58 protein-coding genes and 1 pseudogene (1 of these 59 only partly in view) are annotated in these 57,671 nt (G+C 33.9%); 14 read left to right on the forward strand and 45 right to left on the reverse strand.

Annotation, left to right across the window (positions count from 1 at the left end; translation table 11 throughout):
• Positions 1-98 precede the first annotated feature (98 nt).
• The 4 genes from MMJJ_RS08125 to glnA form a co-directional block, all read right to left on the reverse strand.
• Positions 99-1,163, reverse strand: a complete 1,065-nt coding sequence (locus MMJJ_RS08125) for a DNA double-strand break repair nuclease NurA (protein WP_104838385.1) — start codon at positions 1,161-1,163, stop codon at positions 99-101.
• A 36-nt stretch (positions 1,164-1,199) separates the two neighbouring features.
• Positions 1,200-2,432 (reverse strand): translation initiation factor IF-2 subunit gamma, encoded by a 1,233-nt coding sequence (gene eif2g, locus MMJJ_RS08130; protein ID WP_104838386.1) that lies wholly within the window; start codon positions 2,430-2,432, stop codon positions 1,200-1,202.
• A 161-nt stretch (positions 2,433-2,593) separates the two neighbouring features.
• Complete coding sequence (locus MMJJ_RS08135) at positions 2,594-2,968, reverse strand: 30S ribosomal protein S6e (RefSeq protein ID WP_011171151.1); 375 nt, start codon at positions 2,966-2,968, stop codon at positions 2,594-2,596.
• A 210-nt stretch (positions 2,969-3,178) separates the two neighbouring features.
• Positions 3,179-4,519: a type I glutamate--ammonia ligase gene (gene glnA / locus MMJJ_RS08140; protein WP_104838387.1), complete on the reverse strand. Its 1,341-nt coding sequence runs from the start codon at positions 4,517-4,519 to the stop codon at positions 3,179-3,181.
• Positions 4,520-4,698: 179 nt separating this feature from the next.
• On the opposite strand from glnA, the gene aroA reads away from it, so the two are divergent.
• The 5 genes from aroA (at position 4,699) to ecnA (ending at position 9,165) form a co-directional block, all read left to right on the forward strand.
• On the forward strand, positions 4,699-5,988 hold the full coding sequence (gene aroA, locus MMJJ_RS08145; protein WP_104838388.1) for a 3-phosphoshikimate 1-carboxyvinyltransferase: 1,290 nt from the start codon (positions 4,699-4,701) through the stop codon (positions 5,986-5,988).
• 62 nt (positions 5,989-6,050) lie between these two features.
• Complete coding sequence (locus MMJJ_RS08150; RefSeq protein ID WP_104838389.1) at positions 6,051-7,070, forward strand: M24 family metallopeptidase; 1,020 nt, start codon at positions 6,051-6,053, stop codon at positions 7,068-7,070.
• Between the two features lie 39 nt (positions 7,071-7,109).
• Positions 7,110-8,207 carry a cobalt-precorrin-5B (C(1))-methyltransferase CbiD gene (gene cbiD / locus MMJJ_RS08155; protein ID WP_104838390.1) on the forward strand — a complete coding sequence of 366 codons (1,098 nt, stop codon included), beginning with the start codon at positions 7,110-7,112 and terminating at the stop codon, positions 8,205-8,207.
• A gap of 7 nt (positions 8,208-8,214) precedes the next feature.
• The gene (tsaA, locus tag MMJJ_RS08160) at positions 8,215-8,598 is read left to right on the forward strand and encodes a tRNA (N6-threonylcarbamoyladenosine(37)-N6)-methyltransferase TrmO (RefSeq protein ID WP_244901573.1); all 384 of its coding nucleotides are present in this window, start codon (positions 8,215-8,217) and stop codon (positions 8,596-8,598) included.
• Positions 8,599-8,607: 9 nt separating this feature from the next.
• Positions 8,608-9,165 (forward strand): calcium-activated nuclease EcnA, encoded by a 558-nt coding sequence (gene ecnA, locus MMJJ_RS08165; RefSeq protein ID WP_104838392.1) that lies wholly within the window; start codon positions 8,608-8,610, stop codon positions 9,163-9,165.
• Positions 9,166-9,417: 252 nt separating this feature from the next.
• Here the strand turns inward: ecnA and lysA are convergent, their stop codons facing one another.
• From lysA to mch, 10 genes are all read right to left on the reverse strand, one after another.
• The gene (lysA, locus tag MMJJ_RS08170; RefSeq protein ID WP_104838393.1) at positions 9,418-10,728 is read right to left on the reverse strand and encodes a diaminopimelate decarboxylase; all 1,311 of its coding nucleotides are present in this window, start codon (positions 10,726-10,728) and stop codon (positions 9,418-9,420) included.
• Between the two features lie 136 nt (positions 10,729-10,864).
• Positions 10,865-11,719 carry a phosphate signaling complex PhoU family protein gene (locus MMJJ_RS08175; protein ID WP_104838394.1) on the reverse strand — a complete coding sequence of 285 codons (855 nt, stop codon included), beginning with the start codon at positions 11,717-11,719 and terminating at the stop codon, positions 10,865-10,867.
• A 103-nt stretch (positions 11,720-11,822) separates the two neighbouring features.
• Positions 11,823-12,587 (reverse strand): ABC transporter ATP-binding protein, encoded by a 765-nt coding sequence (locus MMJJ_RS08180; protein ID WP_011171142.1) that lies wholly within the window; start codon positions 12,585-12,587, stop codon positions 11,823-11,825.
• Between the two features lie 42 nt (positions 12,588-12,629).
• Positions 12,630-13,391 carry an ABC transporter permease gene (locus tag MMJJ_RS08185; protein WP_104838395.1) on the reverse strand — a complete coding sequence of 254 codons (762 nt, stop codon included), beginning with the start codon at positions 13,389-13,391 and terminating at the stop codon, positions 12,630-12,632.
• Positions 13,392-13,573: 182 nt separating this feature from the next.
• Positions 13,574-14,122 (reverse strand): hypothetical protein, encoded by a 549-nt coding sequence (locus MMJJ_RS08190; RefSeq protein WP_104838396.1) that lies wholly within the window; start codon positions 14,120-14,122, stop codon positions 13,574-13,576.
• A gap of 77 nt (positions 14,123-14,199) precedes the next feature.
• The gene (locus MMJJ_RS08195; protein ID WP_104838397.1) at positions 14,200-14,571 is read right to left on the reverse strand and encodes a DUF4186 domain-containing protein; all 372 of its coding nucleotides are present in this window, start codon (positions 14,569-14,571) and stop codon (positions 14,200-14,202) included.
• Positions 14,572-14,674: 103 nt separating this feature from the next.
• Positions 14,675-16,678: a surface protein, anchor region gene (locus MMJJ_RS08200; RefSeq protein ID WP_158658973.1), complete on the reverse strand. Its 2,004-nt coding sequence runs from the start codon at positions 16,676-16,678 to the stop codon at positions 14,675-14,677.
• A 56-nt stretch (positions 16,679-16,734) separates the two neighbouring features.
• Entirely contained in the window at positions 16,735-21,225 is a 4,491-nt protein-coding gene (locus tag MMJJ_RS08210; RefSeq protein ID WP_104838400.1) for a hypothetical protein, read from the reverse strand.
• A 626-nt stretch (positions 21,226-21,851) separates the two neighbouring features.
• On the reverse strand, positions 21,852-22,967 hold the full coding sequence (locus MMJJ_RS08215) for a radical SAM protein (protein ID WP_104838401.1): 1,116 nt from the start codon (positions 22,965-22,967) through the stop codon (positions 21,852-21,854).
• Between the two features lie 120 nt (positions 22,968-23,087).
• The gene (gene mch / locus MMJJ_RS08220; RefSeq protein WP_104838402.1) at positions 23,088-24,059 is read right to left on the reverse strand and encodes a methenyltetrahydromethanopterin cyclohydrolase; all 972 of its coding nucleotides are present in this window, start codon (positions 24,057-24,059) and stop codon (positions 23,088-23,090) included.
• A 190-nt stretch (positions 24,060-24,249) separates the two neighbouring features.
• Between mch and MMJJ_RS08225 the strand changes: the two genes are divergently transcribed.
• The 3 genes from MMJJ_RS08225 (at position 24,250) to MMJJ_RS08235 (ending at position 25,908) form a co-directional block, all read left to right on the forward strand.
• A complete protein-coding gene (locus MMJJ_RS08225) occupies positions 24,250-24,702 on the forward strand; it encodes an FKBP-type peptidyl-prolyl cis-trans isomerase (protein ID WP_013999596.1) in 453 nt (150 codons plus the stop codon).
• Between the two features lie 68 nt (positions 24,703-24,770).
• Positions 24,771-25,490 (forward strand): ribose-5-phosphate isomerase RpiA, encoded by a 720-nt coding sequence (gene rpiA / locus MMJJ_RS08230; RefSeq protein ID WP_104838403.1) that lies wholly within the window; start codon positions 24,771-24,773, stop codon positions 25,488-25,490.
• A gap of 142 nt (positions 25,491-25,632) precedes the next feature.
• The gene (locus MMJJ_RS08235) at positions 25,633-25,908 is read left to right on the forward strand and encodes a UPF0147 family protein (protein ID WP_011171132.1); all 276 of its coding nucleotides are present in this window, start codon (positions 25,633-25,635) and stop codon (positions 25,906-25,908) included.
• An 80-nt stretch (positions 25,909-25,988) separates the two neighbouring features.
• On the opposite strand, the gene fucA is transcribed toward MMJJ_RS08235, so the two are convergent.
• From fucA to hycI, 3 genes are read right to left on the reverse strand one after another with little or no spacing between them, the layout of a single operon-like run.
• Positions 25,989-26,531 carry an L-fuculose phosphate aldolase gene (gene fucA, locus MMJJ_RS08240; RefSeq protein ID WP_104838404.1) on the reverse strand — a complete coding sequence of 181 codons (543 nt, stop codon included), beginning with the start codon at positions 26,529-26,531 and terminating at the stop codon, positions 25,989-25,991.
• Between the two features lie 28 nt (positions 26,532-26,559).
• Entirely contained in the window at positions 26,560-28,638 is a 2,079-nt protein-coding gene (gene lonB / locus MMJJ_RS08245) for an ATP-dependent protease LonB (protein WP_104838405.1), read from the reverse strand.
• Between the two features lie 12 nt (positions 28,639-28,650).
• On the reverse strand, positions 28,651-29,190 hold the full coding sequence (hycI, locus tag MMJJ_RS08250; protein ID WP_104838406.1) for a hydrogenase maturation peptidase HycI: 540 nt from the start codon (positions 29,188-29,190) through the stop codon (positions 28,651-28,653).
• Positions 29,191-29,308: 118 nt separating this feature from the next.
• Between hycI and MMJJ_RS08255 the strand changes: the two genes are divergently transcribed.
• The gene (locus MMJJ_RS08255; RefSeq protein WP_104838407.1) at positions 29,309-29,836 is read left to right on the forward strand and encodes a GNAT family N-acetyltransferase; all 528 of its coding nucleotides are present in this window, start codon (positions 29,309-29,311) and stop codon (positions 29,834-29,836) included.
• Here MMJJ_RS08255 and MMJJ_RS08260 read toward each other — a convergent pair whose 3' ends face one another.
• The 10 genes from MMJJ_RS08260 to MMJJ_RS08305 all read right to left on the reverse strand — a co-directional run bounded on the left by MMJJ_RS08260 (position 29,837) and on the right by MMJJ_RS08305 (position 41,509).
• Positions 29,837-30,598, reverse strand: a complete 762-nt coding sequence (locus MMJJ_RS08260) for an ABC transporter ATP-binding protein (protein ID WP_011171127.1) — start codon at positions 30,596-30,598, stop codon at positions 29,837-29,839.
• A 17-nt stretch (positions 30,599-30,615) separates the two neighbouring features.
• Complete coding sequence (locus MMJJ_RS08265; protein ID WP_104838408.1) at positions 30,616-31,662, reverse strand: FecCD family ABC transporter permease; 1,047 nt, start codon at positions 31,660-31,662, stop codon at positions 30,616-30,618.
• Between the two features lie 108 nt (positions 31,663-31,770).
• Positions 31,771-32,898: an iron ABC transporter substrate-binding protein gene (locus tag MMJJ_RS08270; RefSeq protein ID WP_104838409.1), complete on the reverse strand. Its 1,128-nt coding sequence runs from the start codon at positions 32,896-32,898 to the stop codon at positions 31,771-31,773.
• Positions 32,899-33,034: 136 nt separating this feature from the next.
• Entirely contained in the window at positions 33,035-34,177 is a 1,143-nt protein-coding gene (locus tag MMJJ_RS08275; RefSeq protein ID WP_104838410.1) for an iron ABC transporter substrate-binding protein, read from the reverse strand.
• A gap of 190 nt (positions 34,178-34,367) precedes the next feature.
• Positions 34,368-36,125 carry a radical SAM protein gene (locus MMJJ_RS08280; RefSeq protein WP_104838411.1) on the reverse strand — a complete coding sequence of 586 codons (1,758 nt, stop codon included), beginning with the start codon at positions 36,123-36,125 and terminating at the stop codon, positions 34,368-34,370.
• Complete coding sequence (locus MMJJ_RS08285; RefSeq protein WP_104838412.1) at positions 36,125-36,781, reverse strand: class I SAM-dependent methyltransferase; 657 nt, start codon at positions 36,779-36,781, stop codon at positions 36,125-36,127. Before MMJJ_RS08285 ends, MMJJ_RS08280 begins: the two co-directional genes overlap by 1 nt.
• A 355-nt stretch (positions 36,782-37,136) precedes the next feature.
• Positions 37,137-38,258 (reverse strand): iron ABC transporter substrate-binding protein, encoded by a 1,122-nt coding sequence (locus tag MMJJ_RS08290; RefSeq protein WP_104838413.1) that lies wholly within the window; start codon positions 38,256-38,258, stop codon positions 37,137-37,139.
• A 119-nt stretch (positions 38,259-38,377) separates the two neighbouring features.
• A complete protein-coding gene (locus tag MMJJ_RS08295; RefSeq protein WP_104838414.1) occupies positions 38,378-39,502 on the reverse strand; it encodes an iron ABC transporter substrate-binding protein in 1,125 nt (374 codons plus the stop codon).
• Between the two features lie 130 nt (positions 39,503-39,632).
• Positions 39,633-40,715, reverse strand: coding sequence for a methyltransferase family protein (locus tag MMJJ_RS08300; RefSeq protein ID WP_104838415.1), 1,083 nt, complete (start codon positions 40,713-40,715; stop codon positions 39,633-39,635).
• 140 nt (positions 40,716-40,855) lie between these two features.
• On the reverse strand, positions 40,856-41,509 hold the full coding sequence (locus MMJJ_RS08305; RefSeq protein WP_104838416.1) for a peroxiredoxin: 654 nt from the start codon (positions 41,507-41,509) through the stop codon (positions 40,856-40,858).
• A gap of 220 nt (positions 41,510-41,729) precedes the next feature.
• Between MMJJ_RS08305 and MMJJ_RS08310 the strand changes: the two genes are divergently transcribed.
• Together MMJJ_RS08310 and dps are read left to right on the forward strand one after the other, a co-directional pair.
• Positions 41,730-42,539: a ZIP family metal transporter gene (locus tag MMJJ_RS08310; RefSeq protein WP_104838417.1), complete on the forward strand. Its 810-nt coding sequence runs from the start codon at positions 41,730-41,732 to the stop codon at positions 42,537-42,539.
• Positions 42,540-42,661: 122 nt separating this feature from the next.
• Positions 42,662-43,213 carry a DNA protection during starvation protein gene (gene dps / locus MMJJ_RS08315; RefSeq protein WP_104838418.1) on the forward strand — a complete coding sequence of 184 codons (552 nt, stop codon included), beginning with the start codon at positions 42,662-42,664 and terminating at the stop codon, positions 43,211-43,213.
• A 28-nt stretch (positions 43,214-43,241) separates the two neighbouring features.
• Here dps and pssA read toward each other — a convergent pair whose 3' ends face one another.
• The 18 genes from pssA to hdrC all read right to left on the reverse strand — a co-directional run bounded on the left by pssA (position 43,242) and on the right by hdrC (position 55,669).
• Positions 43,242-43,856 (reverse strand): CDP-diacylglycerol--serine O-phosphatidyltransferase, encoded by a 615-nt coding sequence (pssA, locus tag MMJJ_RS08320; RefSeq protein ID WP_104838419.1) that lies wholly within the window; start codon positions 43,854-43,856, stop codon positions 43,242-43,244.
• An 11-nt stretch (positions 43,857-43,867) separates the two neighbouring features.
• Complete coding sequence (locus MMJJ_RS08325) at positions 43,868-44,560, reverse strand: glycosyltransferase family 2 protein (protein WP_104838420.1); 693 nt, start codon at positions 44,558-44,560, stop codon at positions 43,868-43,870.
• Between the two features lie 149 nt (positions 44,561-44,709).
• Entirely contained in the window at positions 44,710-45,936 is a 1,227-nt protein-coding gene (locus MMJJ_RS08330; protein ID WP_013999582.1) for a SufB/SufD family protein, read from the reverse strand.
• Positions 45,906-46,652: an ABC transporter ATP-binding protein gene (locus MMJJ_RS08335; RefSeq protein WP_011171112.1), complete on the reverse strand. Its 747-nt coding sequence runs from the start codon at positions 46,650-46,652 to the stop codon at positions 45,906-45,908. Before MMJJ_RS08335 ends, MMJJ_RS08330 begins: the two co-directional genes overlap by 31 nt.
• Positions 46,653-47,207: an archaeoflavoprotein AfpA gene (gene afpA / locus MMJJ_RS08340; protein ID WP_104838421.1), complete on the reverse strand. Its 555-nt coding sequence runs from the start codon at positions 47,205-47,207 to the stop codon at positions 46,653-46,655.
• Positions 47,208-47,209: 2 nt separating this feature from the next.
• The gene (locus MMJJ_RS08345) at positions 47,210-47,803 is read right to left on the reverse strand and encodes a flavodoxin family protein (protein ID WP_104838422.1); all 594 of its coding nucleotides are present in this window, start codon (positions 47,801-47,803) and stop codon (positions 47,210-47,212) included.
• Positions 47,804-47,964: 161 nt separating this feature from the next.
• A complete protein-coding gene (locus MMJJ_RS08350; RefSeq protein ID WP_169929109.1) occupies positions 47,965-50,136 on the reverse strand; it encodes a heavy metal translocating P-type ATPase in 2,172 nt (723 codons plus the stop codon).
• A gap of 15 nt (positions 50,137-50,151) precedes the next feature.
• Positions 50,152-50,370 (reverse strand): heavy-metal-associated domain-containing protein, encoded by a 219-nt coding sequence (locus MMJJ_RS09370; RefSeq protein ID WP_169929110.1) that lies wholly within the window; start codon positions 50,368-50,370, stop codon positions 50,152-50,154.
• A gap of 126 nt (positions 50,371-50,496) precedes the next feature.
• Positions 50,497-50,811, reverse strand: coding sequence for a divalent cation tolerance protein CutA (gene cutA, locus MMJJ_RS08355; RefSeq protein WP_104838423.1), 315 nt, complete (start codon positions 50,809-50,811; stop codon positions 50,497-50,499).
• Between the two features lie 24 nt (positions 50,812-50,835).
• Positions 50,836-51,999, reverse strand: coding sequence for an FprA family A-type flavoprotein (locus MMJJ_RS08360; protein WP_104838424.1), 1,164 nt, complete (start codon positions 51,997-51,999; stop codon positions 50,836-50,838).
• Between the two features lie 37 nt (positions 52,000-52,036).
• The gene (locus MMJJ_RS08365; protein ID WP_013999576.1) at positions 52,037-52,387 is read right to left on the reverse strand and encodes a DsrE family protein; all 351 of its coding nucleotides are present in this window, start codon (positions 52,385-52,387) and stop codon (positions 52,037-52,039) included.
• A 35-nt stretch (positions 52,388-52,422) separates the two neighbouring features.
• Complete coding sequence (locus MMJJ_RS08370) at positions 52,423-52,611, reverse strand: rubredoxin-like domain-containing protein (protein WP_011171104.1); 189 nt, start codon at positions 52,609-52,611, stop codon at positions 52,423-52,425.
• A gap of 18 nt (positions 52,612-52,629) precedes the next feature.
• A complete protein-coding gene (locus MMJJ_RS08375; protein ID WP_104838425.1) occupies positions 52,630-53,145 on the reverse strand; it encodes a ferritin in 516 nt (171 codons plus the stop codon).
• A 22-nt stretch (positions 53,146-53,167) separates the two neighbouring features.
• The gene (locus MMJJ_RS08380; protein ID WP_104838426.1) at positions 53,168-53,434 is read right to left on the reverse strand and encodes an MTH865 family protein; all 267 of its coding nucleotides are present in this window, start codon (positions 53,432-53,434) and stop codon (positions 53,168-53,170) included.
• 20 nt (positions 53,435-53,454) lie between these two features.
• The gene (locus MMJJ_RS08385) at positions 53,455-53,811 is read right to left on the reverse strand and encodes a class II SORL domain-containing protein (RefSeq protein ID WP_104838427.1); all 357 of its coding nucleotides are present in this window, start codon (positions 53,809-53,811) and stop codon (positions 53,455-53,457) included.
• A 13-nt stretch (positions 53,812-53,824) separates the two neighbouring features.
• The gene (locus MMJJ_RS08390; RefSeq protein ID WP_011171100.1) at positions 53,825-54,139 is read right to left on the reverse strand and encodes a carboxymuconolactone decarboxylase family protein; all 315 of its coding nucleotides are present in this window, start codon (positions 54,137-54,139) and stop codon (positions 53,825-53,827) included.
• A 33-nt stretch (positions 54,140-54,172) separates the two neighbouring features.
• Entirely contained in the window at positions 54,173-55,078 is a 906-nt protein-coding gene (hdrB, locus tag MMJJ_RS08395) for a CoB--CoM heterodisulfide reductase subunit B (protein ID WP_104838428.1), read from the reverse strand.
• A gap of 12 nt (positions 55,079-55,090) precedes the next feature.
• Complete coding sequence (gene hdrC / locus MMJJ_RS08400) at positions 55,091-55,669, reverse strand: CoB--CoM heterodisulfide reductase subunit C (RefSeq protein WP_011171098.1); 579 nt, start codon at positions 55,667-55,669, stop codon at positions 55,091-55,093.
• A 227-nt stretch (positions 55,670-55,896) separates the two neighbouring features.
• Here hdrC and MMJJ_RS08405 point away from each other — a divergent pair, with 227 nt between their 5' ends.
• The 3 genes and pseudogenes from MMJJ_RS08405 to MMJJ_RS09550 all read left to right on the forward strand — a co-directional run.
• Positions 55,897-57,024: a hydrogenase large subunit gene (locus MMJJ_RS08405; RefSeq protein ID WP_104838429.1), complete on the forward strand. Its 1,128-nt coding sequence runs from the start codon at positions 55,897-55,899 to the stop codon at positions 57,022-57,024.
• A gap of 59 nt (positions 57,025-57,083) precedes the next feature.
• Entirely contained in the window at positions 57,084-57,446 is a 363-nt protein-coding gene (locus tag MMJJ_RS08410) for a CBS domain-containing protein (protein WP_104838430.1), read from the forward strand.
• A 172-nt stretch (positions 57,447-57,618) separates the two neighbouring features.
• Positions 57,619-57,671: pseudogene (locus tag MMJJ_RS09550) on the forward strand (corrinoid protein) (it continues 594 nt past the right edge of the window).

The following is a 57,671-nucleotide window of genomic DNA, read 5'->3' on the forward strand; positions in this document are numbered from 1 at the left end:
GATTTAAAATAAAATATCATTCGATATATGTCGAAGTGGTCAAAAATGAAAATCCAAAAATCAGTTATTTAAATTTGAAAAAATAGTTTTAAAATAGATTAATATTCTAAATTTGAGTCTCTGTCCGTTTTTTCGTAGATTCCAAGGAGTTTTGCAAACTTTTCAATCTCTTTTTTCTCAATTTTTACATTTTCGTGAGACTTTTTCAAAATGTAAGGATAGCCTGAAACAGATATTTTTTGAATATTTGAAAAGAAATCTTCGTCTAATTCTTCAAAAGATGTGATACAAAGCGTTCCATTATTGTTATCAAGTTTTAAAAATTGGTAGTTCAATTTTTTAAGGTCAATTCCAAATTTTTTAAAGTATTCAACGTTTTTGTAGAAATTTTTATTTATTTTTTCGTCAACGAGATCGAGTGGTTTTGAATATCCTGAATTTTTGCATCTTGAAAATATTGCAAGGTCGGGAATGAGTGCATCTTTGAAATAAATATTCATTTTTGAAGTTTTTGCAACACCTACAATTTTTTCACGATATTTTAAAATTTCAGATAATAATATTAAATATTCAAGCTGTTCGAGTATAATTTTTTCCTCTTCACTAAATTTTGAATTATTTGAAATTTCAACGCTCGAGTTAATGTTTTTAGAGTCGATTTCTTCAAAAATCTTATTTTTTAATTCTTCTCCATAAAGTTCATAATATTTGAAAATACTATTTTCTAAACTTTCCCCGTTAATTGAAATCTTGTTGTTTGTTTGAATTAACAGGGAATATAGTGAGCCATCGTAGAGATAGTAGTCAATATCTTCATTTTTTAAATTCCACAATGCAATCTTTAATTCCATATTGAGCATGTAAAGACTTAATCTGCTCTGAACGTACCTGTAGGGTAAAATTATATTCGAATCCCACGAAGAAACCGATTTTTCTACTTTTCCGCCGGTTTTTTGAATATATGAAACAGCACCTGAAATGTAGAGGCAGTAATTTATATAATCGATTTTATTGAAACTTCCATCCCCTCCTGCAAAAACTGCGTTAGAATGGTTATTAAAATCGCAATTATTCCAGTAACTTTTATAATCAAAGTTAAAATCGATATTTTTTATTTTAGAACATATTTCCTCCTTTTTAGAGAGGAGTTTTGAATAGTCCATAAAATACACCTGAATGTTAAAAAAATAATAAAAAAGTTATAATATTATTCCGTATCCGATCAATCTCCATCTTGATCCGATTTTTCTGCTTATTGCAACTCTGTCGCCCTTATCAGCACATACTGGTAATTTTAATTTAATTTCTGCTCTATCGGGTCTTGCAGAAACTGTTACTCCAACTGTTGTTGAGGTTCCTACATTTAACATCAAAACTTCGTTTGTTTTTAATGGTTCGATCACGAGTTCATCTTGGGATCCGACGACTCTTTCAAGAAGTTGTGGTTCTATTTCCATCTTTTCTAATGTTTCAGGAAGTGTTCCAGGAATTCCTGCTAAACTACCGCTTAGTGCATCAGATTTTGTCAAGTTTGGATCAAGTTCAGTTCCAACACCAATTAGCCCACCAGGGTATGCGGTTTTCAATTTTTTACTGCCAACACCCAATGATATAATTTTAGTTATTATTGGAACCCAGTGAGTTTTGTTTCCTTCGGTTACTTTGATACCAGGTTTTATTTCAAGTTCGTCCCCAACTTTTAAGGCACCTTGGATGATACTTCCCCCGATAACGCCACCTTTTAAGTCTTTTATTTCAGAACCCGGTTTATTTACGTCAAAACTTCTTGCAACATATAATTTTGGATTTACTGTTTCGTCTCTTTCAGGGGTAGGGATAAAGTCCTGAATTGCTTTTAAAAGCACATCTAAATTTGCACCGTGGTGTGCTGAAACAGGGATGATTGGAGCATTTTCTGCAACTGTTCCTTTTGTAAATTCTTTAATTTGGTTGTAGTTTTCAACCGCAGCTTCTTCAGATACGAGGTCGATTTTATTTTGAACTATAATTATCTTTTCAACACCAAGTGCATCAAGTGCCATCAAGTGCTCTTTTGTTTGAGGTTGCGGACATTCTTCGCTTGCGGCAATAACTAAAATTGCACCATCCATAAGTGAAGCTCCTGAAAGCATGGTAGCCATCAGTGTTTCGTGTCCTGGAGCATCAACAAATGATATTTTTCTAAGTGTCTGTAATTTGCCACCACAAGAGTCGCATTTTTTACCGACAGTATAGCATTCTGGTTCATCGCATGTTTCGCATTTTTTTATTTCACAGTCTGCATACCCGAGTCTTATTGAAATTCCTCTTTTAAGCTCTTCACTGTGTGTGTCAGTCCATACTCCTGTTAATTTCCTTGTTAAACTCGTTTTTCCGTGGTCTACGTGACCTACCATTCCGATATTAACTTCTGATTGGTTGGATGCTGCCATTTTATCCCTCGCACAATTTTTTAGTTTTTTAAATTACAAGAATACTTGAAAATCCATATAAAAATGACGTTAAAACTATAATCACTTTATGGCTAATACTTTATATAGATATATAATCTTTAAAAAAGCCTGACCAATTAAAAGAGAAAAAAAGAGTTAATTTATTCGGTACTTTCAGGTTCTCCACCGAGAGGTGCTGAACCGTATTCCACAACTTTTGTGTTGATTAATGTAATATCTTTTGAGATTGTGTTTCCTCTTAAGCTTTTTCTTCTTCTAAGACCTTTTTCTTTAACGTTGTATCCTGGTCCTTCTTTTAAGAGTACTCTCATTTTCATAGCGCCGTGAATGTCGTGTCTCATTGCAAATCCACATCTGTCGGATCCGCCTGTGATTTTTAATTTGTAGCCTTCTAATTCAACAATTGAACCGCTGATTTCATCACCGATTTTTTTACCGATAAGTGCATTGGATTCTGTTTCGAATTGGTATGATTTTCCTGTTTTAGAATCTGATACAACAACTTTAAAAGCCATGATATTACCTCGTTTTTGTTTCAATATACCTTGTTTCAAATCGTTCGCGAAAAAGCTCTAAAAATTTATTTTTCCAAAAATTTTCCTAAATTCCCGTCTTTGTTCTATTACTAACTTATTACTTTTATAGTTTTTGGCAAAAAGCAACAGCGATTAGAATCGACAGAATTTGGGGTAAACATTACAATAAAAATATTTAAAAAAAGGTAATTAGATTTTTAAGTATTGTTTTGTTTCCCAGTCTGTAACTGCGGTTCTGAATGAATCCCATTCAGCGTTTTTAATTTCAATGAAGTTTTCAAAGATGTGTTTTCCTAAGGCATCTTTTAATACTGAGTTGTTTTCTAACTCGTCAAGCGCAGCTTTTAAGTTTGCAGGAACTGATTCGATTCCTTCAGCTTTTTTCTGAGCTTCACTCATTGCAAAGATGTTCTTTTCAACAGGTTCTATTGCACTTAATTTTCTTTTTACACCATCTAAACCTGCTGCAAGCATTACTGTGAATGCTAAGTATGGGTTGCATGCTGGGTCAGGTGCTCTGAATTCGATTCTTGTTCCTTTTCCTCTTGGAGCTGGAACTCTAACAATTGCACTTCTGTTTGAATTTGCCCATGCAATGTTTACAGGTGCTTCGTATCCTGGAACTAATCTTTTGTATGAGTTTACTGTTGGGTTTGTAACAGCAACAATTGATTTTGCATGGTCTAAAATACCTGCAACATAGCTCATACAGGTTTCACTTAATTGGTATTGTGCGCTTTCATCGTAGAATGATGGTTCACCGTTTAACCAGATACTCTGGTGGCAGTGCATACCGCTTCCGTTGATTCCGAAGAATGGTTTTGGCATGAATGTAGCTTTTAAACCGTCTTTTGCAGCGAGTGTTTTGATTGTAGTTTTGAAAGTTACAACGCTATCTGCAGTTTTTACTGCGTCTGCGAATTTAAAGTCAACTTCGTGCTGACCTTCTGCAACTTCGTGGTGGCTTGCTTCTACGTGGAAACCTAAGTTTTCAAGAGCGAATACGATTTTTCTTCTGATATCGCATCCACCATCAAGAGGTTCTAAGTCGAAGTATCCTGCATCGTCTGCTGGAACCCATGAACCGCATGCATCTTCTTTTAAGATGAAAAATTCTGGTTCAGGACCTACGAAGAATTCTCCACCGAGTTCTTCATCGAACTTAGCTAAAACTCTTTTTAAGCATCCTCTTGGATCTCCTTCGAATGGTTTTCCGTTTGTAGTGTATACATCACAGATAACTCTTGCGACGGATTTTTCAGTTGGTCTCCATGGGAGTACTGAGAGTGTTTTTAAGTCTGGTTTTAACATCATGTCGGAACTTTCAATTGAAACAAATCCTTCAATTGATGAACCATCGAAGTATACTCCTTTTTCTAATACGTCGTATAATTCTTCCTCACCAGCAGCACCTGCTTTTACAGGGTAAGCGATGTTTTTTGGCTCCCCGTGAATGTCTACAAACTGGAATCTTATGAATTTAACGTTGTTCGTTTTAATGTATTCCATAGCCTGTTCAACAGCATTCATATTCATGCCTCCGAAATCATTACTATATAGGAAATAGCTTTCCGCTTTTTCAATATATATATTTTGCGGTACGTAAATGTATCTAAATCAATATTTATTAATATCTATTAGCCATAATTCAGGTATTGCTAATCATATAAAGTATTTAATTCAATATTAATATTATATTCGGTGATTTAATGCTGGTAGTGAAAAAAACCCCCCACATAAAAGGAATTTTAAGCGCTCCTCCATCAAAATCTTATACGCACAGGGCAGTTATCTGTGCATCACTTGCAAACGGATTATCTAATTTAAAAAATCCGTTAAATGGTGCAGATTGTTTATCTTCTGCGCATGCATGTGAAATGTTTGGTGCTGAAATTGAATTGGGAAATGAAAAATGGATAGTTAGGGGTTCAGAATTAAAAACACCTGATAATATTGTCGATATTGGAAACAGCGGAACTACTTTACGGATATTAACTGGAATTTCTTCTCAAATTTCAAATGGATATACTGTACTTACTGGCGATGATTCAATCAGGAAACGGCCAATGCAGCCACTTTTGGATGCATTAAAACAGCTTGGACTGATATGTTTTTCAACAAAAAATAATGGAACAGCTCCAATTGTTGTAAAATCTGGAAAAATTAGCAGTAATGTTGTTGAAATAAGGGGCGATATGAGTTCACAGTTTATAACGTCGCTCATGATGACACTACCATTTAGTGAAGACGATTCTGAAATTATATTAACCACCCCATTAAAGTCTGAACCGTATTTAAACATTACAATAGATGTTTTAGATAAATTCGGGGTAAAAATCGAGAAAATCGAAGAAAAAAATAAATCAGGATATAAAATCAAAGGAAATCAGAAATATTTGCCTTGTGATTATACAATTGAAGGAGATTATTCTTCTGCATCATACCTTGTTGCGGCAGGAGTTTTATTAAATTCGGATATTGTAATTAAAAATGTATTCAAAGATTCAAAGCAAGGAGATCGGGAAATTATTGAAATAGTTAAGAAAATGGGTGCAGATGTAGAAATAAACGAAGACAATGTTAAAATTACAGGCCCTTATGAATTGAACGGAATAGAAATTGATGTAACAGATATTCCAGATTTAGTTCCCACCATTGCAGTTTTAGGATGTTTTGCAAAAGGAAAAACCGTAGTTTACAATGGGGAACATGTAAGACTCAAAGAATGCGATAGGCTTGCAGCATGCACCACTGAACTTTCAAAAATGGGTGCAAGAATTGAAGAGAAAAAAGATGGGCTTACAATTACGGGTGTTCACAAATTAAACGGTGCAAAGCTTAAAACCTATCATGACCATAGACTCGTAATGGCATTTACAATTGCAGGGATGCTTGCTGATGGGGATACAATAATCGAAGGCGAAGATTCAGTTAAAATATCATTTCCCGATTTTGTAGATAAAATGAAATCAATTGGAAGCAATATTGAAGTAATTTAATTATTTTATAAAATTTTTTTAGTATATTATTTAATTAGTTAATCTAAAAAGAGCGGGTTTTTATGGATAAGTTTCAAGAATTTTTAGAATATTTAAAAGAAAACGACATAAAAAAGGCAGTTATTACAAAAAAAGAGAATATAAACTATTTTTTAGAAAAGTATCCTCCAAATTTTTCAATGCTTATTTTTGATACTAGAAAAGATACTGCAACTTTACAGGTATCAAAACTTGATTTTGAAATGGCAAAAGGATACAAAAATAAAAATCTTGATATTGAACTTTATGAAAATTTTGAAAGTACGTTAAAAGACTGTAATGGAATTGAAGACTCCATTCCAATACGTTTTTTAAAATTTGTTAAAGATTACAAGTTAATTTCTAAAAAAATCGAGGAAATGCGTGAAATTAAAACGAAAACAGAAATTGAAAATATTAAAAAAGCTGCAAAAATAAGCGACGATGCAATTGAATATGCTACTAATTTGGCACTTGAAAATGATAATTTAACGGAAAACCAAGTTGCAGCTGAAATCGAATATTTTATGAAGAAAAATGGAAGTATTAGACCTTCGTTTGACACAATAGCAATATCTGACAAAAAGACGAGGCTTCCACATGGAATGCCTTCAAACGATGTAGTAAAAAACATACTTTTAATGGATATCGGAGCACTTTATGAAGGCTACTGTTCAGATATTACAAGAACAGTAATTTTAAATGAAAATATCAAAAATTATTCTGAAATTTATAATATCGTAAATTCTGCGAAAAAAGAAGCAGAAAAAAATTTAAAAGCCGGAATTTCTGTAAAAGAACTCGATTTAATTGCAAGAGAACATATGGGCGAATTTAAAGATTATTTCATACATTCTTTAGGACACGGAGTTGGCGTTGAAATTCACGAAAACCCTGCAATTTCTTCAAAAATAAAAGAAGACGTTATATTAAAAGAAGGAATGGTTGTTACGATTGAACCTGGAATTTATATGGATGAATTTGGGGTTAGAATTGAAGACCTTTATCTTGTAAAAAACAATGGCTTTGAAAAACTCAGCAATGCAAAAATTTTAGAATATTAACTTACATTTGTATTTTATGATTATTATTTTGTGATTTGTATGGGCAAGATTGATTTTAGATTCGAAAAGACGTTTGGATACACTACTGGTGCATGTGCGGCAGCAGGGGCATTTTCTGCACTCTATTTTTTAAAAAATAATGAAAAGTTGAATTTTGTTGAAATTTTAAATTTAAAAGGCGATTCTTTAATTATTCCAATTAAAAACATTGAAAAGTTGGGAAATACTGCAATTTCAACCGTTGAGAAGTTTTCAGGGGAAGACATCGATATTACAAATGGAATGGATATTAAAATAGATGTTACTCTTGAAAAGTTTGATAACAACTCTCCAAAACCAAGCAATATAAAAATTATCGGGGGAATTGGTGTTGGAATTGTTACAAAATCAGGTTTACAGGTAAAACCTGGGGAACCTGCAATAAACCCAAAACCAAGAGAAATGATTGAAAATAATTTACAATCACTTTTAAAAAATGACGAATGTGTAACTGTAAAAATTTCAGTTCCAAATGGGGATGAAATTGCTAAAAAAACACTGAATCCAAAACTTGGGATAATTGGCGGAATTTCAATTCTCGGAACCACTGGAATCGTTCGTCCGATGTCAAATGATGCTTACAAAGAGTCCCTTGCACCCCAAATTGATGTAGCTTTAGCAAATAATTTTAAAAATTTGATATTTGTTCCAGGAAATATTGGAACAAAGCATGCTAAAATTTTATTAGATGCGAAAGAAGACCAAATTATCGAAGTTTCAAATTTTTGGGATTACATGCTTGATAAAGCAGAAGAAAAAGGTGTTAAAGATATAACTGTCTTCGGGCACGCTGGAAAAATTGTAAAGCTTGCAGGAGGAATTTTTGACACCCATTCAAGGGTTGCGGATGCAAGAAACGAGATAATTTGTGCTTATACTTCATTAGTATCGCAAGACGTAGAATTGTTTCAAAAAATACTTTATTCAAATACAACTGAAGATATAGTTGAAATTTTGACTGAAAAAGGTATTTTAACAGAAGTTTTTGATAAAGTTTCAAAAAGGGTAGTTGAAAGACTTTCTTTAAGGTGGGAAGGAATTAATTTTTCATGTATTATAATTGATATGAAAGGGAATGTACTTGGAAAATCTGATTAGGGGTGAAATTTTGAGAAATGAATACAAAATTTTTGAAATTGGAATGTTTAAAAAAGAGGAGGAAAATTCATATTTAGAAATTTACGATGAATTTTTAGATGGAATTGATGGATTAACTGAAAATTCAAAGATCTTGGTTTTTTTATGGTTTGATCGGTCCGATAATGAAAGTAAAAGAAGTATTTTAAAGGTTCATCCACGGGGAAATATCAAAAACCCAATACGGGGGGTTTTTTCTACGAGATCCCCAATGAGGCCAAACCCTATCGCACTTTACACGGTAAATATTGAAAAAATTCTCGGAAATAAAATATATATTGAAGAAATTGATGCATTTTCAGAAACTCCTTTGATCGATATAAAAAATTATTCAAAAGAACTGGATTTTTGAGGGTTTATTATGAAAAAAACATGTTTTTTAGCCCCAATTTTATTTTTAATTTTTTCAGGTTGTATTTCAAGCAATAATCAGAATTATGATTCAAAAGATTTCATAGATTCTCACGAACATTTATTTGGAACAGTTACTCGAGTAGTTGATGGAGACACGGTCCACGTTGATTCAAACGGAGTTGATTATAATATCAGGCTTTTAGGGGTTGATACTCCAGAAACTTATCAAAAAAATAGTGTTTCAGAATATTATCTTGATTATGAAACTCCAATTTCAGATATTGAATATCTGGATTACTGGGGGCATTTGGCAACAAACTATACAAGAGATACGCTCGAAAACAAATCAGTTTATGTAGTTTTTGATAAAAAAAGTGAAAAACAGGACAAATACGGAAGATATCTTGCATATATTTATTTAGAAAATGAAAATTTCAATGAAAATCTGATAGAATATGGATTTGCAAGAGTATATACAAGCAATTTTGAATTAAAGAATGATTTTTTAGATACTGAAAAAACAGCAAAATCGGGCAGAATCGGCCTTTGGAATTACAACAATTAATATTTTAAAATAGGAATCATTTTTTTAATTTTTTAGCACGATTTCATTTCGAAATCAGTAAATACTTTTAAAAATAAATATCCTCTTTGGGTGGATATAATGTTAAGATACGACTTAAAGGCAGAATATAAAATAATATCTCTTTTATTATTATCTACGGTTTTTTGTACGATATTATGTATCGTTGGCTAGTTTATTTTATTTTTCAGGCATTTCTATTATTTTTTTAAAAAAGTTTAAAAATAATTTAATTTACAAAAGATGGTTTGGAACGATATCTTTTGAAATCAAATCCGCAAGGGTTTCTCTTGCTCTGATTAATGAAACTTCTTTTTCACTTGTAAGAATCATTGCAGGTTTTCCTCTCGAATTGTAGTTGTTTGCCATACTGATTCCGTATGCTCCAACATCCAAAATTGCAACAGTATCTTTTACTTCCATTTTTGGAAGTTCTCTATCTTTTCCAAATACGTCAGAACTCTCACAAAGTCCTCCTGCAACGCTTACGACTTCTTTTTCAGCCCTTATTGTACAAGGTGTAATTTCGTGGTATGCTTCATAGATTGCAGGTCTCATCATGTCGTTCATTCCAGCATCAATCATCACCCATTTTGCAACAGGTGTTTCTTTAACGTGTTCGACAGTTCCAAGTAAAACTCCTGCGGTTGCAACTAAACTTCTTCCAGGTTCTAAAATAAGGTTTGGAAGTTCGATTTTTCCTTCATATTCATAAATTACATCGAGAATTGCTTTTGAGAGGTCTTTTTGAACAGGAATTTTTGTATTTTTATCATATGGAATTCCAAGGCCTCCACCTAAGTTTACATCTCTTATTTTAATTCCTTCGTTTTTAAGTAAAACTACGAAATCCATGATTTTCCTTGCTTCTTCAACGAATGGGCTGATGTACGTTAATTGTGAACCAATGTGGCAGTGAATTCCAACAATTTTCACGTTTTCCATTTTTTCTGCCATTTTAATAGTTTCAAGTGCAATTCCACTTTCAATGTCGAGCCCGAATTTGTTCTTTTTCATTCCTGTTGAAATTTTAGGGTGTGTTTTTGCATCAACGTTTGGATTTACTCTAAATGCAACATTTGCAATTTTTCCCATTTCTTTTGCAGTTTCATTAATTAAAACGAGTTCGCTGATGCTGTCAACGTTAAATGCTCTTATTTCAGCTTCAATTCCCATTTTAATTTCTTCTTTTAATTTACAGTTTCCGTTAAATACAATTTTTTCGGAAGGAACGTCTGAAAGTTTTGCAATGTACAATTCCCCTGCACTCACAATGTCTGCACCGCATCCAAGTTTCGAGAGGAGTCTTGTTACAGCAAGGTTCGTGTTTGCTTTGTATGCAAATGAGATTATGAATTCTTTTCCGGTTTTTTCAGAGTATTCTTTAAATGATTCCACGTATCTTGTAAAGTTTTTAACTGTTTGGGTTTCACTCATAACGTAGAGTGGCGTTCCGTAAGTACTGGCAAGTTTGCTTGCATCGTGCCCGTCAATTTTTAAGTTTCCGCCGTCAACGGTAATCATTTCGTTCCCCAAGAATTCCATGGTTTCACCATAAGTTGTTTTTTCATCATAAGCAGTAATATTATTTAAATATGTCGATAAAATAAGATATATAACTCATCCTTTAATTAATATCTCGTTAAAAAAAGCTCTATCAAAAAAGATTTTTATAAAGTAATTATTTTAAATTTCTAACGTATTCTGGAGTTGTAACATTTTTTGGAATATTGTGGTGGAATTCACGTCCCAGTTCAAATATTTTGAGGCATCTATCTCCAAACCTTTCAACATCTTTTAAAAACATTCCAAATTGTATAAACTGGTTAATATCTTTCAAATTTTCATCAGGATGTTCTGCAATTTTTTCCATCATCGTATCCAGTTTTTTATGGAGGTTACCTTCTAACTCGTAAATTTCTGTTTCAATCGTTTTACTTTTGACCATATTCATTGCATGAGCAAACATTTTTGAAATTATCTCTTTTATTTCAAAAACTTCCTTTTTTATTGCAGGGTCAACCAAAAGTCCATTTACGACTTCTTCTGCAATATTTGACAGGTAATCCCCGCATCTTTCAATATTTGCAGCAATATTTGATACCTGCATTAAACTGTTCATATCCATGTATTTTGAAGCTTTCATTTTAATTACAAGGTTTACTTCATCTTCCATCCTGTTTAATGCGTAGTCTTCAAGTATAATACTTTTAGCAATATCTAAGTCATGCGTTTTTAAAGAATCAAACACCTTATCTATATTTTGAATAACGTTAGTTCCCATTCTATCGAAAGTTTCGTAAATTTCTTTAAAATACCGGTCAGTTTCGATATATTCTTCAAATTCTTTCAATTTTTCAAGATTTACAACATAAGGGTGCATTATTGCACCCCCATCAACAAGTGGTTTTAGCAATTTTGCAACATACCGTCTGCTCACGCCTAATCTGTCTGCAATATCGTCTTGAGTTTCTGGCTCTTCGTCAAGAATAATATTTATTATTGCAGCAAGGGTTGCATCTTTTCCCCTCAGCATAGTATCCCCTTTGATGAATTAAATTTCATATAATTTGAATAATAGTTCATTAAAAAAGAATATGTTTTAAAAATATATAAATTTAGAGGTTAATATGTGATAATTAGACGTAAGACTTTAAAACTTCTGATTTTAATTCATCAATTATCATTTTTTTGTATTTTGTGAACTCCGGGCTGGTTCTTTTTCTTGGCCTGTCTAAATCTATATCAATAATGCTTTTTATTTTTCCAGGTCTTGCAGTCATGACAACAACACGGTCTGACAAATAAACTGCTTCATCAACGCTGTGTGTTACAAAAACGACTGTCTTTTTTTCAGTCTGCCATATTTTTAAGAGGTGGTCTTGTAAAACTGCTCTTGTCTGTGTATCGAGGGCTCCAAATGGTTCATCCATTAATACAATTTTTGGGTTATTTGCAAGAGTTCTTGCAATTGCAACTCTTTGTTGCATTCCACCACTTAATTCATAGGGGTATGAATCACAAAATTCTTCAAGTCCAACCATTTTTATAAATTTTTTGGCAATTTCAATTCTTTGTTCTTTCGGGATCTTTTTAATTTCAAGTCCAAAAGTAACGTTTTGTAAAACTGTTTTCCAGGGTAAAAGGGTGTACTGTTGAAATACCATTCCCCTATCTGCATCAGGGCCCAAAACTTCCTTTTCATCTAAATAAATTCCTCCAGAGCTTGGAGTTTCAAGTCCTGCGATCATTCTTAAAATTGTGGATTTTCCGCAACCGCTTGGGCCAACGATTGACACAAATTCGTTGTGATTTACTGATAAATCTACATTATCAACTGCAACGAGGTCTTTTTTACCATTTCCAAATTTTTTGATAAGATTTTTAAGTTCTAAAACTGACATATTATCTTTTCCGGTTTTAAGTTATTATATTCGAGTTATAATCTATTTCATCATTTTTTTCCAGCAGAAATATTTCTTTTCAATATATCTTAATCCTTTGTCTAAAATTATTCCAATTATTCCTATAATTATCATCGAAGCTACAACAATGTTCATTTTGCTTAAAGAATATGCATACATTATCAGGTATCCAAGTCCAGCATCACTTCCGGGAAGCATTTCAGCTGCAACAACACACATCCATGCAATCCCTGCTCCAACTCTAAGGCCTGTTAAAATGTCAGGGGATGATGCAGGAACTACTACACTTTTTAAAATATCTTTTGTGGAGCCTCCAAGAGTTTTTGCAGCTTCAATCATAATTACAGGTACGCTTTTAACTCCTGAAATTGTATTTATCAAAATTGGGAAAAATGCACCAATGAGTATAATAAAGTGCATTGAGGACTCGCCTATTCCAAACCATGCAAGAGCAAGTGGAACCCATGCAAGAGGGGGGATGGGCCTCAAAAGTTCCACTGTTGTATCAAATAAATCATTTATAAGTGAATAGTAGCCCATGAGAAGTCCTAATGGTATTGCAAAAGCACCAGCAATAAAAAATCCAATTAAAACCCTTTTAATGCTTACAATAGTGTTTTCAATTAAATTTCCTGTTCCAAGGATTCCAACTCCTGGATTTAAAAGGATTGAAATTACACTTTCAACTTTTGGAAGGATTACTGGATTATTTAAATAAATTGCAAGAGCTTCCCATGCTAAAATTCCAATAATCGGTAAAGTAAGGTTTTTTAGTATTTTCATTTAAATTCACCATATTAAAAAACTAAATGACGAGGTTGTTGTTATTAGAATATAAAAAAGTTTAACTATTTAAATGTAAAACATCCAAAGCAAAATTTTATAGATAATTCGATAAAAAAACGATAATTAATTTCGATTAAGAAAATAAGGCATAAATAAAAACTAAAAAATATTAAATAAATTTAAGAAAGCATTGCAATTACAAATCTGGATTCTGCTTTATCAAGTTCTTCAAGCGAGTTTCCTTCGATTACGTAGGTGTTGTTGTATTTTTCAATAGTTGCAGACTTGTTTGTCCTTTCAATCTGAATGACAAGTGTGTTATTGCTATTTTTAACCTTTTCAATGTCTTGTGTATTGTTAAACAAAGTTTGGTCAGCAATTGCGTAAGGGTATACATTATTAAAGAAGCTAACTTTTGAAACAAGGTCTGTAATTACGATACCGCCTTCTTCATTTGAAATGTTGGAATCATATTCAAAGTATATTATCTTGTATTTTCCACTCGTGTAGTCACTTTTTATCTCTGAATCATTCGTATTTATTAAAGTTGTAGTCATTGAATCGTTTATCACTGCTCTTAGGGGTACATTTACAGTAGTGTCTCCAAACTGGACTACAAGCGTACTGCCAAAGTCGCTTAAGTCGTCACTTCCGCTGTCAGGTTTTTCAGTACAGAGGCAAAAACTGCTTAATAAAACGAGCGACAAAATCAAAACAATTTTTTTCATGTTTTCACCACATCATAGATTGTTATTGTATAACGATTTTAACTTTTTAAATGTATCGAAATCGTTCGTAAAACCTGTTAATCCATCATCTGAATGTTTATCCAAAACATGACCAGTCCAACGAGATATTCAACTTCTTCGTCAGTTAATTCCTTATTTTTTGGAAATTTATGCCATTTTTGGATACATCCTCTACAGCAAGTTGCTGTTGCATGCTGTGCGATAAATACAGGATGTCCCTTCATTGGAGTCTGTTTTCCATCATTTTTTATGAATCCTGGTTTAATTCTCGTATTTAAAAACTCAAATGCATGGTTTTGGATTTTATTTATTCCTTTATTTTTAATATATTCTTTATCTTGATTATTCAATTGAAATTTAGCCCTAAATTCTGATTTCATAAGTTTTTTATAAATTTCTTTGTATTTTTTGTAATCTGAAATATCCATAACTATCCCGAAAATAATATAAAAATTTCAAAAACGAAACCCATAGTCTTGTTTCAATTACTGTTTTAAAAAACTTTCACAAAAAAAGTAAAATATAAAGAAGTTACTGCTGAGGCACAACTTCTGGTTTTTCTTTTGATTGGTACCAAGCTGCAGCCAATGCAATTAATATTAATAATATTGCAGCCAGTGCAAGGTACATGTTTATTCCACCGAGTGGACTTTCCTGTTGTAGTACAACTCCAGTTTCATTACTGTCTGATCCATAGTCTAGTGTGTCATCAGGTGAATCTTGTGTGGTATCTGGTCCAACATTTTCTGAAGATTCAACGGTATTTGATGATGAATCAGTCGATGTTCCTGAACTTGAAGTTTTAGGTACACTTGTTGTAACAGGAGTTTCTGATGAATCTGAACTGCTTATAATTGACGAAGAGCCTGACGAACTGCTTCTGCTAGATCCGCCACCTCCGCCTCCACTGCTACTTCCAGAATCGCTAGTATCTCCAGTATCGCCCGTGTCACCTGTATCAGCAGTTTCTGAGAACGTAAGTACTACATAATGCACTCCTTCAATGTAAGGAAGTTCATCTTCATAAGTAGCATCCGACAATTCTGCAGTAAAGCTGGAGTAAGTTTCTCCTCCAGAAACTAATGAAAACGTAACAACGTTACTGTTACCATCGTATCCGGTTGCAATCAATTTATTATCAAGAGGTCCTTCTCCTCCAAATACTCCATTTTCAATTCCAATTGAATTTTGGAGTGCCCCATCAACATACAAATTCAATGTACTTGATGCTAGGGCTTCATCTAAATATACCATTCCGTAGAATATGTCAGGATTAAGTGGTAATTGTTCACTACTGTTTATATTACCCGTATCTCCACCGTCTCCAGTATCACCGGTATCAGCAGTTTCTGAGAACGTAAGTACCACATAATGCACTCCTTCAATGTAAGGAAGTTCATCTTCATACGTAGCATCAGACAATTCTGCAGTAAAGCTGGAGTAAGTTTCTCCTCCAGAAACTAATGAAAACGTAACCACGTTACTGTTACCATCGTATCCGGTTGCAATCAATTTATCATCGAGAGCTCCTTCTCCTCCAAATACTCCATTTTCAATTCCAATTGAATCTTGAAGTACTCCATCAACATACAAATTCAATGTACTTGATGCTAAGGATTCATCCAAGTATGCCATTCCATAGAATACACCTGGATTAAGTGGCAATTCTTCACCATTTCCAGTATCAGCAGTTTCTGAGAACGTAAGTACCACATAATGCACTCCTTCAATGTAAGGAAGTTCATCTTCATACGTAGCATCAGACAATTCTGCAGTAAAGCTGGAGTAAGTTTCTCCTCCAGAAACTAATGAAAACGTAACCACGTTACTGTTACCATCGTATCCGGTTGCAATCAATTTATCATCGAGAGCTCCTTCTCCTCCAAATACTCCATTTTCAATTCCAATTGAATCTTGAAGTACTCCATCAACATACAAATTCAATGTACTTGATGCTAAGGATTCATCCAAGTAAACTAATCCATAGAATACACCTGGATTAAGTGGTAATTGTTCACCATTTCCAGTATCCCCTGTGTCACCGGTATCTCCAGTATCCCCTGTGTCACCGGTATCTCCAGTATCCCCTGTGTCACCGGTATCTCCAGTATCCCCTGTGTCACCGGTATCTCCAACGTCTCCCGTTCCGGTGAATTCTAATAATATTTCAGTGTATCCTCCGGATACAAAGTCGATTTCTGAAACATACTGTTCCGAATCTATAAGATATATTTTATAATCTGAATCTAATGTATAACCTTCAGATTCAAATGAAAAGGTAATCTGATCCCCTGAAGCACCATTAACAACTAATTTGGCATCAAACAATCCTTTACCAAATTCACCATCCGTAACCGGCACTTGTTCACTTTCTACTCCATTGACAAGTACTTTCAGTGTTCCCGTTGCGGGAAGTTCATTTATTGTTACATCCCCATAAAATGTATGAGGAAATTGAGGAATAGAGTCTGCAGATACAATACTTAAGCAGGAAACAAGTGCAAATACTAATAATACCGTATATATTTTTTTCATTTTTACACCCCAAAGAAGAGGATGGCTGAATTTTAATTTTCAGCCATTATTAGTATTTACTGTCCTGCAAAGTTGCATTCTGAGTCTGAATATGCCCAGTATGCGTAGGTTGGTATAACTTGACTGCCACCATTAAGTTTTATCCATCCACTAGGACTAAATTCAAGTACTTTAGTAATGGATGGGTATCCTCCAGTGAAGTCACTGCATAACACAGGATCAAGTGATCCACCGTATGTATTTACACCTACAAGGTTCCATCCACAGCAAAGTTGTATTTCAGGTGGTGTATCTGTAGCTGTTAATGGTACGGTGTATATCGGCATACTTCCTTCGCAGGTACCGATGTATACATAACCTTCAAGTGGTTCGAATCCACTTGCTAATTCCCACTGTCCGTCGGTGAATTTCACAAATGAACCGCTTGTAATTCCTGAGTCAGCAACCATTTGTGCTGTATCTACTTTTCCAGGTACTGAAAACATTTTCAAGTTTTCAATTTCAATTGAACCTGTACTTTCTGCAGCTTCCGAAATTCCTTTCAGTTCTGCACTGCAATCAACTATTGGGAATCCATGTGGGCCAAGTATTGCAGTCTGATTTATTTTAATGCTTATTTCTGTAGTATTGGTAATTATATTACTACTAGATCCAAGGGTAATTATTATCATATGGTCATTTATTGCACTTTCAGCCATTGTAGCTCCAGTTCCGAAGCTTCCACCGATGATATCAAATCCATCCAATGGGCTTGCAGGATCATAGGAGTCATTAATGCTTACTGTGTCATTAAATGTTACTTTTAATGTATTGCATGGTTCGTAGCATGCATTGAGTATTTTTACACATTCTCTATCTACTGTAGTGTTTGTATCATTAATTACTGGTATTCCACCATTTTCGATACATATGGCTCTTGTATCAGTCGCTTCCATGTTGTTGCAATCTTCATCGAATGCATAAGCGACAAGACAGTAGCATCCGTCTTCTAGGATTGTAGTGTCAAACATGTAGCTCCAGAGTCCATCACTACACGTAATTTCATCTGTAATCATGCCTGGAACCCCTTCATCAACATACCATAATTCGATAGTGTCGATTACAGGGCAGTTTTCTACAGTTCCTCCAACTTCAATTGTACCGGATTTAACTCCTGAATTTACTGCTGGAGTTATTAATGTAATTCCAAAGTTGTTGTCCACATCGATCATGTCTGTATCTGATGCGATTGCGCCTTGACATGGCCAGCCGTATGCTGAAACTCTTATTTCATAGAGGCCATCCATTGTGCACGTATTAAGATCGATTGTCCATTCCATACCTTCACAGTCACATGTTGTAGGAAGGTATATTACAGATACGCCAGGGAAATTAGTCCAGTCTCCCATAGGTTCTCCTGTAGGTTCACATATTTTTCTGTATTCAAATTCTAAGTAATCTAAGCACGCGCATTCCGCAGTACCTTCTATTGTAGTGGTTCCTGCAACTTTAGGTTCAGCTCCAGGTCCTGTAATGTCCACCATTACAAGATTGGAGTCGTATTGTATGCACTCGTATCCTGTTGTTATTGTAGTGTATGTATTTCCACATGAGTATTCTGCTTCAGCATAAATCTGTGTTGATGCTCCATTCAATATACATGGGTTAAAGCACAGTCCCCACTCCCAGGTACCGTCGCCAATGTATCTGAAATCTTCAGCAGGTACTTCTCCGAGAAGTCCAAGACTTGCGGAGTATACTTTTACGCTTTCTACTCTTTCATCTACTAAGCATCCAGTTAGAGTTCCTCTAATAGGTGCTTTATCTCCTGTTACATAGTATACGCAACAGTCAGGGCAGGTTAGATCAATTTCGACAGCGTTATTTACATTAACCATTACATTGCTTTCGCTCTGGTCACATGGGCCAGTAACAACTGCTTTTAAGTATAATGGTCCATCTTCAAAGCAGCACGTGTTAAGTGGTGCTTTCCATCTTCCATCTTCTACATTTACATCAATATCTTCTTTGTATAATGTCCAAGATGTGTTATCTTCTGATACATAGAAGTCTACGTTTGAAACTCCCGCACCGACCGCTGTACCGTATACCCAGAAGTTATCGCACACGGTCTGTCCGTCGATTGGTTTTGAGATCGAAACACCTGATGTGTCATCTACATAGACATCCATAACGTATTCTGCACGTTCAAAGTCTCCGCATTCGTCATTTTCACATGGTTCTACTACTGCTTTTATTTCGTAGTGTCCATTATCAATGCAGTTTACCATGCATGAAGACCAGGTTACATCCCAGTATGCATAATGGTCCCACCAGTTGAAATTCGGTAAGTTTGGATATAATGGATCTATTCCGTAATCTGTAAAGTCAATGTACTGTTCGCTGTTTTTCCAGTTAAGGAATGCGCTGTCCATTGGCAACCAGTTTTCGCTTCCATATTCCCTCCAGTAGAGATCTACATGGTCAGGCAGGCAAACGTCGTCAGTATCTGGCCAACACCACCAGCCGCAACAGTCTGCATCTACCCATACGAATCCTCTTATAACTTTACCGTTGTATATTGTGTTTCCTTCGCAAGGATCAATTATTTCAATGTCAAAATCATTGTATATGCTCGTTCCAATAGGTTCAGATTCAAATTCTCCGCAACCTCCTTCTGCAACACCCCTTATTCTTACATATCTTCCTTCTTCATCCTGAATATCTTCTGGTGTACACCAGTCAGTTTCCCAGGTTCCTGATTTGAGGCATGCTCCTTCATAAGTCCATGTAATTGAACTTTCAGTACAGCTTGCATCTTTCCAGCAGTTGTCCCATTCGATATACCATTGGCATCTATCTACCCGTACCATATGTCCAAAGTCGTATTCTAAGTCTACGTAGTCAGGATAATCTATCCAGCAGGTTGGAACTGAGATATTACCAAATGCAGTAACTGTTCCACTTTGTATGTCGTATACTCTGTAGCAATCATTACCCATCCAGCATTCTTCGTATACGCAGTCTTCAAGTTCAATTGTCAAATTTCTTTCGTTGCAGTATGCAAATTCAACGGTGTCATATCTAAATTCATCGTAGCATTCGCATTTATCATCAACTACAGCGTATACTTCGTAGCATCCTGAGTCGAAATCACAGAATTTGTTTGTTGTAAAGGTCCAATCAGGCATTGTAGCAGATGTGGATCCTAAGTATACCATATCGCTTAAATTTTTTTCATTGATGTAATTATCGTGGTCTTCAGGGACTCCACAGATACATTCTGAAACTCCGTCTCCAAGATCTTCATTTGATGGATATCCGCAGTCTGGACAGAAGTATCCTGTAACTATTCCACCACAGCTACCACATACGATTGGATCCATTTCTGCACCGCAGTTTGGACAGATATTTTCAGCTAACTCTCGAGGTTCTTCTGCATCGAGTGTTATGATTTCTCCATCGCACACATTGCATGCAGGACAGCAAGCTCCATCACAAAGTGTGAAGTTTCCTGTTTTTACTGCATAAAAGTCAATTTTTTGTGCAGCATTGCATGGATCGTTTAATTTACCTGAAAAGGTAATTGGCCCGCAAAGTGTCATACCACATTCTGGTGAAAGTGGTGCAGGGCATTCTATTTCAAAGCATACCTCTTCCCTTATAATTTCGAGGCATCCTACGTATTCGTCTCCAATTTGTACACCATTGTATGTACAGTCATCGGTACAGTCTGCGTAAGGTGTAGCCGTTATTACATAGACTCCTCCGCAGTATAAGTTGTTAAATAATACGTCAAAAGTGTAGTTGCAGCACATTGCACTTTCGAAGTCTTCTCTATCTACGATGTATGTCATAGTAGGCATACATTCATCTACAGGGCATCTTGGAGTACAAGTGCCTTCTCCCATATATTCTGCAGTTATTATTATGTAATCAACGCATTCGCAGGATTCATTTAAACATCCTCCGATAACCCCTCCACAGGAAAGTGATTCTGGAAGGTCTAAGTTTACAGCAACCCCTTTATCGAAGCATACGTAAACAGGCTCTGAAGGGCAGCCTACCTGTAAATCACATGCATCATAGAGTACTGTTCTTAATACATAACAGCCATCTGGTTCACAACAGATAGGCCAATCTAAACTCCATTCAGCAGGACAATATCCTTCTAAAGTGCTATCAACACCTGCAAGGCTCCATCCTTCTCCGTTATCTGCTGCAGGATTACCGCATTCGCAGTAAAGTTCGCAGTCACAGCAGTAAGGGCTTAATTGTTTATAATATACTTTTACGTAGTCCGCACATCCCAAATCATCATTATAGCATGGTACGATTGTCCCGGTAATTGGAACTTCATCACACCACGTGGATGCGCATTCTGGTGAAGTAATACTAACGTTAAAACATCTATCGTCAGTGCAGTTACAGTCTATAATTATGGTACCTGAACCACCGTTACATGTGCAATCACTTAAAGTGGTAGTATCAGATGCCATAACACCCCCCATATTTGAGAGAACCATAACAAGTACTAAAAATAGTGCCTGTCCTGATTTTTTATTCACAAAAACACCCCTGTTTTCATATTAAATATATCTAAATGACCAATATATGGAGTAACCTCTAAGCAAGTTTTGATATACTATCGAAAACTAAAAATTCCCCCGAATTTTAATATGTTTTCAAAATACTCCAATATCCATAACTGGTCACAAAATTCTAGTTAAATACTTTCGTATTTATCCCAAACAATGTTCTAAATTTTATTTCGTCTTATTATGACCTTTACGATGAAATGTTTACGGCATTTTACGCGCCCCTCTTCTTATTCCCCGAACAAAACTATGTTAAATAAACTTTTTAAACCTTTCGAAATTATAATTTTTAAAATAAAGGTCTAAAAAATGTTAATTAAAAGATTAAACTTAAAATTTAGATTTAAAGTTAAATTAAATTTATAAAAAATTATAATTTAATTATTAAATGTATAAAAATAGATTAAACATAATATTCCCAATTATAAAGTTTATGATATATAATTAATCTTAAATAATCGGGATTTAACTGTTTTTAAGCACTTAAAATAGTTTTTGAAAAACAAAATTTTTTCGAAAAAACAACCTAAAAAAGAATAAAATCGGGTTTTTTAGAAATTTACATATTAATTAGTTATTATTAACAAAATAAATGATTATTTTTTCTTTAATTTTAAATTAGGCTTTTTTGTAACAAGCGGGATTCTTTCAACTTCTAATTTATCAGATGTTGGGTAATATTCTGATATATACGCACTGAATTTAAAATCAAAGTTATTTTCTTTCAACTGATCTATTAAATCTTCTAAAATTTCTGGATTTAATAATATCCTATCATTTAAAAGCTCAAATTCTACATCATTTTCTTTTAATATCTCAAGTACTTCTGAAACGTTTTCGATATCTTTAAAATTAATAGTTCCTTTTAATAAAAGGCCTTCTTCCGTAATTTCTTCGTAAGGCTTTGCAACGTTTCTCGCACGATTTATAAGCCGGTTTTTCATCTGAACACTGTCTTTTAATGAAGAAGGGCAGAAATGAATTATCATATTTCCTGTAAAATTGTCAATCACATATTTTGCAGTTTCAAAACTTCCTGAAATTCTGGATGTTGTATCATCTTTTTCAGAAAATCCTCTATCAATTAAAGCTTGATAGTTGGTTTCAGAATATTCGAGTTCATTGATATTTAAGAATTTTACGCCGATTTTATCGATTTCAAGGGCTAAATCTAAAATTTCTTTTTCAAAATTTGGAATTCCTGGAATTTCAACTCCAACATCTTTAATATATTTTTTACAGAGTTTCAATTTTTTTAAAAAGTCCAATTTATCAAAATTTTCAAAATCATTGAATAGTTTTGATGAATGAAGCCTGATTTCATCAAGGTTTGCATCTTTTAAAAGCTTTAAATTTTCTTCATTGACAAATTTTGGTGTTGTGTAAAGATGTGCATGGAAATCCTTTCCAAAGTGTTCTTTCAAAGCTTTTAAATATTCAACAGTTCTTTCAATTCTTAAAAGCGGATTTCCACCTGTTATTCCAACACCTTTACTTCCGCAAAGATATGCTTCTTCAATCGCTTCTTCAATCGAATTGATTTGTTTTTCATTTGCAAAAATTACATCCTTTTTTTTCCTTTTTTCCGAAAGCGGGCAGTAGTAACAGGATTCTTCACAGAGTCCTGTAATATATAAAACCAGCTTTTCTCCTTTTATGCAGTATTTACAGCCCAATGCCATATTTTTTTCGTTTAAATTTGATAAATCCATGAAAGCACCTTAAAAAACGGTAATTTTAATTTTGAAAATTTTAACAAAACACGAAATAATATTTTAAAAAATAGATATTAAAATTTAGTATTTATATTTATAGTTATAATTTATGTTAATTTATAATTGGCTGAATTTTAATGATTTTTTGAGTACATCAACGTTTGTTTCACCGTATGACATTAATTTTCCGGTTCTAAGATCGTTTATTGTAACAATTGCTGGAGCAAACATTCCTTTGTCAATTTTGTAGAAATCGTAGTTTGCTTCTTTGAATACATCTAAGAATGGTTTTCCGTAAGTTTCAGCGGAACAGGATGGTAGTGATTTGCATAAGTTTTCGATGTCGTCTCCTTCATCGCTTTTAACGTAGTAGAATGTTCTACCGCCGTATAAAACCATGTCGTTTGTAGCGCCCATCATTTTCAAGTCGTCTCCGATTACTGGAGCAACTGGAGCAATACCTGCTGCAAATTTAACTTTTCTTACATCAAAGTGAAGAGCTTCTAACATTTTGTAGGTTCCGTTTTCTACAACTCTACCGCTGATTTGAACTGCTCCTACCATTGAAGCTGTTGGAGCAACGAGTAAATAAACTTTTGAAACATCTACGCCACATTTTTCAGCAACGTGGTCAGCAACGTTTTCATCTGGAAGTTGTGAAGATTCTAAACAAAGGATTGCAACATCTGCTTCGTCTCTGTAGTCAATTTCTTCGTAGGTTGCTTTTGGCATCATTGCTAATGCTCTTGCAGGTCCTGAACCCATTGCGAAGTATTTTCCAACACTTACGCTCCATCCAGCTTTTTGTGAACCGAGTGTTGCGATTGCAGGGTGTGATGTTTTAATTTTTACGCATGGTAAAACGAGTTTGTTGTCAAGGGATCCTGAAATGCTTATTCCAACGTGTGCAAGTCCACCAAGACAGATTTTTGTAAATAATTTACCTGCTTCAAAGCTTCCCATTACGTTTACACCACAGTCAAGTACTGTAGCTCCGTTTTCTAATTTAATTACTTCAATGTTTAAGTCTTCTTTTCTGCTGATCATTTCTTCAACAATTGGTAATGAAGCTAAATTTACACTAAGCACTGTTCCACCTTTTTTATATTCTATGTTTTTTAGACATTTTTTAATTTTTATAACTTTTGATTTGATTTAAAAAAATGCCCTTAAAAAGGCCAATTTACAAAGTTAGTGTATAAACTGGGCCGATAATAAGATATATATATTATATCGATTATTTGATTGATAGTCACAGATGAAGTAGGAGTTGATTTTTTTGATTACCAAAGGAGATACAATAAAAGTAGATTACACCGGCAGATTTGAAGAAGGGGAAGTTTTCGATACTTCCGTAGAAACAGTAGCAAAAGAAGAAGGAATTTTTGAAGAAGGAAGACCATACATGCCTTTAGAGTTTACTGTTGGCGAAGGTCAGTTAATCCAAGGCTTTGAAGAAGCAGTTTTAGGCCTTAAAATTGGAGAAGAAGTAACTGTTACAATCCCTCCAGAAAAAGGATACGGATTTAGGGATGAATCATTAATCGAAAGAGTTCCAATTGAAGCATTCGATCAAGCAGACTTTGAACCTGAAGAAGGAATGGTAATTGTTGCTGGTGAAGAACCTGCGGTAATTTTAGAAGTTACTGATGAAGATGTCGCTCTTGACTTCAACCACGAATTAGCGGGAGAAACACTACAATTTACAATAAAAATTATAGAAAAACTTTAATTTTGCTATCTTAACAAAATTATGTCTTTTTTTAATATTTAGATTTTTAGATACTTTTGGTGATTTTTATGGCTAGGACTAAAAAAGCTAATGACGAAGTAGCCACAGATTCTGATTCTTTGAAGTTAAAAGTTGCAAAACAAGCGGCAAAACTTGTAAAAGATGAAATGGTCGTGGGAATTGGCTCAGGTTCAACTGCAAATCTTTTCATTCAGGAACTTGGAAAAAGGGTTGTTGAAGAAGAATTATATATCTACGGGGTACCTACATCTTTTGATTCAAGAATGATGGCAAGTAATTCTGGAATTCCTTTAATTTCACTTGATCAGTGTGGGGAAATTGACATTGCAATAGATGGTGCAGATGAAGTCTGTAAAAAGACTCTTTCACTTATAAAAGGTGGCGGTGGATGCCACACAATGGAAAAAATTGTAGATTACCATGCAAAAGAGTTCGTTGTACTGGCTGATGAAGGAAAATTAGTTGAGTCATTAGGGGACAAAACAGCGGTACCTTTAGAAGTAATTCCTTTTGCATATTCTACAGTTTTAAACAAACTTTTGGATATGAACACTGCACCTGCAATTAGGTCAGGTTCTGGAAAAATGGGTCCTGTAATTACAGACAATGGAAACATGATTATTGATGTATTCATCAATATTGAGGATGCAGAAGAAACTGAAACCATGTTAAACAATATTCCTGGTGTTTTAGAAAATGGAATATTTAGTAAATGTGATAAAGTGCTTGTTGGAACTTCTAAAAAAGTAGAAATACTCAAAAAATAACGGAATTTCTGATAAATACTTTTTTTATTTCAATTTTTGAAGTAATACCTTAATCTTTAAATAGGATATCACTAAATCATATTATGCAATAGTTGAATTTACAGTTCTTTTTTATTTAAAACACGGCCAATGAGGTGAACCCATGTTTAGCGCCAAAAAATTATCTCCAGCAGATAAACTTAAAAATATTTCATCAATGCTCGAAGAAATCGTTGAAGATACAACAGTTCCTAGAAATATTCGTGCAGCAGCAGACAATGCAAAAAACGCACTACACAATGAAGAACAGGAATTAATTGTGAGAAGTGCAACTGCAATCCAATATCTTGATGACATCAGTGAAGATCCAAATATGCCAATTCATACGAGAACCCAAATCTGGGGAATTGTAAGTGAACTTGAGACTATTAAAAATTAATTAGAAAAAATGAATTTAAATAAATTTTAAATTTAAACTTTTTTTAAAATTTTTAGAATAGAGATTTATTTTATTTTATTTTATTTTAAATTGTTCATAATATAATTTAACTGTGCAACTTCTTCTAAAACTTCAGTTTTTATGTATGCTTCAGTTATATCTTTACCCAATGTAACAATTCCATGGTTTTTTAATATAATTGAGTCTTCAAGGCATTTTGAAACATTTTCTGCAAGTTCTAAACTTCCGCATGGGAAATAGTCAACGTATGCTATTTTTTTAACAACCATTTCAGCTTCAGGAGTCACTAATTTTAGTTTTTTATCAAGTGTGGAAAATGCGGTGCAGTACATCGAGTGCGTGTGGACTACAGCATTTATCAAATCTTTATTTTGGTATATTTTTAAATGCATGTTTAATTCTGAAGTAGGTTTTCCTTTTATGATATTTCCATTTAAATCAGCAATGCAGATGTCTTCTTTTGTTAAGAATCCTAAACTTAAACCCGTTGGTGTAATATATATTAAATTTCCATCCCGAATACTTACATTTCCCCCGGAACCAACAACGTATTTTCGATCGTATAATAAGCGGCATATTTTTATAAATTCAGTTAAATCCATAAAATCACCAAAAAAGAAAATTATTATGTTATAAATTATTTAATTCAAAAGCTAAAGGAATTATTTCTTCAAGACGGGTAACTGGAATTACTTCGATTCCTTCTGGGTCGATAACGTCTTCAAAGTTAGATTGTGGAATGATTACTCTTTTAAATCCGTATTCTTTAGCAGCATTTATTTTTTCATTAACTCCACCAATTGCAAGAATTTCCCCGTTCAAATCAAGACTTCCAGTAATACAGAAATCCTGTTTTAATGGTATATTTAGGAGTGATGAAATAATGCTTAAACATGCAGCGGCAGTTGCAGAGTCTCCATCAATTTTCGAGTAAGATTGGCTGAACTGGATGTAGATTTCATGTTCTGCTAAATCGAGATCTTCTTTTGCAACTTCTCCTTTTGCTTTTGCAATGCTTAATGTTCCATCTGAAACAAGTTTTTTAGACAGTGCAGATGCTAAAGTGATGCTGTGTTTTGCAAGGTCTCCGCTAATGTTTAACAGGTTTGTTCGTGGATGTTTTGATTTTACGATTTTAGTAATAATTTTTGTAACGTCTCCAAGTCCATCTGCACCTAAAACTGCAAGTCCGTGGATTACTCCTATTTTTGGTTTATCATTTGATACGATATTTTTGTATCTTTTGAAGTTTTTCAGGTAATCGATTGCTACCTGTTTTGACATGCTGTATATTCCAGTGCTTATAATTTCATTGATGTGATCGAGTTCAATTACCCTATCGTCTTTTTCAAGAACTGGTGCTTTTGAAACAGGTTTTACTTCTTTTATAACTTCTTCACTTTTTTTAGGTTTTAATTTTCCAACAACAGCCCTGATTTTTCGAGTATTTTTCTTTTCAGTAGGTTTAACTGCTTTCACAGTTACTTCAGGTTTTACTTCTTTTTCAGACATTTCTTCAATGCTTTCAGAAAGTTCTTTTCCTGTTGCAATATCGTTTGCCATTTTTATAATATTTGAGAGCTGTCTTAATCTTAAAGTGAGCTTATTTTTAGATCCTGATAATAATTGTGCCATTCTGACAATTTCACAGCATGCTTCATAACTCATAGGTCTTAAATTATTATTTTCAAGCTCTTGAACGATAAACTGGAGTAATTTATCCCTATTTTCTTGATTATTGTCCATTTTATTTTTTAAAACAACTTTATAATCAATCCTGTCAAGTAGCGGTGCTCTTAAGTTGCTAGCATCGTCCATGTTTCCAGACATTATTAATGTAAGGTCGCAAGGTATCGGGTTGGTTTCAACTGAAGCACCGCTTGAATTAGGATTTCTACCGCTAATTGCAAGCTGTTTGTCCTGAAGTGCAGTTAATATATAATCCTGAACATCGACAGGCATGGTCTTAATTTCATCAACGTAAAGTATTCCCTTGTGTGCTTCGTGTATTGCACCAATAATTACCCTTTTGTGTGGGGGCGTTCCAATTGGAGGTTTTCCACCAAGTGGACAGTGTTTAATGTCTCCAAGTAGTTTTGTAGTGTTGTAAGCGCTTGCTCTTACAAGCGGTCTTTTTTTGCATTCGTAAAGTACTAATGGTTTTACGTCCGCAGGACTTACTGAATTTGGCATTGATGCTTTCGTAGCTCCAAATATATTCAGGAATAATATTAAAAATACCAATAATGACCCAATTACGGATATTGCTGCAATTACTGCAAATTTAGATGATGGATCAGACAATCCATTTAATATGTAGCTTAATACAAGTGACGAGACAATGATTCCAAGTAAAAGTGTAAATATGCTTGGAGGCTGTCTCATTAATTTTGGACTTTCAATCTGGGCTGTTTCTTCTATCATTCGCCCTTCTATTAAGTCAACTATTGGTTTTTCTGAATTTTTTATATTTGGTCTTGCAATCAAAGAGTATGGCTTAAAATCACTCGAATGTTCTAAAAGCTGACCGAAAGCTTTTACCATCATTGATTTACCAACACCTGGGTCTCCAAGTAGTAATGCATGTCTTTTATTTTTTACAGCACTCAATACTATTTTGACCGCTTCATCTTGTCCGATAACCTGATTTATTAGATTAGGGGATGGTTTTGGTAATTCGTCAGTCGTTTTAAATTGTACTGAAAACATAATTCACCTGTTTTATAATAAAAAAGAATCAATCTCTTCAATTAATATTTTTGAAAATTCATCTGCTTTTTCTTTGATTAATCCTGATAATGGTTCACCAAATTCAAGGTCTGTAGGTTCAATGCCTATAATTAATATTTCGGTATCAATATGGGCATTAATATATTTAATTATTATTGATAGCGGAAGCGAATGGGTTGAAAATCCAGTTTCGGAAATTTCATCGCTTTTTACAACCCTTAGTGTTCCAGGTTCCTGATGCATTAATGCAGCATCAACCATTATAATTTTGTCTGGATTTTCTCTTTTAATTACATCCGTGAAATTTTCTGGAACTACACCACAATTCATCAGTATTAATCTATTATTTACAGAATTTATTTCCTTTTCCAATGATAAATTCTCATGAGTTTTAGAATAATTTTTAACTAATGATTCGACGACATAAACGCCAAATCCGTCATCGCTTTTTAAATAGTTTCCAATACCAAGTATTGCAATTTTGTTGCTGTTATTAATAAACGATTTAATAGTACCTTGGACACTTTCCAAAAATCTCACCAAGTTTTATTCGAGGGGTTTATCTCTTCTATATATACTAGATAATTGATTACAGTACTATATATAAACTGCGTTTTATTTTAAAAATAATCTGATTAAGGGTGTTTTTTTGGAAAAAATGGTTATCAGAAACGCTAGAAAAACCGATATCGATGAAATAATGAACATAGAATATGATTCATTTATAACCGGTATTTCTGAAAACAGGAATGTTTTTTTAGATAGGATAGCTACTTTTCAAAATGGGTTTTTAGTATTGGAAGTTGATTCAGAAGTTTTAGGATATATTTCTTCTGAAATCTGGGAATATTCTGAAAATATCGATGAAAAAATGTTTGATTTAAATCACGATATTAAAAAAGTGCATAAATGTAATGGATCAGAACTATATATTTCATCAATCGGAATTTTGAAAAAACACAGGAAAAAAGGATACGGAAATTTACTTTTTAAAGAATTAATTGAAAAGATTTCAAAAAACTACAAAATTTCGAGTATGATTTTAACGGTTTCAGTAAATTGGAAACCTGCAATTAAACTTTATGAAAAAAATGGTTTTAAAGAAATATGTAGAATAAAAGAATTCTTTGAAGATGAGGATAGTTCAGATGGAATTGTAATGAGAAAATATATTTAATTAATAACCTTCTTCGGGAACTATGGTTAAATGGCCGTTTAAGTTGTGTACGTACGTATTTACCCCATATACTTCCATAATGTTTTGTGAATTGATTATCTCTTTTCCGCCTTCAGCAAAGATTTTTCCGTCTTTTAACATCAAAAATTTGTCCGAATATCTAAGTGCAAGATTTATGTCGTGCATTACAATTATCGAAGTAATATTTTGTGAAACTGAAACGTCTTTTAGTATTCTCATAACTTCAAGCTGGTTTTTCAGGTCAAGATTATTTGTCGGTTCATCAAGAAGTATTAATTTTGGTTCCTGAACAAGGGCCCTTCCAATAATTACCTTTTGAAGTTCCCCACCACTTAATTCATTAGTATTTCTAAGGGCATATTTTTCAAGATCAAGAAGTTTTAACACATTTTCAGTAATTTCAATATCTTTTTTTGAAATTTCCCACTTTATATGTGGTTTTCTTCCCAAAAGCAATGCATCAAATACCGTCATATAATTTCCATTGGACCTCTGCGGAACGTAACCTACTTTTTTTGCTAGATCAAGTCTATCCATCTTGTTTACGTCGAGATTTTCAACAGTTATGGTTCCTTTTTTTGGAGGTAATATTTTATTTATGCATTTTATAAGAGTTGACTTTCCAGCCCCGTTTATTCCGAGAATTGAAACAACTTCTCCTTTTTCTACTTCAAATTTAACGTCTTTTAATATTTCAGTACTTTTATATTTGAATTCAACTCCCTCTACTGAAACTATCATATTTTCACCCGAACCTATCATTTATACATCTTCGTTAGTAAATAAAGGAACATCGGCGCCCCTAAAAATGAGGTAAGTATTCCTACAGGCAGAATTATTGGGGAAATTATTGTTCTTGCAATTGTATCTGCTAATAGTACCAAAACTGCACCAAAAATACTGCAAAGTGGAATTAAGTACCTGTAATCTCCCCCAACAGTTATTCTTATTATGTGTGGGCAGATTAAGCCTACAAATCCAATAATTCCTAAGAATGCAACACAAACAGATGTTACAAGGGATGCAACAAGCATTCCTGACAGTCTTATTTTATCCGTGTTAACGCCAAGAGATTTTGCAGTTTCTTCACCGCTTTCAAGAGCGTTATAGTCCCATCGTTTATGTATAAAGTAAATAAGTGAAACAAATGCTACTAATGCCATAATTTTTACTTCTGGCCATAGCGGTCTTCCAAGGTCACCAAATGACCAGTAAACCATTGCAGCTAATTGCATATCGTCTGCAAAATACTGTATGAGTGTAGTTGCAGCAGTAAATAGCGAAGATATTGCAACCCCTGCAAGAACCATTGCTTCAGGACTTAATCCTTTTAATTTGGCTAGGACCAATACTGCACAAACGCCAAGCAGTGATCCTAAAAATGCAAATATCGTTATGGAATAAGGATTGTTTATTGCAATATGTCCGGTACTTTCAGCACCGCCGATTCCAAGCGTAATTATTGCAACACATGCTCCAAACATGGCTCCATGAGAAATTCCCATGGTATATGGGGATGCGAGCGGGTTTCTTAAAACACACTGCATCACTGCACCTGAAACAGATAATCCAATTCCACAGAGTATTGCCGCAAAGATTCTTGGAAGTCTGATATTCCATATAACAAGGTTTGAAGAAGCGTCTCCAGAACCTAACAATGAATTTATAATCTGGCTGATTGATAACTGGAAATCTCCAGTACACAATGCATAAATAGAGATTATTATTAGTGCTATAATCAGTACAAATCCAAATATTAGTTTTTTTAAAGTATATTTTTTGTAAGTATTAACAGAATTTTCCACGTTATCCCTGTTTTGGTAATACACTTATCAAATAAGTATTATTTTAACCTATAAATAAGTATTTAATATTATGAAAAAATAAATTTTTTAAAAAAATAGTATGGGGTATTAGTTGAGGTTTAATTTGGTATATCCTCCAAACTGCCCCTCCATAACTGAATAAACTGGTTTTCCAAGGAATTTTTCATATATTTCATCTGCTTTTTCTTCTACATTTATGTCAGAAAACTGTTCTGGGTATATGGTTTTACCAACGAAATAGGCGTTTGCAATTCCTGTACCTTTATTGAATGAATACCAGCAGTATGGTGGAACCCCGTAGATATTTCCATTTTTAAATGCGTTCAATCCCCGATATGCAGGGTCATTTAAGTCTTCATTTATTAAGTTTATCGAAGCTTCACTAACAAATATATATTCTGGATCCCATTCAAGAACCTGTTCTTTATTTATTGTAATCCCTTCGCTAACGTCGGATACTTCTGATGCTACGTTATTGGCATTTAAGAGTTCGAAAGAAGGCCAGTGTGGGTCAGTTCCATCAAGACCGTGAACTCCACAGTATGGCCTTCCTGCAACGTAAACAGTAGGTTTTTCATCTTCTGGAATATTTTCAGTTCTCGAGGCAAGGTCGTTTTCATATTCATTAATTATTGAAATTAACTCTTCGGTCCTTTCTTCTTTTCCTAAAACTTCACCCATTATTCGTAAAGTTTCATAGTATTTTTCGTTTTGAACATCAGTTCCGACAGTAGCCACGTAAACTACAACGACTGGAATTCCTGATTTTGTTTGAATATTGTCTGCATTTGCAGCACCTGATGTTCCAACGAATATTACATCAGGATTTAATATTGCAATTTCTTCAAAGTTAACAGAATTACCTGAGTTAACAACTGGTAAATCCATTAATTCAGGATATGCAGCAAGATATGGGAGTTCTAAACCTGAGGGAAAAGTTCCATCAATTTCTTTTGAAGCTTCCCTATATTCGATACCTACAACTTTTTCCTGTGACTGGAGATAAACAACCTCCCTTAAGGCACAACTTAATGCAATTATTTTTCCTGGATTTTTTGGAACCTCAACGGTTCTTCCAGCAGCATCAACAACTGTAATTGTAGTTATTTCTTCATTAGATTCTGTAGTGCCACCTGTGGATTCAGTACAACCGCAGATTGCGACTGTTAAAATCATCAAAGAAGCAATAATTAAAGTACATATTTTTTTATACAATATACCACCTGAGTTAAATAATATTTTTTAAAAATAAGTATTATTAATAGATATAATTTTCTATTTTTATTAGAAAATATCATAAAAATTAAAAATAAATATTAATAAAAAATACTACCTAAATCTTGAGGAATATTTACTGATTTGATATGTCTAATTTTTTAAAACCTTCAAAATTTTCAGCCATTTTATCATAAACGGCTTCACCAACTAAAAATTCATATATTTCATCAGCTTTAGCTTCTGGATCAATATCTGAAAATTCTTCGGGGTATAATACGGTACCAATATAATAAGTATTTGCGAGTACAGTTCCGTAGTCCACCATGTATGATTTGTACCTATATATTAAGTAAACATCACCGTTTTTGAATGCACTGAGTGATTCATAGTATTCTGGGTTTTTTTCATAGTCTTCATTTATCACGGAAGTATATCCTGCAATATCAATAAAGATTATATCAGGATTCCATTCTATAAGCTGTTCTTTGTTAATATATACCTGTTTTTTTGCTTCAAGGGATTCAGCAACATTTTTAGCTTTTAAAACTTCAAATGGTGCAAATACACTTGATGTACTTTCTATACCATGGGATCCTTTGGCAGCGTTAAGTCCGCCGACATATACTGATGGTTTTTCGCTATCTGAAACATCTGAAATTCTATCTGATATATCATTTTCAGCATCTGCAAAGAAATCAATTACTGCTTGCGCTCTTTCTTCTTTATTTAACACGTTACCAAGTAGTGTAAGTGGATCTGCAAGATCTTTATCAGTAAATGATTCAAATTCATCATAATTTAAAACTACGACAGGAATTCCTGTTTTTGTCTGAATATTGTCTGCAACTTCTGCTGTTGACATTGAAATTATTATAACATCGGGATTCACGTTAACTATATTTTCACAGTTTAATCCATCGACAAATTGAGTACCAATTGTAGGTAAGGTTTTAAAATAATCAACATTTGCAATGGTGTAAGGTTTAGCCAGGGCATATTGTTTACCTGCACCTGTAATGTCTGCCTGTTCGCAAGATTCAACCCCCACTAACATATCATCTGCCTGAAGATAAGTAACAAGTCTTAGTGCGCCTGGGCCCGAACAAACAATTTTTTCAACATTTTCTGGAACTTCAACAGTTCTTCCAACCAAGTCTACAATTTCAACGGTTTTTACCGTTTCGCCTGAAGTTTGGGCCGTATTATCGACACAGCCTGAAAAACTGAGTGCAATCATCAGCGACAAAATAATGGCCAAAATCCCATTTTTATACATTTTTTCACCTGTATCTATTGATATAAATATATAATTTTTTTATTATCTTTTTAAAGATACATCCCTAAGTAATATAAATACATTAATTAAACTATAAAAAAGTAACTAATATTAATTACACATTAAAACATGCAGAGAATTATAACTGTTTTAAAAAATCAAAATTAAAAAAAGTGATTCAAAGGTATAGTTATTTATTTGTAGGTATTGCAGGTCTTGAAAAGTCACGGTTTGTAACAACGTTCTCTACATCAATACCATAAAAACGTTTATAAAACTCTTTTTGTTCATTTTCTAAGTCGAAAGAGTATATTTCTGGATGAATTGTATTTGCAAGGAACATGAATCCGAGAATCCAGCGGGGGCTGCCAAAATCCCATCCTGTGGGTACATTACATATGTTACCCATCCGAACGGCTTTATTGTCAATTCCATGTTTTTTACAGTATTGAACGTAGTCTGAAGCTGGTGAGGATAGGAATCCTGATATAAACATCATTTCAGGGCTGAGTTTATTTATCTCATTTACCGATATATTAACACCCGGTTTACCTTTGCGGGTAAGGCTTTTGTTAACACAAATACCGCCTGCAGCTTCTACAAGATTTGTTTCGAACCGCTCGGCATTCAGGGCAAATAACGGATAACCCATCGAATAATAAACGGTAGGGTATGACTTGATGAGTTTACTGCCCTTATTTATTTTATCAACCCGTTCTTGAATAAATGCGATAAGTTCATTACCTTCTTTTTCCCGCCCAGTTCGCATGGCGAGATCTTTGATAAGTTCAAGCCATGAATCGATCTGTTGAATACGGTCATGTAATCCTCGAATGAAGTCTTCTTTAATGATATCTCCAAGAATATCTCCAAGCTCTTCATTATCGCGGATTCCAAGTGTGACTAAAATGGCATGGGCCATTTCAATGGCACGAGTGGTCCGGTATCCTCCAAGCATGCCGTATTCAGTAAACTGTTCATTATTGATTGGTCCTTTTAGTGGCACCTGCCATCCACAGGGACACTTACCTTCTTCAAGAGATTCTATGGTTCTGCATCCCATGGGCCCATAAAATTCCCGTTTGATGATTTCATTCCTGCAAATCGGGCATTTAGTTGTTAAATATTCAGTTCCCGGTGAATTAAACAGGTAGACGTGGTTGAGAATGGAGCGTAGCTGATCTACAATATTTTCTGATTTATTTATTGTAGGTTCCAATTCTGGTTTTGCTTCCCCAAACGGTACAAAACGCATTACCTGTAAGGGTATATCTTTCGAAACAGATGCTACTTCCTCTGCGGCTTTTAATATCTCTTCATCACCAGTATTTATGTACATCGCAGAGGTTTCCACGTGTACGCCTGCTTCGTGCAGGATACGGATATTTCTAAACACAGGAGCTGCAGACTTTGCACCGCATTCTTTATAACGTGCATTCGATGAACCTTTCAGGCCAATATTAACAAAATCAAGATAAGGTATAAGAGATTTTAAGGCTGTTTCAGTGAAATAACCGTTTGTTGAGCATCCAACCCAAAGATTAGCTTTTTTTGCTTCTTTTGCTAGATTTAGAAATGTATAATATGATGCAGCAGGATCATTAAGACAAAAAACAATACCGCTACATTCTTCAGTTTTTGCACGGGATATGATATCTGAGGGTGAAGCTTTAGTGAGAGCGCCAGATAATGCATCAGCATTTGAGGTTAAGGTCTCTGAAATACAGCCCTGACAGTTAAAGTTACATCCAACAGTACTCACCTGTAGGAACTTATTTTTTGGTGCAAAGTGGACCATAGGCATTGTTTCAATTGTGATTGGGAGTACTGTAAGATACGAATTAGGAAACCTCTCGATGAGTTTACTGTTTTGATTTGTATACATATTGCACCGACCGTAATTTCCTTCTGAAATATCACAACCGATTTCACATACTGTACATTTCATTAGATCGCCTCTTGGTCGGTTTTTGAGATTATAATCCAGAATCCTTCGTCTCCAAGGATAATTTCGTAAGATGAGATACCTATTTCATCAAGTACATTTTGGAACCGTTCAACATTCTCTTGAGATATATTTTTTCGGTTGAATTCTTTCCAATCCGGGTTTTTGCGTATCATCTCGGCTGAAATTGAATCACGTAATTCTTTGTTGCCAAATCCACCACCAATATATGTTTTTCCACCAGATTTGAGAATTCGATAAATTTCTCGAAATGCAGTGGCGACATCTTCCCAGAAGAATACTGAACCTCTGCTAACAATTAAATCTGCATAGTTATCCTCGATTGGGATATTGTGTACGTCTCCCTGAACAATTTGGATTCGATCGTTTAGGTTAGCATCTGCAATATTTTTTAATGCTATTTCGTTCATATGTTTGGAAAAGTCCAAAGCCCGTATTGAAAAATCGGACTGTTTTGCTAAAGCAATTGATAGCGCTCCTGGACCACTTCCAATGTCTATACAAGTGCCGGCGGTTATTCCAAAACGATTGATAATATTTTCTGCGATTATAGGATATATCGGTGCGAATAGTGTTTTTGAAATCTCGTCCATATTCTTAGCACCTTTTTTGTCGAATTTTTTCTTGTTTTCAGACATAACGTGCCTCCGATTGATTTTAATATTTCTAAAAAGTTAATATTTTAAAAGATCTGAGAATATTGGTATGATTCCCGCAATTGTGACTATTATATAATATCTCTTTAAAATTAAATAATATATAATAGTTACTTTTTTTATAAATTGCAATCTAAATGGATTACTATTGCATATTAATTTTATTTTTGAATTAATGCAACGTTAAAAAAATGTAAATGGGGCGGTATTTTTTTAGTGATCTGTCTTAAAATGATAATCACAGGTTAAAATTTAAAAATAGTTTTACGAAGAATTGGGCTAACTATGTTGAATTTAAATACTCTTTAAAAAAATTTTAAAAAAGAAAAAAAAGAAATTACTGGTTTGAAAAGTCTAAATTTTCAAATCCCTCAAACATTTCATTCATTTCAGAATATACTCCTTTTCCTACTAAAAATTCGTATATTTCATCAGCTTTAGCTTCTGGATCAATATCTGAAAATGTTTCAGGGTAAAGAATCGTTCCAATGTAATATGAATCTGCCATTGCAGTGTCAATGTTTGTTGTATAATAGTTAAATGGTAAAATGCCGTAAACATTTCCATTTTTAAATGCATCGAGCGAATTGTAATAATCGGGATTTTTTTCGTAGTCCTCATACACAATTGAGATTCCTCCTTCATCAATAAAGATGAATTCCGGATTCCATTCAATTAATTGCTCTTTACTTGTGAAAATATGTTCATTAGATGCAGTTTTTGCAATATTTTCTGTATTTAATGCTTCAAATGGCGGGTATAAACCTTCAGTACTGTCGATTCCGTGAATACCTTTGTTACCAATTGCTCCAACATAAATACTTGGTTTATTTTCATCAGGAATTTCAGAAGTTCTTTTATCTAAATCGTCCTGAATTTCGGTTATAAAAGAAATTACTTTTTCTGCTCTTTCTTCTTTTCCAAGGATTTTTCCAGAAAGTATCAGTGAGTCAAATATTGCATCATTTTTGAAGTTTCCAAGTGCACCGTAACTCAATACTACGACAGGAATTCCTGTTTTTTTCTGGAGTTCATCAGCATTACTTGCGTCCATGTAAGTTATGAATATTACTTCAGGCATTACATTTAGTACCTTTTCAGGATCCGGTCCAACGTTAATGTCTTGTGGGCCGCCATTTCCAATTACCGTAAGTTCTGAAAATTCATCATGTGCAAGCCTGTAAGGTCTTCCAATTAAATTTGTATTTTCAAAATTTTCAATTCCAACTAAATATTCAGTTGCGTTTAGATAAGAAATCAATCTTAAACATCCTGGGCCAGAACAGACGATTTTTTCAACGTCCGCAGGAACTTCAACAGTTCTTCCAACCATATCTATAATTTCGATAGTATCAGCAACTTCAGAAGTGTTTGATGAGTTATTTTCAACACATCCTGAAAATGCAACAACAATTGACATCATGAGTGCCATTACTATGGATATTATTTTTTTATTCAACATACCACCTGAATTAATATCTTTCAAAAAATGTAGTATTATTGTTACATATATTTTTCGATATAGTATTACTAAAAAATAATAAAATTTAATTAATGAATAAAAAAGAAAAAAAGAAATTATTGGCTTGAAAAGTCGATGTTTTCAAATCCACAGTAGCCTTCAGCCATTTTATCGTAAACAGCTTCGCCAACTAAGAATTCATATATTTCATCAGCTTTTTCTTCTATATCGATATCAGCAAACTGTTCAGGGTATACTATTTTTCCAATATAGTAAGCATCAGCTAATGCAGTACCGTAGTTTGTAGTGTAGTAGTTGTATGGGAACTGCGTGTAAACGTTTCCATTTTCAAATGCACCAAGGGATTCATAGTATTCCGAACTTTTATCGTAGTCTTCTTTTATGAGTTCATAGCTTCCGGTATCAATGAATATGATATCAGGATTCCATTCTAAAAGCTGTTCTTTACTTATGAATACTGATTTTTCTGTTCCTATGGAACTAGCAACGTTATTAGCATTTAATGCAGCAAAAGGAGCGTAGTTACTTGATGTACTGTCAATTCCGTGAGCACCTTTGTTACAGAGTCCTCCTATGTATACTGAAGGTTTATCTTCGTCTGAAATATTTTCAGTTCTTGTTAAAAGGTCGTTTTCAGCATCTGCAAAGAAATCGATTACTTCTTGAGCTCTTTCTTCTTTTTGGAAGAGTGATCCAAGTAAATTCAAACAACCAACGAAATTTTCATCATGGAATGACTTAACATCCCCATACTGTAATACTACAACAGGAATTCCGTACTGTTCTTGAAGTTCGTCAGCTCTATCTGCATCCATGTATGTAATTAATATAACGTCTGGAGCTGCACTTATAACCTTTTCAGGGTATGGTCCAACGCCTATTTCTTTTCCACCGCCAAGTCCTGTCATAGGTAGAGTTTGGAAAAAATCCATGTTTGCGAGTTGATATGGCCTTCCAGAGATATTTTCTTGTTCTATGGATTCAACACCCACAACTTTGTCCTGTGCTTGAAGGTAAGTTACAAGTCTAAGACATCCTGGTCCCGAACACACGATTCTTTGAATATTTGCGGGAACTTCAACAGTTCTTCCAACCATATCTACAATTTCAACAGTTTTAGCAACTTCGCCTGAAGATTCGGCAGTATTATCAACACAGCCTGAAAAGCTGAGTGCAATCATCAATGAAATCAAGGCTGATAAAACCCCTATTTTTTTCAAAATTTCACCTGATATTATCAATGTTTTAAAAATATGATATTTATCATACTTTTAAATTAAATGTAATAATTGATACATAAAATTTTCTATATAATATTAAAAAAATAAGATTCTAAAAAAGATAATAAATTTAATTAATTTTTTTAGCAACGATAATAATGTTTGGAAACATTTCTTCCTTAAATTCAGTTAATTCATAAACAGGTTTTGTTTCGAGTACTTCAAACCCTAATTTCTCAAGATATGAAACATATTCTTCAAAAGTAAGATCCGTTTCAAAAGTATATCTTATACTTCCCTTTCCAGTGCTGTTAAAGCTGTTAAAGTTCCATTCCATGTTATTTAATGTATCAGGCATATTTTTCGTTAATTTTGGAAATGCCTGTTTTGTAATAAATAATCCTCCCGTATTTAGCGAATTGTATACTTTTTTAGCAACTTTTGGATTTTTTCCGCCAGGGTTGTACGAACTAAAAATTATATCAAAATCTTCTCCGAAATCGTCTTTAAAAAAATTTCCTGCAATTGTATCAACGTTTTTCGCATCGTATTTTTCTATGAATTTTTTAGTTTCAATTGTAACGTCGGGTAAATCAAAAACAAAAGCATTTAAATTTTCATTCAGCATACCAAGGCTTATTGCGTAGAGCCCGTGGCCTCCTGCAACGTCGAGAAGTTTTTTTGCAGATTTAAATTCCGAAAATTTAGAGATATATTCGACAGTTTTTTGAAGTTCCCAACATTTGCAGTCGTTTGCCATTCTTTTAATTATTTCTGGGAAAAATGCATTTTCCATGACTTCATTTTTGGAACCGTTCATTATTTCAGACAAATTTGCCCATTTATCAATATTTTCAAATGAAGCGGAGATTGAAGGGCTTTTTGAATATACTGAATCCATTTTTAAGTAATTATCACTTGCAAATGTGTTGATGTAATGGGTTTCGCCATTTTTTGATGCTATTGAAATAATTCCAAGTTCATAGAGTGCTTTTAACATTAATTCAGTTAAAACAGGATCCAAGTCCAAAATCGATGATAAATCTTTGGAAGTTTTTGAATCAGAAAGGTAATCAAATATTTTTAATTCAATTGCAGTTTTTAGTAAATAAAATTTTTGGGCTCCAAAATAAGTTTCAAGCATTATTTTATCAATTTTTTCAGGACTTTCGGCAGGAAGTGGAAATGAATTTTGGTATTTTTTGGCATTCAAAATAATCACCCGTTTTGAAAATATTTTTTAAAACTAATTTAAAACAACTTATATAAATATTCATATTATTTTTATAAAAATCATACTTAACAATATATTTAAATTATTAAATATATGTTTAGTTAAAAAATAAAAAAGAATTATTCTTTTAAATCAGTATAACAGAACCACCAGTCGTAACCTTCAAGTTCTCCACTTTTACGGGCTTCAAGTCGTTTTTTTCGAGATTCCATGTCTTTTGCAGGAGGTACAATTACTTTTTCATTTAAAAAGTCATTATTTGGCCAGTTTGCAGGTGTTGCATAGCCTTTATCTGCAGTTTGAAGTGCTTTTACAAGCCTTACAATTTCATCCATATTTCTACCAACTTCCTGAGGGTAGTAAATTATTGCACGGATTGTTCCCGTAGCATCAACTACAAATACGGCCCTAACCGTATTATTTCCTTTATAAGGGCTTATCATTCCAAGTTTTACTGCTAACTCTCCCCTATCATCAGCAATTATTGGAAATTCTATGTCAACATCTAATTTTTCTTTTATCCATTCTACCCATTTTATATGGCTGAATACCTGATCGATACTCAAACCAATTAATTCAGTATTCAATTCTCTGAACTGATCGTATCTTTTTTGAAATGCAACAAACTCTGTAGTACACACTGGCGTGAAGTCTCCAGGGTGGCTGAATAAAACAAACCATTTTCCGGATTCGATATAATGTTCCGGTAATTTTAGCTTTCCATGGGTGGTTATAACTTCAACATCAGGAAATTTTTCTCCGATTACTACCAAATTATCCCCTCAAGATTTTTTTAATGTACATATAAATTTCGTTATTTTGGAAATATATAAGTTTTGGCTGGTTTTTAAAAATAAATTTTAGTTTGAAATTTGATTAAAACGAAATCACATTTTTAGAATAATTGGGGGATTTATATATCTCAAAAATAATATTTTTTAATATCAAAAAATATTCAAAAAGCTATTTTTTCAAGTTCATTGAGGAAAATTTATGGCACCTCTAACTTCTTATAATCCCGTATTTCTTGCGTTATTAGCAACCATATTCACGTGGTTAGTAACTGCACTTGGAGCATCTTTAGTTTATCTTACTAAAACTGTTAATCGAAAACTTCTTGATATTTCACTCGGGTTTGCTGCAGGAATCATGATTGCGGCAAGTTTTTGGTCTTTGCTTGCCCCAGCAATCGAACTTTCAAGCAGTATGAATAATTTATCATGGTTTCCAGCAAGTTTTGGCTTTTTAATTGGTGCATTTTTCCTTGCAGGAATTGATAAGATAGTTCCGCATCTTCATATGGGCCAGCCCCTAAAAGAAGCAGAAGGTCCAAAAACAACGTGGCATAAAAATCGACTTCTTTTGATGGCTGTAACAATCCATAATATCCCAGAAGGCCTTGCTGTGGGAATTGCATTTGGTGCACTTGCTTTAAACATGTCTGTGGATTCATTAATGGCGGCAATTGTTCTTGCATTGGGTATTGGGATCCAAAATTTTCCGGAAGGAATTGCAGTTAGTTTTCCACTAAGAGGTGAGGGGCTGTCAAAAAATAAAAGTTTTTTTTACGGGCAACTCTCTGCAATTGTAGAACCTATTACGGGTGTTTTAGGGGCATTTTTAGTCACTATTTTTACACCCCTGCTCCCGTATGCACTTAGTTTTGCTGCTGGAGCCATGATGTTTGTTGTAATTGAGGATATAATTCCAGAATGCCAACGTGAAGGAAACATTGACAGTGCCACAATAGCCGCAATTTTTGGTTTTATAGTAATGATGATTTTAGATGTGGCTTTGGGATAAAACATAAAACTTGTTTAAAACCTTTAAAATTTAATTTTAACATTTAATCGTCCCCATATTCTTTTTTGCATGGTAAAATATATTAGTTTCTAAAAAATAAATATTATATGGGGGTGAATAGTATGGCAAAAGTATCTCGTGAAATGGTAGAAAATTCTGGCATTAATGTAGATGAACTGGTTGAACTTTTGGTTAAAAATGCAGCTGCCGAATTAACCACATTTTACTACTATACAATATTGAGAATTAATTTAATAGGGTTAGAGGGGGAATGCCTTAAAGAAATTGCAGAAACTGCTAGAATAGAAGATAGAAATCATTTTGAAGCGCTGGTTCCAAGAATATACGAATTAGGAGGATCGCTTCCAAAAGATATGAAAGATTTTCATGATATATCGGGCTGTCCACCTGCATATTTGCCAGATGATGTTACAGATATCAATAAACTGATGAAAGTTTTATTACAGGCAGAACAGTGTGCAGTTAAGCAGTACACAAAAATTTGCAATATGACTGCAGGAAAAGATCACAGAACCTATGATCTTGCTCTAGCCATATTAAATGAAGAAATTCAGCATGAATCATGGTTTTCAGAATTTTTAGGTGATGGGCCATCGGGACACTTCCTTAGACAAGGAAAAACGTCGCCATTCGTCTCTAAATTTTTAGAATAACATAATTAAATATTATTTTTAAATAATTTTACATTTTCATCTTAAATATTCCATAAAGTACATACAAAACTGCACAGATTGCAAGTGGTTCAATAACTCCAAACATTGAAAGAATTATGGAAATGCCAAAAACCACTAAAAGAGGTTTTTTCGGGTATTTTGGATAGTTAATATCACTTATCATAAGAATTCCTGAAATTACTGCAATGATTGAAACAACATATCCTGAACCAAAGCCATATTTTAAAGACATCTGGGTTAAGATGCATAAGAATAATGCGGCAGCAGGAATTGGGAGCCCTATAAAGTGTTTCACGTCCAATATTCCAAATCTTGCAAGCCTTAATGCACCGCCGATTAAGAATATAATTGATCCAATAATAGAAACGGTCGAATCAAAGTAATAATAAATTAAATACGCTGGAGCAACTCCAAAACTTACAACATCGCAAATACTATCAAGTTCCGCACCAAATTCGGAGACCGTGTTTGTTTTTCTTGCAACAATTCCATCAAGAGCATCAAATACTATTGAAAGGTAAACAAAACGAAAATCGTGAAGCAGTATTGCGAGCATTCCAAAAATAATGTTTATAACAGTTACATAATCTGAAATCGTGATTATGTTTCTAATTTTGAACATGTTTATCGCCGTTAAATTAGTTTTTGAATTAATAATTTAAAGAGAATTTTAAATCCTGTAATGACGTTTGTTCCTCTCGCCATTGAATATTCTGTATATATCGTTTTTATCGGTACTTCTTTAAATTTTAAGTTATTCTTTTTAAAAAGTACTATAAATTCAGAAGATACTTCGTACCTATTGCTTTTAAGCTGTTTTGAAACGATTTCTGCCGCATCATGTGTAAAAGCCCGAAGTCCGCCCTGACTGTCAGTGACCATTTGTCCGCCCATTAAATAGGTTATAAAATTTAAACCCCAGTTTCCTATTTTTTTTATCAGGGGCATATTTTTTAATTCATTTTCATCAATAAGCCTGCTTCCAACGACAACATCAAAATTATCTTCAAGTAGTGGCTCTGAAACTTTGATAATGTCTTCAGGGTCGTGCTGTCCATCTGCATCAAATGTTACGATTACTTTTGGATTATACTTTACTGCACATTTTAATCCGGTTTTCAGTGCACCGCCAAGCCCTCTATTAATAATATGCTTACAGACAATTATTTCTTCTGAGATTGCAAGTTTTGACGTGTTGTCCCTACTTCCATCGTCAACTACGATGATATTTTCATAACCGTGACTTTTTAAGTTGATTAATGTATTTTTAATCATTTTTTCTTCATTATATGCCGGAATTACAACAAAAATATCATTTTTTTCCATACTATCCCAAAATCGCTCGAATATTTAAATTTTAAATATTAGCTATATTTAAGCCCGTCATATATAAAAAAACTTATTATATAAAAAACGCTTGTTTGTAAATTTTTTATTAATTCTTTAAATATTTAAAAAAGTAAAAAACATGGATTTTACATCGCATTTTCGAGTGTCATATCCATCATTTCTTTAACGGATTTTGCAAGTTCTGGTGGAAGGCCCGATATGTCGACACTTAAAAATCCTTTAATGATTAAAGAAGATGCTTCGTCTTCGCTCAATCCTCTTGACATTAAGTATTGGATTTGGTCTTCTGCGATTTTGCCAACTGCAGCTTCGTGTGACAATTCAAGGTCTGTTTTTTCAGCTTCAAGTTCCGGAACTGCTAAAATATGTCCGTCATTTGATAAAATCAAACCCCTACATTCGAGGTGGCCTTTAACGTTTGACTCTGCACCTATGAGGTGACCTCTTGAGATAACTTTTGCATCATCAACTACGATAACTCTTGAAATCATGTCGGCAGCTGAATTTTCGCCTGAAAGGATTACTCTTGAACCCATATCTAAGTTTGAACTTCCTTTTCCGTATACTATTGTCTGGAAAGTTGCTTTAGCATTTTTTCCTTCACAGTATGCGGTAGGGTAGCTTTGGATTGATTTTACAGGCATCATTGTAACGTAATTGTTTATAAATATGGAATCGTCGTCCATTTTTATTGCAGTTCTTGGCCTTACGTGTACATTTTCTCCCCAATTGTGAATCATCGTAAAGGTAAGTTTTGCATTTTTTTCAAGGTATATCTCAGAAACTCCGAGGTGAAGCCCTGATTTAACGTGAGGGGATGTAGTACATCCAGTAATTACGTTTAATTCTGCTCCTTCTTCCACGATAATAATGTTATGAACGTTTTGAGATACTTCTTCACTACCTATTAAAAGGCATGTCTGAAGAGGGATTGTTTTTTTAACCCCTTTTGGAGCTCGAATAAAATATCCTTCTGTAAGTTCTTTTGCAACTCTTGCGCCGTATTTGTCGCTCATCTGAACTGCGTTCCAGTAGTAGTCGTCAAGTTCGAATTTTTCAAGAGCTTCAGTAATCGGCATAAGTATAATATCCGAATACATTTTCGAGTATATTGCATCACTGTTTACCTGAACGTAAGATCCAACAGTGCTTTTTTCTTCAATGTCCACTCCAACATTTGCAAGAGCTTGTTTATGATCTTCGTTTAAGTCCTTTAATGATTCCACTTTCAAAAGGTTTTCTTTTGGTGTAGGATACATGCTTAAGTCAATATCTTCTCCAAATTTTGCAGGAACGTCCTTATATTTTTCAGCCATTTCCCTTACTTGTTGCAGCTTTTTTTCTGACAGCATGAAACACACCTCTGGTATCCATTTTTAATAATTTCATTTAAAATTTCGTCAGGGGTTCCTGAACAGGCAATTACTCCATCCAATAGCACATGAGCCTTATCAACTTCCATGAAATTTAAGATATATCCAAGGTGAGTTATGATAAGTCCGGATTTATTTCGTTCACTTGGTTTTCTGTCTTTATCAAGCAGATGGTTAATGATTCCACCGAGCAGTTCTACGTTTTCAACGTCAACACCGCTATCTGGTTCATCAAACATCACAAGATCAGGGTTTTGTGCAAAAATCTGTAATAATTCAGATCTTTTAACTTCTCCGCCTGAAAAACCAACGTTTAAGTCTCTTTGGTAGAAGTGCCTGATGTTTAATCTTTTAGCCATTTCTTCCATTTCTTCGTCACTTCTTTTTGAAATGGCGTTTATCATCGTTTCAAGCCTTACGCCAGAAATTGCAGGTGGTGACTGGTAAGAAATACCAATTCCAAGTTGTGCTCGTTCATGCATTGGCATGTCAGTTATATCTTTTCCTTTAAAGTAAATATTTCCCCTTACAACTTCGTATTTGGGGTTTCCGAGGATTGTGTTGAGCAATGTGGATTTTCCTGCTCCATTAGGTCCAAATAAAACATGACTTTCTCCTTTTTCGATATAAAGGTGGATATCTTTTAAAATTTCTTTGTCACCCACCTTAACCGATAAGTCTTCGATCTGTAGCATTTAATCACCTTTAATATGTTTCAAAAGTACTTCTCTAATATCATCCACATTTTCTAATATCGTAATGCTCTGCATTTTCTTAAGAATATTAACATTTTCTACATCTGTATCTCTGATATATAGTTTTAGCGTTTTGCCTCCTGGAAGAATTGTTTCTATTTCTTCTTTTTTGTTATCTGGAGGATAGATGTATGTTGGAACCATCGCTTTTGCCCCTTGTGCAACGGAATTTGTAATCAACGTGTCCGCAACCCCGTGTGCTATTTTTGCAACACTATTTGCAGTTACTGGTGCAACTAAAAATAAATCGTATTTTCCAGTCTGCAACATTCCTGGTAAGAATGGAGCATTTGAATTTACTTCTTTTCGGATATTATAGAATGTATCTTTTAATTTACCCATCAATTTATACCAGTTAAGTACCATTTCAGCACTTTTTGAGTAGTAAATATCTACATCTAAATCTTCATATTCATTTTTTAATTCAACGATCATATCAACTATTTCTTCGATTTTATCGCCGCAACCCGTAATGCCCCAAGCTATTTTAACCATTTTTACTCACCCTCCTCATTTAAACAATTATAAAATTTTTTAAGAGTTCTTTTAAGGGTCCTGATTCCTTCCACGTCTTCTTCGACTCCCTTTTTACCGTTATCTTGGGACCAGAATGTAGCGCCCAAGTTAGAACCAAAAGAACCTCCACTTATTGGAATTACTCCATTTAATATGTAAAAGTCATGAATGGTTTTTAATACAACTTCTTGACCGCCATTTCTATCCCCTCCAACGGATAGGGCCATTCCATATTTATTCCTTAACACATCTATGTCCTCTGCAAATATTGCCCTGCATCTATCCATTATGGTTTTTAACTGTCCAGAAACAGTTCCATTATAACAAGGACTTCCCAGTATAACTGCATCAGCCCATTTTAGACCATTGTAGATTTCCTGCATACTATCTTTATGAACGCAACCTTCTTTAGTTCTAACGCAGTAATCGCAGTGTATGCAAAATTCAATCTTTTTTTGAAAAACTGAAATATATTTAGTTTCAAATCCTTTTTCTTTTAAATAATCAAGTGCATAATTTACAGCAAAATGGGTTCCTTCTTTTCTTGGACTTCCGGATATTCCTAGGATTTTCATAAAAACACCTATCAATTCAGAAATTTACGATAATATAATTATAAGAATTTAAATCCATATAAGTTAATATATTTATATATAATTTATCTTTTTTGGTATGCTCTGAGTTTAAAATGAAAAATTACGACATTTTTGAACGTTAATGTATATATTTTAAGATATTATTTCCAAGGATCGTATCTTTTTAAAAGAAGAGACAATCCAATAATCGTTATGGAGCTCAGGGTCATTGCAAAAGCTGCAAGTTCAGGTTCAAATCTGATGTTATACGAATAAAGGGCACCTGCTGCAACAGGAATCAAAATCGAGTTATAGGCAAAAGCCCAGAATAAATTTAATTTTATCTGTTTTAACACCCGTTTACTCAATTTTACAAATCCTGTAACGTATTTCAAATCGTCATTCATTAAAACGACTTCACCACTTTCAATTGCAATATCCGTTCCGCTCCCAACGGCAATTCCAACGTCTGCGGTAGAAAGAGCTGGCGCATCATTTATTCCATCACCAATAAATTCAACGTAACCGTTTGCATTTTCTTTAATTGATTTAACAATTTCCGACTTTTTTTCAGGTAGCACGTTTGAAAATATATGATTTTCCAAAATACCAACTTCTTTTCCAATTACTTTTGCGGCTTTTTCATTGTCCCCCGTAACCATGTATGATTCTATTCCCATTTCGCGCAAATTTTGAACCGTGATTTTTGCATTTTCTTTTATTTTATCGGATATTCCAATTATTCCAATTATTCTGTGTTCAATAGCAACAATTATCACGGTTTTTGCGTTTTCTTCTAATCGGGATATTTCTTTAGTATAATCTTCATTTATTGAAATATTATTTTCTTCCATAAGGCGCCTGTTTCCAACAAGAACCTTTTGGTCCTTTATTATTCCAGTAATTCCCATTCCTGTAATCGATTCAAATTTTTCAGGTTCAGAAAGTGAAATATTTAATTCGTCTGCTTTTTTAAGAATTGCAAGTGCTAATGGGTGTTCAGAGTTTTTTTCAAGAGTTCCCGCAATTAATAAAACTTCTTCTTTGGAATAATCTGAAATTATTTCATCAACTTCGGGTTCTCCTTTTGTAATGGTTCCGGTTTTATCAAAAATCATGCATTTGAGGTTTCCTGCAACATCAAATACTTTGCTGTCTTTAATTAAAATACCGAGTTCTGCACCCCTTCCAACTCCAACGGTTATTGCGGTAGGCGTGGCAAGTCCAAGGGCACAAGGGCATGCAATTACCATTACTGAAATAAATGTCGTTACTGCAAGTAAAATTCCGCCGTTAAAAAACCAGTAAAGTGAAGAAATAAGTGCAATTGTAAATACCACAGGTATAAAGTAAGAAACTGCTTTATCAGCCAGATTTTGAATATCTGGTTTTGAAATTTGGGCATTTTTAACAAGCTGGATTATTTGGGATAGCACTGTATCTTTTCCAATTTTTTCAGCAGTTATTTTTAAAATCCCATTTTTATTTATTGTTCCCCCGATTACTGAATCTCCTTTTTTCTTCGGATTTGGGATTGGCTCTCCAGTAATCATTGATTCATCAACGTAAGAATCGCCCTCAAAGACAATTCCATCAACCGCAATCTTTTCTCCAGGGCGGATTAATAGGGTATCTCCGACAATCACGTTTTCAATTGGAATTTCCAGTTCTTCGTTATTTCGAATGACTTTCGCGTTTTTTACCTGTAAACCCATTAATTTTTTAATCGCTTCAGAGGTTCTACCCTTTGCACGTTCTTCTAAGTATCTACCAAGAGTCAAAAGTGTTGCAAGCATTATTGTTGTATCGTAAAACATAAAGTTCATTGGAAGCAGTCCCAAAGTTACAAGCAGTGCCGAGATATATGCAACCCCCATTCCAAGAGAATACATAACATCCATGTTTAGGGACTTAACTTTAAGCGAATTAAATCCTGCTTTAAAAATCGGCAGTGCAATGTATATCAAAGGCGGAATCGACACTAAAAATGCTAAATACGGTTTATATGGGATTTGAATATACATAATTGAAAACAGTGTAATTGAAAAAACTGCCCCAACAATTATTTTTTTAAGTTTTTCTTTTAGTTCAGTTTCTTTATTGGGTAATTCTTCAACTTCTTCTGCAATTCCAAGGACTTCATAGCCTAACCTTTCAATTTTTATCCCGATATCTTCGATATTAACGATTTTTGGATCAAAATTAATAACTGCGCTTTCGTCCAGTAAATTCACAACTATACTTTCAACACCGTCCATCTTAGAAACAGATTTTTCAATCGTTTTTACACAGACTGCGCAAGTCATTCCAGAAATTTTTAGTTTTACTTCCATAAAAACTACCCAAGTTTAATTAGCCAATTTTTCTGCAGGATATAGCTCAAAAGCTTCATTTTTTAAAATTTCTTCTTCATTCACTATTTTTTCATCGTAAGTTATAATTCCAATACCTGCTTCTAAGTCGATATCAACATTTATTACGCCTTCAAGCTCACTTAAAAGATTTTTAATGGTTTTTACACACATCTGGCAACTCATTCCAGTTATTTTTAATTTTAATTCCTCCATCCGATTCACCACACAAAATTTAATTAAATATATTATGATTGTGCAACTATATAACACTTCCATATATATCAACAATAAACTAAAAAATTATCGTTAGTTTGGGAATAAAATGTTAAAAAAGATTGATTATTTAATAATATTAAGAATCCAATTTTTGAATTCATCATTTGAATCATCGATATTTATTTTTAAGATTGCAGGAGTTTCAAGAGGATGAATTTCATTAATCATATCTTTTAATGAAATCCATCTGTTTTCGGTAGTTTTTAAAAATGCACCGATTTCTGTATTTATTGAAACGTCACCATCGTTAAAATAGTGTGCTTCATGCTCTCTTAAGTTTGCGCAGGCTATCATTTTTTTCTCCAAAAGATAACCTACAATAGATTTTGCAGTTTCAAAGTTTGGAAATGTTGTATAAACAAGAGTTGGTTTTTCCATAATATTGCCCCCCCAATATTTTTATTACATTTCAGCAAGTTTTTTTCCAAATTCTTGACATTTTTTAAGGTGTTTTTCATTGGGAACAAATCTACATGTTAGGCATTCGTCATCCACGGTGTCAAAAGATAATATGTCAAAAGTATTTTTAATATGTTTTGTAGCACTTTCTGCCCAACCGTAAGAACCAAAAGCAGCCGCAATTTTTTTGTTTGGTTTTAAACCTTCCATGTATTTTAAAAATCTGGCGACTTCAGGGTATAAATTAATATTAAGAGTTGGGGATCCCACAAGCACGTATTTTGCATCCAAAATTTCAGCTATTATTTTACTTACTGGAGTTTTAGATATTTTAAAAACTTTAACTTCAACACCGCTTTCAATTAATCCTTCTGCAATAGCAAGTCCGATTTTTTCAGTTGAGCTGTACATTGTGTCGTATACAATAACAGCCTTATTAATAACGTTGTTTGATGCAAATTCTAGATATTTTTCTTTAATTTTTGAAATATTTTCTTTCCAGATGATGCCATGTGACGGGCATATTAAATCTGTTTCAAGAGTATCGACCGTTTTAACTGCATTTGGAATAAGCGTCCTGTATGGAAGCAGTATGTTTGCAAAGTACTCTTTTGCAGAATCCAGCGCATAATCGATTTCAAAGTCAAACCTTTCACTTGATGCTATGTGCTGGCCGAATGCATCGTTTGAGAAGAGTATTTTATCTTCGGGGCAGTAAGTTACCATGTTGTCAGGCCAGTGAAGCATTGGAGTTTTGACAAACGTTAAATTTCTTTTTCCAATATTTACTGAATCTCCAGAATCAACGATTATATATTCCCAATCTTTTGTATTGTAGTGTAATTCAAGATGTTCTTTTGCTTTCTGGTTTGTTATAATTTTAGCTTTTGAAATTTCCATGATTTTTTCTAAAGAACTGCTGTGGTCCATTTCAACGTGGTTTACCACAATATAGTCTATTTTTTCAGGATCGACGACTTTTTTAATTCTCCCGTAAAATTCATCAAAAAGATATTTTTTTACAGTATCTATTAAAACAATTTTTTCATCTTTAATAAGATACGAATTGTAGCTGGAACCGTCTTTAGTTTCATAGCCGTGAAATTCTCTGATATTCCAGTCGATCGCCCCTACCCAATAGACGCCTTCTTTTAAAGTAAATGCCATAAAATACACCTAAAAAAAGTTAAATAAAAGTAATAGATTAAAATTCGATGACTTTGTAGTCGCTATCGAGATATTTCTTAAGACTGATATGCCCATGAAGGTCATTTTCAATTTTTATTTTTCCTTTAATACTATCTAAAACACCAAACATATTAGAACATGCTTCACAAGCTATAAAATTATCTTTCAGGGCTTCAACATGACTTTTTAAAGGATGGTCTTCTTTTAATAGTTCATTGAACCATTTTACGGCCTCTCCTTCAAAAACTATTTTTACATCGTCCCCTTTTTCTTTCATCTCTTTTGCAAAGAGAAGTGCGTGAAATATTACTGGAACGTATGGTTTTCCACCTTTATCGTAAGTAAATATCAAAAAACAAGTTTTCATTATTATCCCCCTAAAAAAATTAAATAATGAATGAATTATAGTCTGCTTTCTTCCTGCCTTCTTCCAGCAATTTTTGGATCGTAGCCTTCAAATCCACATTCTGGAGTATAACAGCTTACATCGTAAAATGTACAGATTTCTCCGCAGTTTGGACATTTTTCAGGAACTTTTCCAGCTTCGCCTTCAAATATGTATCCGCAGTTTGAACATTTCCACCATACCATATCTTTCACCTAATCGAATTATTCATTAGTTTCACTTTGAGGCGGCGTTCTGACTCTTTGACTGAGTTCACCGTCGAGTACCATCAGGTAATTTATATCTCCGCCTGTTAGTTTCAATTTATCAAGAACATCTCTAAATGAAGATTCTTCTTCAATCTGTTCATTTACGAACCACTGGAGCATTGAAATTGCTGCATAATCTTTTACTTCATGTGCAATATCCATTAATTTGTGAATTCTTTGTGTAACGTACTTTTCATGGGTAAGCCCATTTTCAAAGACGTCTATAATAGAATTCCATCTTGGCTCAGGTTTATCAATTGCACCCAACTCAAGAGTTTCGCCCATGCTGTGTATGTAATTATAAAATTTCATTGCATGGTCAAGTTCTTCCTGAGATTGAACAATAAACCAGTTCGAAATTCCTTTGAATCCATTGGATTCTGCATAATTTGACATTGCAAGATATAGGTATGCTGAATAGAATTCTTTATTGATCTGTTCTTCTATTTCGCATCTTAATTTACCATCCATATTTAAACCCCCGTTATATGGACTATTTAATACTGCAACTTTTAGAAAGTTTCACTGCCAGATCTTCTGAATTTTTTATCGGAAAATCATTATCATTTACAAATTTAACAAGTTCTCCCGCTTCTATTTCCCCACAAGGCATTGAAATTCCACAGGGCAGTGCACTTCCAAGTTCAACTTTATTTTTTATTGGAAATACTTCTTTGTCTTTAAAGTAATCAGCCAACGCTAATTTGAAATTTTCAATATCTTTTAGCGCTTCGCCAAGAGGATGGTTTGTAGTAATCATTAAATCACCAAATCTGGTTTTTATTCAATTATTACTTCTTTTTCGTATTTCCAAAGCCCATGAAGGTTGCAAAACATTGTTGCAACGAGTTTAATCGTTCTACCTTTGTGTTCTTCATTTGGAGCTTTTATATTTACTACAACATCTGGTTTGGAGTGCTGTGTTAGCTGAACTCTTAAAAGAGGGTACTCTTCTACATTTAGTTCAATAAACTGGATGAAGTGCCCGTCTTCCATTGGATGTTCTACCCCTGCAGTATGGATTTTTACTTCGTAGATTTCATCGGGTTTAACTGAAGTTTTGCATTCTATCATTGGAACGTGTTTTTTTTCAAAATCAGTTCCTTCTTTAAGTGTTTGAGCACTTACGCAGCTCATTATATCTCCCCATTTATAATTTGCTAACTACTTTCATAGCTTTTGTAAATGCAGGCATTCCTGAAGTTAATAATACAACCCGCAATGCATCAACTATTTCTTCTTTAGTTATTTTTAATTCATTCATTCCGCTTCTCATCTGCTTTTCTGTCGCAGTTTCATCCCCTGTCGCTGCAACAATTCCAATAGCAATCAATTTTTGAGTTTTGTAGTCCAAAACTTTTCCAGTGTATGCTGCTTTATTCAATCCGACAACTGCATCGTAAATGTCTGGGTAGTCATCTTTTACAAATTTCATTCCTTCTCCGAAAAAAATACCTTCTTTCATAAAATCCCCTCCGTCTAAGGATTAAATATTATTTTATTCCATATTTATTCCAAGCTTTTCAAGTAGCGGGTCTGCAGGAATAAAGTGGAGATCAAGCGCAACTTCTTTTGGAGTCATACCCATTGCCATACCAAGTAATTGGGCATAGTGAATAACGGGTAACTTGTATTCTCGTCCAAAAGTTTCTTTCATTTCAATCTGACCCCGGTCAAACTGTAAATGGCAGAATGGACATACTTCCGTTACACAATCGCCCCCTGCTGCGATTATATTTTTTACTTTGGTTTCAGCCATTTCAAGCGCAACTTCTGGGTTTCTAGCCCTTACTCCACCACCTGCTCCACAACACATATTTTTGTCTTTATAGTATATTGACTTTGCCCCGATTGCTTCGACAAGTCCGTCAAGTGATTTTGGAACCTCTGAACTTTCAATATGCTTTACATCAGTAGGCTTTAAGTAGTGGCAACCATAGTGAACTGCAACATTAATGTCGAGCGGCCTTTCTACTCTTTCAGCAATTTTTTCAGGGCTGTACTCAAAATAAAGTACTTCCGTTAAGTGCCGTACTCTTGATTTTCCAGTATATTCAAGGCCGTGCTTTGATAACACTTCATTTACCTTATTTCTTGCATTTTCATTATCCTGCAGGATGTGGTTTGCTTCAAATAACGAGCCGTAGCATCCGTTACATATTGTTAAAATGTCCAGATCGGCCTGTTCTGCCATTACAATATTTCTTGCAGCAATTGTAAGCCAGGTCATTAAGTCAAAAGAACCAAATACTCCCGGTGCAGGACAGCAAGAAGCCTGTTCAAATGGGTGCAATTGTATTCCAAGTTTATCTAGTGCTTTATAGGTTGCACTTTCAATTCCGGGATACCTATTTGGTGCAATGCATCCTAAAAAAAACATGTATTCAAAATCAGTTTCACTCATCCTACTTCACCCCTATTCCTCAGATTTTTGAACATTTAGTGGTTCTAAGTCCATAGTTTCTCTACAAATTCCAACTTTTTTACAGAAATTAAGGTCTTCCATGATATCCCTTACAATTTCCAAAGCTTCGGGGTATTTGTGGGTTGTTGGAGGTATTTCAGTTAATCCAATTGCAAGCCTTGCTTTTTTGATTTCGTCATTAACGGGAACAGCATGCCCGGTTTTAAATACAAGCAGGCTGGTTTTCCTGTGTGGTTCTGCAATGTATCCTTTTTCAGCAGCGATATTTCTTATAATTTTAATAATATCAGTTATTTTTACTTCCCTTGGGCATTTTTCGTAGCATTCATAGCACGTAGTGCACATCCACAGGTCATCACCTGATAAAATACTGTCAATTCCTGCAAGTGCACTTCTTATTAATTTTCTCGTCCTGAGTGCGGTTATTCTGCCGCTAGGGCATGCCCCAGTACACGTTCCGCACTGGTAACATTTTTGAAAAGAAGACGCATGATCTCCGAATATCCATTCTCCAGATTCAATAATCTGTTTTGGAAAATCAGGATTAAATTCACTAGATTTTAAAACCATTCGATTTCACCTCCCCGGTATAATTTAATCTTTGTTTTAAAACTTGATATATATTTGCACGTTTGACGTATATATTATACAGCAGTAAAATAGAGAAAACAAATAATCATTAATAATATAAGTACAGATGACTAGTTACTAATTATCATAATTGATAATGATATTTCTAAATTTTAAATTATCAAAATCAGGATTCATTTAATTTATTTTTGAAAAAGGGAAAAATCATGTACGAAGGAGAAATTGCAATCGGGCCAGTGCACTCTACAATGCTTGAACCTCACAGGCTGAGATTATTTATTGAAGATGAGATAGTAAAAGATGCAGAACTTACAATTGGTGTAAATCATAGGGGCGTTGAACGATTAATGGAAGGCCTTCCTGTTGAAAAAGCATGTATTTTATGCGAAAAAATCTGCGGAATCTGTTCACACATTCACCTCTGGAGTGCGGCAAGGCTTGTTGAAATCGGGTGCAACATCGAAATTCCAGAACGTGCAAACCACATAAGAATTATCGTGGAAGAATTAGAGCGACTTCATTCTCATACATTACTTTTTGGACACGCTTTTGAAATATTGGGCCATGAAACAATGTCTATGAGATGTTTCATGTTAAGAGAACCAATCATGCAGGTATTTTTTGAAATTTCAGGAAGCAGGGTTCACTATTCATGCCCGATAATTGGCGGAATCAGACCAAGATGTAATATTTCAGATACTCAGATTCCACATATACTTGAAAAAGTTTCAAAATATGAGGAAGGCTTGAATAAATTTCTTGAAAGAATGTTAAATGACCCGATGATTATTTCAAGAGTAAAAGATGTTGGAGTAATGGATAGAAAAACCGCTGCAAAATTCCACGCAGTAGGGCCTACTGCAAGAGGTAGCAACGTGAAATCCGACATGAGAAAGTGGGGGTGGGTTCCAGAATATGATCCATACGACTTTGACGAAATATTATTTGACAGCGGAGATGTTTTTGCAAGGCTTGCTGTTAGGTTTTACGAGTGCCTTGAAAGTGTTAAAATTATAAGGCAGGCGCTTGATGCTTTAAAAGACACTGCAGACAAAAGAATCTACAATCCAAATTACGAATTACACGAATTTAAGCCGATAAACTGCTACACCGAAGCTCAAAGGGGAGAGCAGTACTATTCATACGGATTGGATGATGAAGGGCTTGTAAGGCAGGCAAAAATCAGGACTCCAACTGCAACAAATCTTGGTGCAATGGAAGATATTGTAAAAGGATACCACGTAAGTGATGCAGAATTAATAATTGCAAGTTGCGATCCTTGTTTTACATGTACTGATAGGTTGATGGTTTTAAAGGAACCATTTAAGAAATAGGCACATTAAATAATAAGTATATAATAATCAATCTTTTTTATACTGTTTCTGGTGGTTTTATGATTGTAAAAGAAGTCATGAACGAAAATTTTTTAAACGTTTCTCCAAGCGATATTGTAGGGGGAGTAGTTCAGTCGTTATATAAAAATAAAAAAAGCTATGCACCTGTAATTGAAGATGGGGAACTTGTTGGATGGGTTACTGCACTAGATTTACTCACGGGGTGCAAACACGTTAAAGTGGAAGAAGCAATGTTATTTTTAGATGAAATTAAAACGATAAATCCGAACGATGAATTATCTGACGAATTAATTTCTGAAATAATAGAAAATGAAGTTTTTGCGTATCCTGTTGTTGAAAATGATAAAATTGTTGGAACTTTGAGTTCTTTTGATATTTTGAAAAAATTAACCTCCAAATAAAAATTCTTTTTTTATTGTATTTTGAACTGTTTAAACTCTTTTTTCTGTTTAATTATATTAGGTATTAGATTTTTTAAGATATATACTATAAATTAAGTTTTTTAATCGATATAGTGAATAAATTAATATAATATATGTTTCCGATATAAGATTGAAACCCCGAGGTGAGGTTATGACTAAAGAAAAAATGTTAAAAGAGATTGCAGAAAATCTTGTTGAAATGGA

Source organism: Methanococcus maripaludis (assembly GCF_002945325.1).
Lineage (GTDB): Archaea > AGJL01 > Methanococci > Methanococcales > Methanococcaceae > Methanococcus > Methanococcus maripaludis.

Excerpts from the sequence above, each read along its gene's own strand:
- MMJJ_RS08235 (WP_011171132.1), top strand. The coding sequence starts at position 25,633 with ATGTTTAGCGCCAAAAAATTATCTCCAGCAGATAAACTTAAAAATATT.
- MMJJ_RS08390 (WP_011171100.1), bottom strand. The coding sequence starts at position 54,139 with ATGAAAGAAGGTATTTTTTTCGGAGAAGGAATGAAATTTGTAAAAGAT.
- rpiA (WP_104838403.1), top strand. The coding sequence starts at position 24,771 with ATGGCTAGGACTAAAAAAGCTAATGACGAAGTAGCCACAGATTCTGAT.
- MMJJ_RS08380 (WP_104838426.1), bottom strand. The coding sequence starts at position 53,434 with ATGATTACTACAAACCATCCTCTTGGCGAAGCGCTAAAAGATATTGAA.
- hdrB (WP_104838428.1), bottom strand. The coding sequence starts at position 55,078 with ATGAGTGAAACTGATTTTGAATACATGTTTTTTTTAGGATGCATTGCA.
- MMJJ_RS08260 (WP_011171127.1), bottom strand. The coding sequence starts at position 30,598 with ATGATAGTTTCAGTAGAGGGAGTTGAATTCAAATATAAAAGTACTGAA.
- fucA (WP_104838404.1), bottom strand. The coding sequence starts at position 26,531 with ATGGATTTAACTGAATTTATAAAAATATGCCGCTTATTATACGATCGA.
- aroA (WP_104838388.1), top strand. The coding sequence starts at position 4,699 with ATGCTGGTAGTGAAAAAAACCCCCCACATAAAAGGAATTTTAAGCGCT.
- pssA (WP_104838419.1), bottom strand. The coding sequence starts at position 43,856 with ATGTTCAAAATTAGAAACATAATCACGATTTCAGATTATGTAACTGTT.
- MMJJ_RS08280 (WP_104838411.1), bottom strand. The coding sequence starts at position 36,125 with ATGAAATGTACAGTATGTGAAATCGGTTGTGATATTTCAGAAGGAAAT.
- dps (WP_104838418.1), top strand. The coding sequence starts at position 42,662 with ATGGCAAAAGTATCTCGTGAAATGGTAGAAAATTCTGGCATTAATGTA.
- glnA (WP_104838387.1), bottom strand. The coding sequence starts at position 4,519 with ATGAATGCTGTTGAACAGGCTATGGAATACATTAAAACGAACAACGTT.
- MMJJ_RS08150 (WP_104838389.1), top strand. The coding sequence starts at position 6,051 with ATGGATAAGTTTCAAGAATTTTTAGAATATTTAAAAGAAAACGACATA.
- MMJJ_RS09370 (WP_169929110.1), bottom strand. The coding sequence starts at position 50,370 with ATGGAGGAATTAAAATTAAAAATAACTGGAATGAGTTGCCAGATGTGT.
- afpA (WP_104838421.1), bottom strand. The coding sequence starts at position 47,207 with ATGGTTAAAATAGCTTGGGGCATTACGGGTTGCGGCGATAAAATCGAA.
- lysA (WP_104838393.1), bottom strand. The coding sequence starts at position 10,728 with ATGGAATTCTTGGGGAACGAAATGATTACCGTTGACGGCGGAAACTTA.
- MMJJ_RS08285 (WP_104838412.1), bottom strand. The coding sequence starts at position 36,781 with ATGTCTGAAAACAAGAAAAAATTCGACAAAAAAGGTGCTAAGAATATG.
- MMJJ_RS08325 (WP_104838420.1), bottom strand. The coding sequence starts at position 44,560 with ATGGAAAAAAATGATATTTTTGTTGTAATTCCGGCATATAATGAAGAA.
- hdrC (WP_011171098.1), bottom strand. The coding sequence starts at position 55,669 with ATGGTTTTAAAATCTAGTGAATTTAATCCTGATTTTCCAAAACAGATT.
- MMJJ_RS08345 (WP_104838422.1), bottom strand. The coding sequence starts at position 47,803 with ATGAAAATCCTAGGAATATCCGGAAGTCCAAGAAAAGAAGGAACCCAT.
- MMJJ_RS08410 (WP_104838430.1), top strand. The coding sequence starts at position 57,084 with ATGATTGTAAAAGAAGTCATGAACGAAAATTTTTTAAACGTTTCTCCA.
- MMJJ_RS08215 (WP_104838401.1), bottom strand. The coding sequence starts at position 22,967 with ATGGATTTATCAAATTTAAACGAAAAAAATATGGCATTGGGCTGTAAA.
- MMJJ_RS08335 (WP_011171112.1), bottom strand. The coding sequence starts at position 46,652 with ATGCTACAGATCGAAGACTTATCGGTTAAGGTGGGTGACAAAGAAATT.
- MMJJ_RS08365 (WP_013999576.1), bottom strand. The coding sequence starts at position 52,387 with ATGAAAACTTGTTTTTTGATATTTACTTACGATAAAGGTGGAAAACCA.
- cutA (WP_104838423.1), bottom strand. The coding sequence starts at position 50,811 with ATGGAAAAACCAACTCTTGTTTATACAACATTTCCAAACTTTGAAACT.
- MMJJ_RS08185 (WP_104838395.1), bottom strand. The coding sequence starts at position 13,391 with ATGAAAATACTAAAAAACCTTACTTTACCGATTATTGGAATTTTAGCA.
- MMJJ_RS08385 (WP_104838427.1), bottom strand. The coding sequence starts at position 53,811 with ATGAGCTGCGTAAGTGCTCAAACACTTAAAGAAGGAACTGATTTTGAA.
- MMJJ_RS08190 (WP_104838396.1), bottom strand. The coding sequence starts at position 14,122 with ATGAAAAAAATTGTTTTGATTTTGTCGCTCGTTTTATTAAGCAGTTTT.
- MMJJ_RS08370 (WP_011171104.1), bottom strand. The coding sequence starts at position 52,611 with ATGGTATGGTGGAAATGTTCAAACTGCGGATACATATTTGAAGGCGAA.
- MMJJ_RS08195 (WP_104838397.1), bottom strand. The coding sequence starts at position 14,571 with ATGGATATTTCAGATTACAAAAAATACAAAGAAATTTATAAAAAACTT.
- MMJJ_RS08180 (WP_011171142.1), bottom strand. The coding sequence starts at position 12,587 with ATGTCAGTTTTAGAACTTAAAAATCTTATCAAAAAATTTGGAAATGGT.
- MMJJ_RS08200 (WP_158658973.1), bottom strand. The coding sequence starts at position 16,678 with ATGAAAAAAATATATACGGTATTATTAGTATTTGCACTTGTTTCCTGC.
- MMJJ_RS08330 (WP_013999582.1), bottom strand. The coding sequence starts at position 45,936 with ATGCTGTCAGAAAAAAAGCTGCAACAAGTAAGGGAAATGGCTGAAAAA.
- MMJJ_RS08360 (WP_104838424.1), bottom strand. The coding sequence starts at position 51,999 with ATGGCATTTACTTTAAAAGAAGGCGTCTATTGGGTAGGGGCGATCGAC.
- eif2g (WP_104838386.1), bottom strand. The coding sequence starts at position 2,432 with ATGGCAGCATCCAACCAATCAGAAGTTAATATCGGAATGGTAGGTCAC.
- MMJJ_RS08275 (WP_104838410.1), bottom strand. The coding sequence starts at position 34,177 with ATGTATAAAAATGGGATTTTGGCCATTATTTTGTCGCTGATGATTGCA.
- MMJJ_RS08135 (WP_011171151.1), bottom strand. The coding sequence starts at position 2,968 with ATGGCTTTTAAAGTTGTTGTATCAGATTCTAAAACAGGAAAATCATAC.
- MMJJ_RS08310 (WP_104838417.1), top strand. The coding sequence starts at position 41,730 with ATGGCACCTCTAACTTCTTATAATCCCGTATTTCTTGCGTTATTAGCA.
- MMJJ_RS08375 (WP_104838425.1), bottom strand. The coding sequence starts at position 53,145 with ATGGATGGTAAATTAAGATGCGAAATAGAAGAACAGATCAATAAAGAA.
- MMJJ_RS08350 (WP_169929109.1), bottom strand. The coding sequence starts at position 50,136 with ATGGAAGTAAAACTAAAAATTTCTGGAATGACTTGCGCAGTCTGTGTA.
- MMJJ_RS08125 (WP_104838385.1), bottom strand. The coding sequence starts at position 1,163 with ATGGACTATTCAAAACTCCTCTCTAAAAAGGAGGAAATATGTTCTAAA.
- lonB (WP_104838405.1), bottom strand. The coding sequence starts at position 28,638 with ATGTTTTCAGTACAATTTAAAACGACTGACGAATTACCAAAACCATCC.
- MMJJ_RS08405 (WP_104838429.1), top strand. The coding sequence starts at position 55,897 with ATGTACGAAGGAGAAATTGCAATCGGGCCAGTGCACTCTACAATGCTT.
- ecnA (WP_104838392.1), top strand. The coding sequence starts at position 8,608 with ATGAAAAAAACATGTTTTTTAGCCCCAATTTTATTTTTAATTTTTTCA.
- MMJJ_RS08175 (WP_104838394.1), bottom strand. The coding sequence starts at position 11,719 with ATGCTGAGGGGAAAAGATGCAACCCTTGCTGCAATAATAAATATTATT.
- cbiD (WP_104838390.1), top strand. The coding sequence starts at position 7,110 with ATGGGCAAGATTGATTTTAGATTCGAAAAGACGTTTGGATACACTACT.